The 57,375-nt window shown below is 73.0% G+C and carries 45 protein-coding genes (2 of these 45 only partly in view); 29 read left to right on the forward strand and 16 right to left on the reverse strand.

The annotated features are described in order from the left end of the window. The 5 genes in view from ACWAT2_RS11185 to ACWAT2_RS11205 are tightly spaced (at most 37 nt apart) and all read right to left on the reverse strand, a layout consistent with a single transcriptional unit that may run on beyond the window. Positions 1–665: the 5' portion of an MFS transporter gene (locus ACWAT2_RS11185; RefSeq protein WP_402375645.1), read on the reverse strand. Its footprint begins 559 nt before the window's first position; only the first 665 of its 1,224 coding nucleotides appear in the window; the start codon lies at positions 663–665; its stop codon lies off the left edge, out of view. Then, the gene (narI, locus tag ACWAT2_RS11190; protein ID WP_402375643.1) at positions 662–1,426 is read right to left on the reverse strand and encodes a respiratory nitrate reductase subunit gamma; all 765 of its coding nucleotides are present in this window, start codon (positions 1,424–1,426) and stop codon (positions 662–664) included. Before narI ends, ACWAT2_RS11185 begins: the two co-directional genes overlap by 4 nt. Next, entirely contained in the window at positions 1,417–2,151 is a 735-nt protein-coding gene (narJ, locus tag ACWAT2_RS11195; RefSeq protein WP_402375641.1) for a nitrate reductase molybdenum cofactor assembly chaperone, read from the reverse strand. Before narJ ends, narI begins: the two co-directional genes overlap by 10 nt. After that, on the reverse strand, positions 2,148–3,833 hold the full coding sequence (gene narH, locus ACWAT2_RS11200) for a nitrate reductase subunit beta (RefSeq protein WP_402375639.1): 1,686 nt from the start codon (positions 3,831–3,833) through the stop codon (positions 2,148–2,150). Before narH ends, narJ begins: the two co-directional genes overlap by 4 nt. Positions 3,834–3,870: 37 nt before the next feature. Then, entirely contained in the window at positions 3,871–7,791 is a 3,921-nt protein-coding gene (locus ACWAT2_RS11205; protein WP_402375638.1) for a nitrate reductase subunit alpha, read from the reverse strand. Positions 7,792–8,014: 223 nt separating this feature from the next. Here ACWAT2_RS11205 and ACWAT2_RS11210 point away from each other — a divergent pair, with 223 nt between their 5' ends. The 3 genes from ACWAT2_RS11210 to ACWAT2_RS11220 are packed head-to-tail and all read left to right on the forward strand — an operon-like array spanning position 8,015 to position 13,247. Beyond that, positions 8,015–9,367 carry an MFS transporter gene (locus tag ACWAT2_RS11210; RefSeq protein ID WP_402375636.1) on the forward strand — a complete coding sequence of 451 codons (1,353 nt, stop codon included), beginning with the start codon at positions 8,015–8,017 and terminating at the stop codon, positions 9,365–9,367. Then, a complete protein-coding gene (locus tag ACWAT2_RS11215; RefSeq protein ID WP_402375634.1) occupies positions 9,364–11,589 on the forward strand; it encodes a molybdopterin oxidoreductase family protein in 2,226 nt (741 codons plus the stop codon). The genes ACWAT2_RS11210 and ACWAT2_RS11215 overlap by 4 nt, the downstream gene beginning before the upstream one ends. Continuing rightward, the gene (locus tag ACWAT2_RS11220; protein WP_402375632.1) at positions 11,586–13,247 is read left to right on the forward strand and encodes an FAD-dependent oxidoreductase; all 1,662 of its coding nucleotides are present in this window, start codon (positions 11,586–11,588) and stop codon (positions 13,245–13,247) included. The genes ACWAT2_RS11215 and ACWAT2_RS11220 overlap by 4 nt, the downstream gene beginning before the upstream one ends. Positions 13,248–13,333: 86 nt before the next feature. On the opposite strand, the gene ACWAT2_RS11225 is transcribed toward ACWAT2_RS11220, so the two are convergent. Next, positions 13,334–14,692, reverse strand: coding sequence for a cellulase family glycosylhydrolase (locus ACWAT2_RS11225; RefSeq protein ID WP_402375630.1), 1,359 nt, complete (start codon positions 14,690–14,692; stop codon positions 13,334–13,336). Positions 14,693–14,898: 206 nt separating this feature from the next. Between ACWAT2_RS11225 and nirB the strand changes: the two genes are divergently transcribed. From nirB to ACWAT2_RS11245, 4 genes are read left to right on the forward strand one after another with little or no spacing between them, the layout of a single operon-like run. Next, complete coding sequence (gene nirB, locus ACWAT2_RS11230) at positions 14,899–17,595, forward strand: nitrite reductase large subunit NirB (protein ID WP_402375628.1); 2,697 nt, start codon at positions 14,899–14,901, stop codon at positions 17,593–17,595. Beyond that, entirely contained in the window at positions 17,592–18,005 is a 414-nt protein-coding gene (gene nirD / locus ACWAT2_RS11235; protein WP_402375627.1) for a nitrite reductase small subunit NirD, read from the forward strand. The genes nirB and nirD overlap by 4 nt, the downstream gene beginning before the upstream one ends. Position 18,006: 1 nt before the next feature. Next, positions 18,007–18,795, forward strand: a complete 789-nt coding sequence (gene cobA, locus ACWAT2_RS11240) for a uroporphyrinogen-III C-methyltransferase (protein ID WP_402375625.1) — start codon at positions 18,007–18,009, stop codon at positions 18,793–18,795. A gap of 31 nt (positions 18,796–18,826) precedes the next feature. Next, on the forward strand, positions 18,827–19,924 hold the full coding sequence (locus ACWAT2_RS11245) for a uroporphyrinogen-III synthase (protein WP_402375901.1): 1,098 nt from the start codon (positions 18,827–18,829) through the stop codon (positions 19,922–19,924). 9 nt (positions 19,925–19,933) lie between these two features. Here the strand turns inward: ACWAT2_RS11245 and ACWAT2_RS11250 are convergent, their stop codons facing one another. Further along, positions 19,934–21,235 (reverse strand): ATP-binding protein, encoded by a 1,302-nt coding sequence (locus ACWAT2_RS11250; protein ID WP_402375623.1) that lies wholly within the window; start codon positions 21,233–21,235, stop codon positions 19,934–19,936. Further along, on the reverse strand, positions 21,232–21,888 hold the full coding sequence (locus ACWAT2_RS11255; protein ID WP_402375621.1) for a response regulator transcription factor: 657 nt from the start codon (positions 21,886–21,888) through the stop codon (positions 21,232–21,234). Before ACWAT2_RS11255 ends, ACWAT2_RS11250 begins: the two co-directional genes overlap by 4 nt. Before the next feature lie 75 nt (positions 21,889–21,963). Here ACWAT2_RS11255 and ACWAT2_RS11260 point away from each other — a divergent pair, with 75 nt between their 5' ends. The 3 genes from ACWAT2_RS11260 to ACWAT2_RS11270 are packed head-to-tail and all read left to right on the forward strand — an operon-like array spanning position 21,964 to position 24,990. Continuing rightward, positions 21,964–23,181: a LolA family protein gene (locus ACWAT2_RS11260; RefSeq protein ID WP_402375619.1), complete on the forward strand. Its 1,218-nt coding sequence runs from the start codon at positions 21,964–21,966 to the stop codon at positions 23,179–23,181. Continuing rightward, positions 23,178–24,137 (forward strand): ABC transporter ATP-binding protein, encoded by a 960-nt coding sequence (locus ACWAT2_RS11265; RefSeq protein ID WP_402375617.1) that lies wholly within the window; start codon positions 23,178–23,180, stop codon positions 24,135–24,137. The genes ACWAT2_RS11260 and ACWAT2_RS11265 overlap by 4 nt, the downstream gene beginning before the upstream one ends. Next, positions 24,124–24,990 (forward strand): ABC transporter permease, encoded by an 867-nt coding sequence (locus ACWAT2_RS11270; protein ID WP_402375616.1) that lies wholly within the window; start codon positions 24,124–24,126, stop codon positions 24,988–24,990. Before ACWAT2_RS11265 ends, ACWAT2_RS11270 begins: the two co-directional genes overlap by 14 nt. Before the next feature lie 4 nt (positions 24,991–24,994). On the opposite strand, the gene ACWAT2_RS11275 is transcribed toward ACWAT2_RS11270, so the two are convergent. Genes ACWAT2_RS11275 through ACWAT2_RS11290 form a run of 4 tightly spaced genes read right to left on the reverse strand, consistent with a single transcriptional unit; the run spans position 24,995 to position 28,057 of the window. Then, positions 24,995–26,050, reverse strand: coding sequence for a sulfate/molybdate ABC transporter ATP-binding protein (locus ACWAT2_RS11275; protein ID WP_402375614.1), 1,056 nt, complete (start codon positions 26,048–26,050; stop codon positions 24,995–24,997). Continuing rightward, positions 26,047–26,880, reverse strand: a complete 834-nt coding sequence (locus tag ACWAT2_RS11280) for an ABC transporter permease (protein WP_402375612.1) — start codon at positions 26,878–26,880, stop codon at positions 26,047–26,049. The genes ACWAT2_RS11275 and ACWAT2_RS11280 overlap by 4 nt, the downstream gene beginning before the upstream one ends. Further along, positions 26,877–27,653: a molybdate ABC transporter substrate-binding protein gene (gene modA, locus ACWAT2_RS11285; protein ID WP_402375610.1), complete on the reverse strand. Its 777-nt coding sequence runs from the start codon at positions 27,651–27,653 to the stop codon at positions 26,877–26,879. Before modA ends, ACWAT2_RS11280 begins: the two co-directional genes overlap by 4 nt. Next, the gene (locus tag ACWAT2_RS11290; protein ID WP_402375609.1) at positions 27,650–28,057 is read right to left on the reverse strand and encodes a TOBE domain-containing protein; all 408 of its coding nucleotides are present in this window, start codon (positions 28,055–28,057) and stop codon (positions 27,650–27,652) included. The genes modA and ACWAT2_RS11290 overlap by 4 nt, the downstream gene beginning before the upstream one ends. A 108-nt stretch (positions 28,058–28,165) precedes the next feature. On the opposite strand from ACWAT2_RS11290, the gene ACWAT2_RS11295 reads away from it, so the two are divergent. From ACWAT2_RS11295 to ACWAT2_RS11325, 7 genes are all read left to right on the forward strand, one after another. After that, positions 28,166–29,458 carry a molybdopterin molybdotransferase MoeA gene (locus ACWAT2_RS11295; RefSeq protein ID WP_402375608.1) on the forward strand — a complete coding sequence of 431 codons (1,293 nt, stop codon included), beginning with the start codon at positions 28,166–28,168 and terminating at the stop codon, positions 29,456–29,458. After that, a complete protein-coding gene (gene moaC, locus ACWAT2_RS11300; RefSeq protein WP_402375606.1) occupies positions 29,455–29,946 on the forward strand; it encodes a cyclic pyranopterin monophosphate synthase MoaC in 492 nt (163 codons plus the stop codon). Before ACWAT2_RS11295 ends, moaC begins: the two co-directional genes overlap by 4 nt. Beyond that, complete coding sequence (locus ACWAT2_RS11305; protein ID WP_402375605.1) at positions 29,943–30,995, forward strand: molybdenum cofactor biosynthesis protein MoaE; 1,053 nt, start codon at positions 29,943–29,945, stop codon at positions 30,993–30,995. The genes moaC and ACWAT2_RS11305 overlap by 4 nt, the downstream gene beginning before the upstream one ends. A gap of 123 nt (positions 30,996–31,118) precedes the next feature. Then, positions 31,119–33,392, forward strand: a complete 2,274-nt coding sequence (locus tag ACWAT2_RS11310; RefSeq protein WP_402375603.1) for a PhoX family protein — start codon at positions 31,119–31,121, stop codon at positions 33,390–33,392. Between the two features lie 113 nt (positions 33,393–33,505). Then, complete coding sequence (locus tag ACWAT2_RS11315) at positions 33,506–34,753, forward strand: cysteine desulfurase family protein (protein ID WP_402375601.1); 1,248 nt, start codon at positions 33,506–33,508, stop codon at positions 34,751–34,753. Beyond that, positions 34,750–35,904 (forward strand): tRNA 2-thiouridine(34) synthase MnmA, encoded by a 1,155-nt coding sequence (gene mnmA / locus ACWAT2_RS11320; protein WP_402375600.1) that lies wholly within the window; start codon positions 34,750–34,752, stop codon positions 35,902–35,904. Before ACWAT2_RS11315 ends, mnmA begins: the two co-directional genes overlap by 4 nt. Further along, positions 35,901–36,938, forward strand: a complete 1,038-nt coding sequence (locus tag ACWAT2_RS11325) for a uroporphyrinogen decarboxylase/cobalamine-independent methonine synthase family protein (RefSeq protein ID WP_402375598.1) — start codon at positions 35,901–35,903, stop codon at positions 36,936–36,938. The genes mnmA and ACWAT2_RS11325 overlap by 4 nt, the downstream gene beginning before the upstream one ends. 31 nt (positions 36,939–36,969) lie before the next feature. Here ACWAT2_RS11325 and ACWAT2_RS11330 read toward each other — a convergent pair whose 3' ends face one another. Continuing rightward, entirely contained in the window at positions 36,970–39,144 is a 2,175-nt protein-coding gene (locus ACWAT2_RS11330) for a prolyl oligopeptidase family serine peptidase (RefSeq protein ID WP_402375596.1), read from the reverse strand. A gap of 212 nt (positions 39,145–39,356) precedes the next feature. Between ACWAT2_RS11330 and ACWAT2_RS11335 the strand changes: the two genes are divergently transcribed. The 5 genes from ACWAT2_RS11335 to ACWAT2_RS11355 are packed head-to-tail and all read left to right on the forward strand — an operon-like array spanning position 39,357 to position 43,308. Next, on the forward strand, positions 39,357–40,712 hold the full coding sequence (locus tag ACWAT2_RS11335; RefSeq protein ID WP_402375594.1) for a histidine kinase: 1,356 nt from the start codon (positions 39,357–39,359) through the stop codon (positions 40,710–40,712). Beyond that, positions 40,709–41,128, forward strand: a complete 420-nt coding sequence (locus ACWAT2_RS11340; protein WP_402375592.1) for a roadblock/LC7 domain-containing protein — start codon at positions 40,709–40,711, stop codon at positions 41,126–41,128. Before ACWAT2_RS11335 ends, ACWAT2_RS11340 begins: the two co-directional genes overlap by 4 nt. Positions 41,129–41,139: 11 nt before the next feature. Continuing rightward, the gene (locus ACWAT2_RS11345; RefSeq protein ID WP_402375590.1) at positions 41,140–41,493 is read left to right on the forward strand and encodes a DUF742 domain-containing protein; all 354 of its coding nucleotides are present in this window, start codon (positions 41,140–41,142) and stop codon (positions 41,491–41,493) included. Then, positions 41,474–42,082 (forward strand): GTP-binding protein, encoded by a 609-nt coding sequence (locus ACWAT2_RS11350; RefSeq protein WP_449768917.1) that lies wholly within the window; start codon positions 41,474–41,476, stop codon positions 42,080–42,082. Before ACWAT2_RS11345 ends, ACWAT2_RS11350 begins: the two co-directional genes overlap by 20 nt. After that, positions 42,079–43,308 carry a cytochrome P450 family protein gene (locus ACWAT2_RS11355; protein ID WP_402375588.1) on the forward strand — a complete coding sequence of 410 codons (1,230 nt, stop codon included), beginning with the start codon at positions 42,079–42,081 and terminating at the stop codon, positions 43,306–43,308. Before ACWAT2_RS11350 ends, ACWAT2_RS11355 begins: the two co-directional genes overlap by 4 nt. A gap of 42 nt (positions 43,309–43,350) precedes the next feature. Here ACWAT2_RS11355 and ACWAT2_RS11360 read toward each other — a convergent pair whose 3' ends face one another. After that, on the reverse strand, positions 43,351–44,841 hold the full coding sequence (locus ACWAT2_RS11360) for a flavin-containing monooxygenase (RefSeq protein ID WP_402375586.1): 1,491 nt from the start codon (positions 44,839–44,841) through the stop codon (positions 43,351–43,353). Positions 44,842–44,997: 156 nt separating this feature from the next. Between ACWAT2_RS11360 and ACWAT2_RS11365 the strand changes: the two genes are divergently transcribed. Both ACWAT2_RS11365 and ligA read left to right on the forward strand, forming a co-directional pair. Further along, the gene (locus ACWAT2_RS11365; protein WP_402375584.1) at positions 44,998–47,241 is read left to right on the forward strand and encodes a beta propeller repeat protein; all 2,244 of its coding nucleotides are present in this window, start codon (positions 44,998–45,000) and stop codon (positions 47,239–47,241) included. 47 nt (positions 47,242–47,288) lie between these two features. Next, a complete protein-coding gene (gene ligA / locus ACWAT2_RS11370; RefSeq protein WP_402375582.1) occupies positions 47,289–49,691 on the forward strand; it encodes an NAD-dependent DNA ligase LigA in 2,403 nt (800 codons plus the stop codon). A gap of 22 nt (positions 49,692–49,713) precedes the next feature. Here ligA and ACWAT2_RS11375 read toward each other — a convergent pair whose 3' ends face one another. Together ACWAT2_RS11375 and ACWAT2_RS11380 are read right to left on the reverse strand one after the other, a co-directional pair. After that, positions 49,714–50,385, reverse strand: a complete 672-nt coding sequence (locus tag ACWAT2_RS11375; RefSeq protein ID WP_402375580.1) for a ThuA domain-containing protein — start codon at positions 50,383–50,385, stop codon at positions 49,714–49,716. Beyond that, positions 50,382–51,578: an ROK family protein gene (locus tag ACWAT2_RS11380; protein WP_402375578.1), complete on the reverse strand. Its 1,197-nt coding sequence runs from the start codon at positions 51,576–51,578 to the stop codon at positions 50,382–50,384. The genes ACWAT2_RS11375 and ACWAT2_RS11380 overlap by 4 nt, the downstream gene beginning before the upstream one ends. Before the next feature lie 127 nt (positions 51,579–51,705). Between ACWAT2_RS11380 and ACWAT2_RS11385 the strand changes: the two genes are divergently transcribed. From ACWAT2_RS11385 to ACWAT2_RS11405, 5 genes are all read left to right on the forward strand, one after another. Continuing rightward, positions 51,706–53,226, forward strand: a complete 1,521-nt coding sequence (locus tag ACWAT2_RS11385) for a sugar ABC transporter ATP-binding protein (protein ID WP_402375576.1) — start codon at positions 51,706–51,708, stop codon at positions 53,224–53,226. Next, entirely contained in the window at positions 53,223–54,254 is a 1,032-nt protein-coding gene (locus ACWAT2_RS11390; protein ID WP_402375574.1) for an ABC transporter permease, read from the forward strand. The genes ACWAT2_RS11385 and ACWAT2_RS11390 overlap by 4 nt, the downstream gene beginning before the upstream one ends. A gap of 71 nt (positions 54,255–54,325) precedes the next feature. Further along, positions 54,326–55,393, forward strand: a complete 1,068-nt coding sequence (locus ACWAT2_RS11395) for a substrate-binding domain-containing protein (protein ID WP_402375572.1) — start codon at positions 54,326–54,328, stop codon at positions 55,391–55,393. 104 nt (positions 55,394–55,497) lie between these two features. Continuing rightward, complete coding sequence (locus tag ACWAT2_RS11400; protein WP_402375570.1) at positions 55,498–56,673, forward strand: Gfo/Idh/MocA family protein; 1,176 nt, start codon at positions 55,498–55,500, stop codon at positions 56,671–56,673. A 171-nt stretch (positions 56,674–56,844) separates the two neighbouring features. Continuing rightward, positions 56,845–57,375, forward strand: partial view of a ThuA domain-containing protein gene (locus ACWAT2_RS11405; RefSeq protein ID WP_402375568.1) — the 5' portion only. It continues 5,343 nt past the right edge of the window; the window shows 531 of its 5,874 coding nt (coding positions 1–531); its start codon is at positions 56,845–56,847; its stop codon lies beyond the right edge, outside the window.

Here is a 57,375-nt window from a genome sequence, read left to right on the forward strand (position 1 = left end):
GTCGCGGGCAGACGGGCGATCGCCCAGGTACGGGCGAGCATCCCGCCACCGCTGCCCGGTGCCCAGGCCGGCGCCTCGTGCAGCGCCACGCGCGAGACCACCGCGAAGACGGCCAGCGCGGCCGAGACGATGAGGAAGGGGGCGCCGTCGCCCCACGCGTCGCGGATCGGCACCGTCGAGAACGCGGCCACCGCCGTGCCGCCCATCCCCGCGCCGAAGATGCCGATCGCCGTCCCGCGACGGGCCGGCGGGTACCAGCCGTTGACGAACGGGACGCCGATGGCGAAGGTCGTCCCGCCCAGCCCGAGGAAGAACCCGCCGATCAGCAGCCACAAGAGGCTGTCGGCGACGAACCCGATGAACAGCACGGGCACGATCGTCAGCGCGGAGGCCAGCGGGAACATGACGCGCGCACCGAGCCGGTCGGTCAGCGCGCCCACCGGGATGCGCCCGAGCGAGCCGACGATCACCGGCACCGCGACCAGCACCGACACCTCGAAGTCCGACAGGGAGTACAGCTGGCCGTAGCTGTTGCCGAGCGGGCTCAGCAGCGCCCAGGCCCAGAAGCAGATCGCGAAACCGGTCGTGGCCAGCGCGAGCTGGGCCGTCGACCCAGGTACGGTGGCGCTCGCGGGCGCCCGGTCCGGGTGGGTCTCGGACGTCATCGCTGCTTCCTCCGTGCCGTGCTCGGTTCCCATCCCGGACGCGGGGCGCGGGTCCCGCCACCGGTGGCGGCGTCGCGAGACCGGTAGACGATGTACGGGCGCAGGGGGTACGTCACGGGCGCCGAGAACGCGTGCACCAGCCGGGTGAACGGCCAGACCGCGAACAGCAGCATCGCGAGCGTGACGTGCACCGCGAACGCCAGGGGCACGCCGACCATCAGGGCCGGTTCGGGCTGCAGGAGGAACAGCGAGCGGAACCAGGGCGAGATCGTCTGGCGGTAGTCGTACCCGAAGCCGCCGGCCAGGATCTGGGTGTGCACGGTGGCCCAGGTACCGGACAGGATCGAGGCGGCCAGCATCACGTACATGAACTTGTCGGTGCGCGTGGTGGCGAGGAAGACCGGCCCGGTGGACCGGCGACGGTAGACGAGGATGACCAGACCGCTCACGAGCAGCAGCGCGCCGAGCGTGCCGAGCCACGTGGCCAGGAAGTGGTACGCCGCCTCGGTGACGCCGACGGCGTGCGTCCAGGACTCCGGGATCACGAGACCCACGAAGTGCCCGGCGATGACGGCCAGCAGCCCGAAGTGGAACAGCGGGCTGCCCAGGCGCAGCAGGCGCTTCTCGTACAGCTCGCTGGACCGGGTGGTCCAGCCGAACTTGTCGTACCGGTACCGCCAGATGGTGCCCACCACGAAGGTGGTCAGGCACGCGTACGGCACCACGATCCACAGCAGGATCTCGGCGGCGCTCAGCTCCACGGCAGCTCCCTCCCTCCGGGTGCGCCGGCCGTTCCCGGCGCCGCCGGCCCGGCTCCGTACCCCTCCAGGCCGACGGCCTCCGCGGGTGGGCCCGACGCCACGAGGTCGGCGACCCGCTCGGCCGTCGCCGCGTCCACGGGCGCAAGGGTGAGGCACACGGCCTCGACGCCGGCGGTCCACGGCACGTCGAGGGCGGCCAGCGCGGACCGCAGCACCTCGATCCCCTCGCGGTGCGCGTCCAGCAGGGCTCCGGCGATCCGCGCGCCGTCGGGACCGCCGCAGGCGGAGAGCTCCAGCACGGTCGGCAGGTAGTCCGGCAGCTCGGTGCCGGTCGTCTCGAACCCGGCGGCCCGGTACGCCTCGACGAACCGGACCAGCGCCTCGCCCCGTCGTCGGGTGTCCCCGGCGGCGTAGTAGGACAGGTACATCGAGCACCGACGCTTGAGGTCGAACGTCTCCACGTAGCGCGCCTGCAGGTCGCGCTGGTCCCCGGTCAGGAGGGTCGCCGCGAGCCCGTCGAGCCGATCGCGCACGGGTGCGGGGAGGCGGCCGACGGCGGCACGCACCTCGCGCGCCGCGGCGAGCGTCGCGTCGTCGGGGTAGGCGAGGAGCAGCGACGCCGCCATGTGGGCGGTGGCGCGGGAGGGGCCGTCGAGCCGTACGGGCTCGAGGGCGTCCAGCCGACGGGCCCGCACCCCGGGTCGGGGCAGGAACGCGAGCCTCATGACGCCTCCCGCGGTGCGTCGGAGCCGGGTTCGTCCGGCGGGAAGAGCCCGTCGGGGCGACCGTTGCCGTCCCAGTTGAGCAGGTTGACGCGCCCCGGGGTGGACGGTCCGTAGGGCGAGTCCGCCGTCTGCCGGGAGGACAGGGCGTGGAAGTTCTCGACCGCGACCGGCGTCGGCTGCCCGGACGACGAGCCGAACGGGCCGGCACCGTCCATGCCCTGCCCTCCCATGCCGGGACCACCCTCGAAGTCCAACGAGCAGGCCATCTCCTCCAGGTCGTCGGCCACCTCGGCGTGAGCGGTGGGGATCACGTACCGCTCCTCGTACTTGGCGATGGCGAGCAGCCGGTACATCTCCTGGACCTCGTCGCCGGTCATCCCGACGGCCGACGCGGTCTCCTCGACGGGCTCCCGGCCGAGGTTGACGTCCCGCATGAACGAGCGCATCGCCGCGAGCCGCCGCAGCACCCGCTCCACCGGCGCGGTGTCGCCGGCGGTGAACAGCCCGGCGAGGTAGTCCAGCGGGATGCGCAGCTGAGAGATCGCGGCGAACAGGGTGCGCCCGTCCTCGCCGTCGTTGCCCGACGACGTCACCACGTCCACGACGGGCGACAGCGGCGGGATGTACCAGACCATCGGCAGCGTCCGGTACTCGGGGTGCAGGGGCAGCGCCACCTCGTAGTCGGAGATGAGCCGCCACACCGGGGATCGCTGGGCCGCGTCGATCCAGTCGTCGGGGATGCCCTCCCGGCGGGCGGCGGCGACGACCTCGGGGTCGTGCGGGTCGAGCAGCACCGAGCGCTGGGCGGCGAGCAGGTCCTGCTCGTCCTCGGTCGCCGCGGCCTCCCCGACCCGGTCGGCGTCGTAGAGCACCAGCCCGAGGTAGCGCAGACGGCCGACGCAGGTCTCCGAGCAGACGGTGGGAAGGCCCACCTCGATGCGGGGGTAGCACAGCGTGCACTTCTCGGCCTTGCCGGTCTTGTGGTTGAAGTAGACCTTCTTGTACGGGCAGCCGGTGACGCACATCCGCCAGCCGCGGCACTGGTCCTGGTCCACCAGGACGATCCCGTCCTCGGCCCGCTTGTACATCGCACCGGAGGGGCAGGACGCCACGCACGAGGGGTTGAGGCAGTGCTCGCAGATGCGCGGCAGGTAGAACATGAAGGTCTTCTCGAGCTCCTCGGCGACGTGGGAGCTCATGTGCTGCAGCACCGGGTCCTGCTGCATGGTGGCCGTGGAGCCGCCCAGGTCGTCGTCCCAGTTCGCCGACCAGGAGATCTTCATGTCCTTGCCGGTCAGCAGCGACTTCGGCTTGGCGACCGGCGTGTGCTCCTGCGCCGGGGCGTTGAGCAGCATGTCGTACTCGTACGTCCACGGCTCGTAGTAGTCGTGGATGTCGGGCAGCTTCGGGTTGAAGAAGATCGAGGCGAGCTTCTTCCAGCGTCCGCCGGCCTTGAGGGTGAGCCGACCCCGCTTCGTGAGCTTCCAGCCACCCTGCCACTTCTCCTGGTCCTGGTAGGTGCGCGGGTAGCCGAGCCCGGGACGCGTCTCCACGTTGTTGAACCACACGTACTCCATGCCGGTGCGGTTGGTCCACGCCTGCTTGCACGTCACCGAGCAGGTGTGGCACCCGATGCACTTGTCGAGGTTCATCACCATCGACATCTGGGCCATGACCTTCATGCCCGCACCTCCTTGCACGCTCGTCCTGCTCGGATCATCAGTACTGCACCTCTTGTGAGCGCCGGCGGACCACGGTGATCTCGTCGCGCTGGTTGCCGGTCGGGCCGATGTAGTTGAAGGCGTAGGAGAGCTGGGCGTACCCGCCGGCCAGGTGGGTGGGCTTGAGCAGGAGGCGCGTCAGGGAGTTGTGGATCCCGCCACGCTTCCCGGTCGTCTCGGCCAGCGGGACGTCGATGGTGCGTTCCGTGGCGTGGTACATGTACACGGTGCCTTCGGGCATGCGGTGGCTCACGATCGCGCGGGCCACCACGACGCCGTTGCGGTTGACCGCCTCGACCCACTCGTTGTCGGCCACACCGATCTTGGCGGCGTCGGCGGGACTCATCCAGATGTTCGGCCCGCCCCGGGAGAGCGACAGCATGAACAGGTTGTCCTGATACTCCGAGTGGATGGACCACTTGGAGTGCGGAGTCAGGTAGCGGACCGCTACCGCCGCCTGGCCCGCCTCGGTGCCGAGGGTGCCGGGCACGGGGGAGTCGCCGAACAGCCGGTGCAGGTCCAGCGGGGGGCGGTAGACGGGGAGCTGCTCACCGAGCTCGACCATCCAGTCGTGGTCCAGGTAGAAGTGCTGGCGGCCGGTCAAGGTGTGCCACGGCTTGAGCCGGTCGACGTTGACGGCGAACGCCGTGTAGCGCCGTCCGCCGTGCTCGGACCCGGACCACTCGGGCGAGGTGATGACCGGGACGGGCCGCGCCTGGGTGTCGGCGAACGTGATGCGCTTGCCCTCCTCGTCGCTCGCCAGGTCGGCGAGCCGCTGCCCCGTGCGTCGCTCCAGGTGCTCGAAGCCCTGCACGGCGAGGCGGCCGTTCGACGTCCCGGACAGCGCGAGGATCATCTCGCACGCGTGCGTGTCCCGGTCGAGCCGCGGGCGTCCTGCGGCCGGGCCGCTGGGCACGATGCCGTTGCGCCGCCCGAGCTCCCGCACCTCCTCGACCGGGGAGAACGTCACGCCCTTCGTGACCATGCCTGCGGTCTCCGTCAGCGGCCCCAGCGACGCCATTCGCGCGGCCAACGCGGGGTAGTCGCGCTCGACCACCGTCAGCTTCGGCATGGTCACCCCGGGCACCAGATCGCGCTCGGTCGGCCCCTTGCCCGGGTCGGGCACCGTGCCGTGCGGCATCGCCATCTCGTCGGCCGTGTCGTGGGCGAGCGGTGAGGCGACCAGGTCCTCGCGCACACCCAGGTGGGTCTCGGCGAGCCGGGAGAACACCTGCGCGATCGTGTGGAACGTCGCGAAGTCGGTGCGGCACTGCCACGGGGGGTCGATCGCCGGGCTGAACGAGTGGATGAACGGGTGCATGTCGGTACTGGACAGATCGTGCTTCTCGTACCAGGTCGCCGCGGGGAGCACGACGTCGGAGAACAGCGTGGTGCTCGTCATCCGGAAGTCCGCGGTCACCAGCAGGTCGAGCTTGCCGCGGGACGCCTCGTCACGCCACACCATCGAGGTCGGGCGACGACCGGGCGGTGCTTCGTCCGCGCGGACGGATGCGTCCGTGCCGAGCAGGTTCTGGAGGAAGTACTCGTTGCCCTTGCCGGAGGAGCCCAGGATGTTCGCCCGCCACACCGTGAGCACGCGAGGGAAGTTCGCCGGGTCGTCGGGGTCCTCGCAGGCGAACCGCAGCCGGCCCGCCTTCAGCTCGTCGACGACGTGCCCCTCCGGCGCCTTGCCCGCCGCGCGGGCCTCGTCCGCGAGGTCGAGCGGGTTGCGGTCGAACGTCGGGTAGCTGGGCATCCACCCGCGCTGCGCCGACTCCACGAGGGCGTCCGCCGTCGTGCGTCCGGCCAGCCTGCCTGGGGCGAGGGGTGAAGCGAGGGCATCGGCCGCCATCCCGTCGTACCGCCACTGGCCGGTCGCGAGGTAGAACCATCCGGTGCCGATCATCTGCCGCGGTGGGCGCGACCAGTCCAGCCCGCCGGCGTACTGCGCCCACCCGGTGAGGGGCCGGCACTTCTCCTGACCGACGTAGTGCGCCCAGCCACCGCCGTTGACGCCCTGGCAGCCGGTGATCGTCGTGAGCGTGAGGAACGCGCGGTAGATGGTGTCCGAGTGGAACCAGTGGTTCGTCCCGGCGCCCATGATGATCATCGAGCGGCCGTCGGAGTCCTCCGCGTTGGCAGCGAACTCCCGTCCGATCCGCTCGGCGGCGGCCGCGGGCACGCCGGTGATCTCCTCCTGCCACGCCGGTGTCCCCGGCGTGCTCGCGTCGTCGTAGCCGGTGGGCCACGTCCCGGGCAGGCCGAGGCCGGGGCGGTCGACGCCGTACTGGGCCAGCAGCAGGTCGAAGACCGTCGTGACGAGGTGGTCGCCGACCCGTCGCACCGGGACACCGCGGACGACGACGCCGGAGCCGCCGAGGTGAGCCGCCGCCTCGTCCGCGCCCGACCCGCCCGCCGCGCCGTCGTCGGGCAGCAGGTCGAAACGTGGCAGGCGCACGGGCACCGTCTCGGGGGCGTCGGCGCCGTCCGCGACGCTCAGCAGCGGGTCCACGTCACCGAGGTCGAGGTTCCAGCGGCCCTCGTCGGCGTCGCCGTAGCGGTGGCCGAGCGTCCCGTTCGGGACCACCGGCGTGCCGTCGGCGTCGAGCAGGACCGTCTTGAAGTGGGCGTTGGCCTCCTGCGCGTGCTCGGGCAGGTCCGCCGCCGTGAGGAACTTCCCGGGCACGACGGCGGAGGTCCCGTGAGGGCTCGCTTCGGACGTCGCTCGGTTCCCTTGGTCGCGATCGTCCTGCACTCGCAAGCTCGCTTCGGACGTCGCTCGGTTCCCTTGGTCGCGATCGTCCTGCACTCGCAAGCTCGCTTCGGACGCTCGCTCGAGCCGGACGAGGAACGGGGCGTCCGCGAACCGCTTGAGATAGCCCTCGAACCGCTCGGTGCGCCGTTCGACGAGGAACTCGCGCAGGATGACGTGGCCCATCGCGAAGGCGAGCGCACCGTCGGTGCCGGGGTGCGGCGAGAGCCATTCGTCGGCGAACTTGGTGCTGTCGGCGAAGTCCGGCGAGACGTTGACCACCTTCTGGCCGCGGTACCGCGCCTCCGCCATGAAGTGGGCGTCCGGGGTGCGCGTGACCGGCACGTTGGAGCCCCACATGATGAGGTATGCGGCGTTCCACCAGTCGGCGGACTCGGGGACGTCGGTCTGGTCGCCGAACACCTGCGGGCTGGCCACCGGCAGGTCCGCGTACCAGTCGTAGAAGGACAGCATGGTGCCGCCGAGCATCTGCACGAACCGCGCTCCGGCACCGTGGGACACCATCGACATCGCCGGGATCGGGGAGAACCCGGCCACCCGGTCCGGGCCCCAGCGCTTGATGGTGTGCACGTGGGCCGCCGCGACGATCTCGGCCACCTCCTCCCAGGTGGCGCGCACGAGGCCGCCCTTGCCGCGGGCCGCCTTGTACCGCCGGGCCGTCTCGGGGTCGTCGGTGACCTCGGCCCAGGCCAGCACCGGGTCGCCGGTACGGGCCTTCGCCGCGCGGTAGGCCTCCAGCAGGACGCCGCGCACGTACGGGTAGCGCACCCGGGTGGGGGAGTAGGTGTACCAGCTGAACGCGGCGCCGCGCGGGCAGCCGCGCGGCTCGTACTCCGGGGAGTCCGGGCCCACGGACGGGTAGTCCGTCTGCTGGGTCTCCCACGTGATGATGCCGTCCTTGACGTACACCTTCCACGAGCACGACCCGGTGCAGTTGACGCCGTGGGTCGAGCGGACCACCTTGTCGTGCGACCAGCGGTCACGGTAGAAGACGTCCCCGGCGCGGCCACCGGTGAGGAAGAGCTGGCGCAGGTCCTCGCTCGTCTCGCCCTTGCGGAGATGTCGTCCGAGCCGCAGCAGCGGGTCGGTCTCGCGCGACGCGTCCTGGTCGGTGGTTCGGGACGGACCCGTGGAAGCCTGCGTCATCGCGACCTTCCTGGTAGGAGCACTCGATCGTCCACTTCGAAGTCAATCGTAGCGAGCACGCCTCCGCATGCCGAACCGGGAACTCACAGCAGTCGGCCATGCACTGAGAGATTCGCCTCATCGAGAGTTCACGCCCCCACACCGCACGGCGAAACACCCGGTTCCTACTGTCGGCAGCACCGGCCCGACGCCGTCGGGCACGAGCACGGAGGGGAGAACGACGATGGTCGCTCCGACCAGCGAGACCACCGCCATCGATGCACCGCCGCGCCGCCCGGTCCACCGCTCCGGCCGGTGGATCGACCACTGGGACCCGGAGGACCCCGTCTTCTGGCGCGACGGCGGACGCCGCATCGCCCGCCGCAACCTCGTGGTGTCGATCTTCGCGGAGTTCCTCGGGTTCTGCGTCTGGGCGATCTGGTCGATCGTCGTCCCCCAGCTCCCCGCCGCCGGGTTCGCGCTCACCGCCGACCAGATGTTCTGGCTCATCGGCCTGCCGGCACTCGTCGGCGCCACGCTGCGGGTGCCCTACACCCTGGCCGTGCCGGTCTTCGGGGGCCGCAACTGGACGATGATCTCCGCCGCGCTGCTGCTGGTCCCCGCGCTCGCGCTCGTGTGGGTGGTACAGCGGCCCGAGACGTCGTTCGGCGTGCTGCTGCTCGTCGCGGCGCTCGCCGGCCTCGGTGGCGGGAACTTCGCCTCCTCGATGGCGAACATCTCGTTCTTCTTCCCGGAGAAGGAGAAGGGTGCCGCGCTCGGCTGGAACGCGGCGGGCGGCAACCTCGGCACCGCCGCCGTGCAGTTCGTCGTGCCGCTGATCATCGTCACCGCGGCCGGGGTGTCGCTGCAGCGCGCCGGCCTCGTCTTCGTCCCGTTCATCCTGCTCGCCGTGATCCTGGCGTGGCGGCTGATGGACAACCTGGGCACCGCCAAGGCCGACCCGCGCTCGTTCGGGGTCGCCGCCCGCGAGAAGCACACCTGGGTCATCTCGTTCGTGTACATCGGGACGTTCGGCAGCTTCGTCGGGTTCGCCGGGGCGTTCCCGACGCTGCTGGCCCGGGAGTTCCCGGATGTGACCCTGTCGCTCGCCTTCGTGGGTGCCCTGGTCGGCTCGGTGACCCGCCCGCTCGGCGGCTGGATCGCCGACCGGCTCGGCGGCGCCGTCGTCAGCGTGGCCAGCTTCGCCGTGATGATCCTCGGTGCGCTGGGCGCGATCCAGGCGCTCGGCACCGGCTCGTTCGCCCTGTTCTTCAGCTCCTTCATGCTGCTGTTCGTCGCGACCGGCGTGGGCAACGGCTCGGTGTACCGGATGATCCCGGCGACCTTCCGGGTCGCGAAGGTGGGCGGCGGCGGGGCCGCGACGGCGAAGGCGGCGGCCGGCTGCATCGGGATCGCCGGCGCGGTGGGCGCCTTCGGCGGGTTCCTCATCCCGCGCGGGTTCGCGATGTCGAACAGCCTGACGGGCTCCCTCGTCCCCGCCCTGTGGGTGATCATCGCCGCCTACGTGGTCATGGCGCTGGTCACCTGGGCCGTCTACGGGCGCCGGGGCAGCGCCATGGGGGCGGCCCGCGTATGAGCACGTCCGTGTCCTCACCCGCCGCGGCGCGGAAGACCCACTGCCCCTACTGTGCGCTGCAGTGCGGCATGGAGCTCACGCCCGTCGAGACCTCGGGTCCTGACGGGCGCGCTGCCCTCCCGGTGGCCGTCGCGCCGCGCGACTTCCCGACGAACGCCGGGGGGCTGTGCCAGAAGGGCTGGACGAGCGCGACGGTCCTGGGCGTCCCGGACCGTCTCACCGCACCGCTGGTCCGTGGGGCGGACGGCGAGCTGGCCGCGACCACGTGGGACGAAGCGCTCGATCTGGTCGTGTCGCGCGTGCGGTCGGTCCAGGCTGAGCACGGCCCGCAGGGCGTCGCGATCTTCGGCGGGGGCGGCCTGACCAACGAGAAGGCGTACACGCTGGGCAAGTTCGCCCGGACCGTCCTGCGCACGCCGAACATCGACTACAACGGCCGGTTCTGCATGTCGTCCGCGGCGGCGGCCGGCAACCGCGCGTTCGGTGCGGACCGCGGCCTGCCGTTCCCGCTCACGGACCTGGGCGGCGCGGACGTGGTGCTGCTGCTCGGATCGAACCCCGCCGAGACCATGCCGCCGTTCGTCCAGCACCTCGCCGGGGCGCGCGAGCACGGCGGCCTCGTGGTCGTCGACCCCCGGCGCTCGGCGACCGCGCGGCTCACCGACGACGGTCAGGGCATCCACCTGCAGCCCGTCCCGGGCACCGACATGGTGGTGCTGCTGGCGTTGCTGCACGTCGTCGTCGCGGAAGGGCTCGCCGACCGCGACTACCTGGCCACGCGCACCGCGGGGTGGGACGACGTCGTCCGGTCGGTCGCGGCGTGGTGGCCGGAGCGCGCGGAGACCGTGTGCGGCATCCCCGCCGAGGAGCTGCGCGTGACGGCACGGCGGCTCGCCGCCGCCGCACCGACGCGAGGTGGCCGCGGCGCCTACGTGCTCACCGGGCGGGGCGTCGAGCAGTCCGCCCAGGGCACGGCGACCGTCACGGCGGCGATCAACCTGTCCCTCGCGCTCGGCCTCGTCGGCCGCCCGGGGTCCGGGTATGGCTGCCTGACGGGCCAGGGCAACGGCCAGGGCGGTCGCGAGCATGGCCAGAAGAACGACCAGCTGCCCGGGTACCGCAAGATCGATGATCCGGCCGCCCGTGAGCACGTCGCCGCGGTGTGGGGCGTCGACCCGGCCACGATCCCCGGTCCGGGCCTGCCGGCCGTCGCGCTCCTGGGGTCGCTCGGCACGCCCGGCGGCCCGCACGCGCTGTTCGTGCACGGGTCCAACGTGCTGGTCTCGGCGCCGAACGCGGACAAGGTCCGCGAGCGTCTCGTCGCGCTCGACCTGCTGGTGGTCTGCGACGTGGTGCCCTCCGAGACCGCGCGCGTTGCCGACGTCGTGCTGCCCGTGACGCAGTGGGCGGAGGAGGAGGGCACGATGACGTCGCTGGAGGGCCGGGTCATCCGGCGTCGGCGGGCGGTCGCTGCGCCGGGCGAGGTGCGTTCGGAGCTGTGGCTCCTCGCCGAGCTCGCCCGGCGGCTGGGGTCGGACGTCACGTTCCCCACGGACCCGGCCGTCGTGTTCGACGAGCTCGCCCGGGCGTCGGCCGGTGGCGTCGCGGACTATTCCGGGCTCTCGCACGCACGGCTGGACGCCGCCGAGGAGGCCGGTGCCCCGGGGCTGTTCTGGCCGTGCCCGGCGCCGTCAGCGGGGGCGGCCGAGCACGCCGGGACGCCGCGGATGTTCCTGGATGAGTTCCCGACGCCGAACGGCCGGGCCCGCCTGATGCCGGTGGACCATGCCGGGCCCACGGACGACGTGCGCGGTGACGCCCCCACGTACCTGGTCACGGGCCGCGTGCTGCAGCACTACCAGTCGGGCGCGCAGACCCGCCGCGTGCCGGAGCTGGACCGGATCGTCCCCGAGCCGTACGTCGAGCTGCACCCGCAGCTCGGGCTGCGCACCGGGGTGGCGGACGGCGCGCGGGTCCGGGTGACGTCGGCCCGCGGGTCGGTCGAGGCCGTCGCCCGATGGACCGACGCCGTCCGCCCGGACACCGTCTTCATGCCCTTCCACTGGAGCGGGGCCGGCAGCGTCAACCGGATCACCAGCGACGCCGTCGACCCGATCTCCTCGATGCCCGAGTTCAAGGTGTGCGCGGTGCGGGTCGACCCGGTCGCCCACGGCGTCCAGGACGAGCAGGACGCCCACGTCACCGAGGAGGTGCCGGTATGACGCTCCACGTGCCGTTGAAGATCGTGGTCGTCGGCCACGGGATGGTCGGCTCGCGGCTGGTGGACGAGCTGGTCCGCCGCAGCGCCGAGTCGTTCGACATCACCGTGCTGGGCGCGGAGCCGTACGAGCCGTACAACCGGGTGCTGCTGAGCGACGTCGTCGCCGGCCGCACCGAGGTGGCGTCGATCTCGATGCCCGCACCGGGCGGCGACCACGTCACCACCCTGCGCGGGGTGGCCGCCGTGTCGGTCGACCGTGAGGCCCGGACGGTCACCGACTCGGCCGGGGCGGTGCACGGCTACGACCACCTGGTGCTGGCGACCGGTTCTCGCGCCCGCGTGCTCCCGCTGCCGGGCCTCGTCGACGACGACGGCGCGACGGACCTGCCCGCCGGTGTCCACGCGCTGCGCACCCTCGACGACGCCCGCGAGATCGTGGCGGCGAGCGTCAACACGCCCCGCGCCGTCGTGGTCGGCGGCGGGGTGCTCGGTGTGGAGGCGGCCTACGGCCTGGCGAGCCGCGGCCTGCGGGTCACGCTGGTGGATCCCTCGTCCGCGCCGATGTCCCGCCAGCTCGACACCACTGCGGGGGACGTCCTGGCGGCGGGCCTGCGGGACGCGGGGGTCACGCTGCACCTCGGCGCGCGGCCCCGGGAGGTGCTCGTCGCGGGCGGCCGCGTGGTAGGCGTGCGCCTGGGCGGTGACGGCGGTGACGACGGCGAGGTGGTCGCCGCGGGGCTGGTGGTGCTCACGACGGGCACGGTCCCGGAGGCCGGGATCGCGCGCGAGGCGGGCCTGACCGCGGACCGCGGGATCGTCGTCGGGCACGACCTGGCGAGCCCGGACGACCCGCGTGTCTTCGCGATCGGCGACTGCGCGCAGCCGCCGCAGGGGTCGCGCGGGCTGGTGGCCGAGGGCTGGGACCAGGCGCGGCGGCTAGCGGACCATCTCGCCTCGCTGGTGGCGGTCCGTGCCCGGGAGTCCCGGCGGGATGCGGCGCCGCGCGAGCACCTGCGGTTCCCGCAGGAGGGCGAGCGGCCGTCGATGGCGGTGCGCCTGGGCACGCTGCTCGCCTCCCGGGCGCCGACCGACCAGGGGGTGGAGACGCGCGGCACGGACCTGGTGAAGGTCAAGGCGGGTGCCTTGAGCATCGTGGCGATGGGGGTGAGCGGTCGGCGCGAGCCGGCACCCGGGCACCGGGCGGTCGCGCTCCACGACGCGACTGCCGGACGCTACGTCGAGGTGGTGGTCGCGGACGGGATCCTCGTGGGCGCCACGTGCGTGGGCGACCCGCGGGTCGCGGCGGACCTCACGGCCGCCTACACCCGCCGGACCCCGGTGCCGGTGGACCCGGCGTTCCTGCTCCTGACGCCGGTGATGCCGAGCGCGGAGCCCGCGTCGTCCCCGGAGCACATGCCCGAGGACGCCACGGTCTGCCGGTGCAACGGCGTCACCAAGCACGACATCACCCGCTGCTGGGACGACGGCGCCCGGTCCGTCGACGACATCGCCGCGGCGACGCGCGCCACGACCGGCTGCGGCAGCTGCCGCGAGGCCGTCTGCGGGCTGGCGGACTGGCTGGCCGAGACCCGGGAAGTCGGCGAGGCCTCGGCCGAGACCGACGTAGCGCTGGTTCACGCGTCGTCGGGTGACGGGTGAACCAGCGCTACGTCGCCCGAGCCGGGCGTCGTCCTGGATCACGCATCGGTCGGTGAAGGGCGAACCAGCGCTACGTCGGGCGAAGGTCAGTCCGTGCCGCAGGTGACCTCGGCGTCCGACGGCGCGGCACCGCTGCCGATGAACCCGTAGGACGTCGCCGCCCCGGCGCCGAGGTTCCCGTTCCAGGCGGCGTGGGTGACGGTCGTCCCGTCGTCGCCCAGCGTGCCGCCCCAGAGCTGGGTGACCTCGACCCCGGCGGGCAGGGTGGTGGTCCAGCCGTCGATCGCGGCGTCGCCGGCGGTGACGGTGACCTGGGCCTGGTAGCCGCCCTGCCACGCGTTGGCGACGGCCAGCTCGGCCGTGCAGGCACCGTCGCCCGGCTCGGGCTCCGTCGGGTCGGGGTCCGGCGTGGGGTCCGGGTCGGGCGTGCCCCCGAACACGGAGGCCTCGACGGACGTCTCGGACAGCCCGTCCGGCCCGGTGAAGATCCGCTCGCCCCAGGGCGAGGGGGAGCTGACGTCGAAGCCCTCCACGAGGTCGAGGTACTCGACGCCGCCGCCGTTGCCGCTCCAGGACCATGCGAGCCACCCGAGACCCAGCCGCTCGGTCTCGGCGAGGATCGTGTCGTAGGCGACGTCGCCGTCGGAGTGCGTGTATCCGAACTCGCCGATCATCAGGGGTAGCCCGAGGTCGACGAAGTGTTCCAGGTATTCCGTGACGGTGGAGCCCTGGCTGTACACGCCGTACATGTGCACGGAGAAGATCGTGTTCCCGGCCGGGTCCGCGGCGGCCACGGTGGGCGCCTGGTCGTACATGATGTGAGCCCAGTCCTGGCCCCAGCTCGGGGCGTCCACGACGAGCGCGTGCTCGTAGCCGACGTCGCGCAGGCGCTGGATCGCTGCCGAGGTGTCGTCGGCCCATCCGGCGTTGGTGGCCTCGTCGTTGCCGTACGGCTCGTTGCCGAGGTTGACCAGCACGTGGTCCTCGGTGCCGACGAGGGTGGGGTAGAGGTACTCCCAGTAGTCGGCGGCCTGGTCGAGGGTGGCGGCGCCGGCCTGCTCGCCGTAGCCGGTGGTGTCGTGCACCTCGAGCTGGCAGATCAGCCGGTTGGCCTCGCACTCGTCGACGATCGAGGCGACCTCGGACGCGCTGGTGCGGGTCCAGCGCTCGCCGCTGGCGAGGACGACGCGCACGGCGTTGGCGTCGACCGACTTGATGTCGGCGAGCGCCTGCGTCGTGGTGCCGGTGTACCAGGCGTGCGGGTGGTTGACGCCGCGCAGCACCAGGTCGGTGCCGTCGGCCTCGACGATGCGGCCGTCGGCGACATGGATGCCGGGTGCGTCGTCGTCGGCGGCGGCACTGTGCGCGGCGAGCGCGCTCAGGCCGCCGGCGGCGAGCGTCGCGGCCGCGACGCCCGCGACGGTGCGGGTGCGGAGGCGAGTCATGGTGGGTCCTTCCTGTCGGGTCCCTGGCACGGTTCACCGTGCCGGGACGGGTTCGCGGACGGAAGGCGCTGAAGCGATTAAGCGCAGGACTGGGTGCCGCTGTGTCCGGTTCCTCTCACGGGCGCCGCGCCGCGCGTGAGCAAGATGTTCCCGCGGGGTAACCGCCTCCTGACGGTCCGGTCACGGTGGCTGCCTAGGTTCGCAGCATGACGAGCGAGCCCTCCACCACAGGCAGCACCCCCGGAGCCACCGCCCCGCGGCACGTCGTCGTCGTCGGCGGCGGCATGGTCGCCCAGCGCTTCGTCGAAGCCCTGCGTGCCCGCGACACCGTCGGCGCGTGGCGCGTCAGCCTCTTCGCCGAGGAGCCGCGCAAGCCGTACGACCGCGTCGGCCTGACCCGCTACTTCGAGGTCCGCGACGCCGAGGAGCTCACGCTCGGCGACCCGGCGCTCTGGGACGACCCGCTCGTGGACCTGCACCGGGACTGCCAGGTCGTCGCGATCGACCGCGAGGCGCGGACGGTCACGGACCGCCTCGGCAACGTCCACCCCTACGACGAGCTGGTGCTGGCCACCGGGTCGGACGCGGCACGCCCGCCGATCCCGGGCAACGAGCTGCCCGGTGTGTTCGTCTACCGCACCATCGACGACGTCGCCGAGCTGCGCGGCTGGGTCGAGGCCAAGCGCGCGGCGGGTCGCGTCGAGACGCGCGGCGGCGTCGTCGAGAAGCCGGTCCGGGGCGCCGTGATCGGCGGCGGCCTGCTCGGCCTGGAGGCTGCCGGCGCGCTCAAGGCGCTCGGTGCCCAGGCGACCGTCGTCGAGTTCGGGACCCACCTCATGGGCGTCCAGGTCGACCTGGGTGGCGGCCAGGCGCTCAAGCGGCTCATCAACGACAAGGGCATCGCGGTGCGCGCCGAGACCGCCACGAAGGAGATGCGGCCGCACCGCCGTACCGGCCACGTGGGGCGCATGGACTTCGCCGACGGCGGCCGCCTCGACGTCGACGTCGTCGTCATGGCCACCGGCGTGCGACCCCGCGACGAGCTGGCCCGCTCCGCCGGGCTGCCGGTCGGTGAGCGCGGTGGCGCCGTCGTCGACCTCACCTGCCGCACCGAGGACCCGCACGTCTGGGCGATCGGCGAGGTCGCCTGCATCGAGGGCCGCTGCATCGGTCTGGTGGCGCCCGGAAACACGATGGCCGAGGTCGTCGTCGACCAGCTCCTGGGCGGCGAGGCCGTGTTCCCCGGCGCGGACACCGCCACCAAGCTCAAGCTCTCCGGCGTCGACGTCGCGTCCTTCGGCGACGCGCACGGCCGCACCGAGGACTGCATCGAGATCGTGTGGGCCGACCCCACCGCGGGCGTGTACAAGAAGCTCGTCATGTCCGACGACGCGAAGACGCTGCTCGGCGGCGTGTTCGTCGGCGACGCCGCACCCTACGCCTCGCTACGTCCGATGCTCGGCGCCCAGCTGCCCGGCGACCCGGCCGCGTTCCTGCTCCCGGAAGGCACCGGGGCGCCGGACCTCGAGCTGCCCGACGAGGCGAACGTCTGCTCCTGCAACAACGTCTCGGCCGGCACCATCCGCGGCGCCGTGACGGAGCACGACTGCACCTCGGTGGGCGACGTCAAGAGCTGCACCAAGGCGGGCACCACCTGCGGAGCCTGCCTGCCCCTGGTCAAGAAGATCACCGAGACGGAGATGACCAAGGCCGGCATCGAGGTCTCGAGCGCGCTGTGCGAGCACTTCGAGATGTCCCGCGCGCAGCTCTTCGACGCCGTGCTCGTCGCCGACCTGCACTCCTTCAGCGAGATCATCGAGCGGTTCGGCGTGCGCCCCGACGGGCTCACGAGCCCCGGCCGGGGCTGCGACATCTGCAAGCCCGTGGTCGGCTCGATCCTCGCCAGCCTCGGCAACGGCCACATCCTGTCCGGCGAGCAGGCGGCGCTGCAGGACACCAACGACCACATGCTCGCCAACATGCAGAAGGACGGCACCTACTCCGTGGTGCCGCGCATGCCCGGCGGCGAGGTCACGCCCGAGGGGCTCATCGTCGTCGGGCAGGTCGCGAAGGACTTCGGGCTGTACACGAAGATCACCGGCGGCCAGCGCATCGACATGTTCGGCGCCCGCGTCGAGCAGCTCCCGGAGATCTGGAGGCGGCTGGTCGACGCCGGCTTCGAGTCCGGTCACGCCTACGGCAAGTCGTTGAGGACCGTGAAGTCCTGCGTGGGCTCCACCTGGTGCCGGTTCGGTGTGCAGGACTCGGTCGGCATGGCGGTCGAGCTCGAGCTGCGCTACCGGGGCCTGCGCTCGCCGCACAAGCTCAAGATGGGGGTCTCGGGCTGTGCCCGCGAGTGCGCCGAAGCCCGCGGCAAGGACGTCGGCGTCATCGCCACCGACAAGGGCTGGAACGTCTACGTCGGCGGCAACGGTGGCCAGACGCCCAAGCACGCCCAGCTCCTCGCCGAAGACCTCACGTCCGAGGAGATGCTGCGCGCGATCGACCGGTTCCTCATGCTCTACATCCGCACCGCGGACCGTCTGCAGCGCACCGCCCCGTGGGTCGAGGAGTACGAGGGCGGGCTCGACGCCATCCGGGAGGTCGTCCTGGAGGACTCGCTGGGGATCGCGGCCGACCTGGACGCCGCGATGGCCGCCCACGTCGAGGGCTACGAGGACGAGTGGAAGGCGGTCCTGGAGGACCCCGAGAAGCTCGCCCGGTTCGGCTCGTTCGTCAACGCGCCGACGACGCCGGACCCGACGCTCGCGTACGTCCCCGAGCGCGGGCAGAAGCGCCCCGCCACCCCCGAGGAGATCGCCGCCGGACCTGCCGGTCCGGTGGACCCGTCGCTCACCGGACCGGTCCTCGTGGCCGGCGCCACCCTGGAGGTCCGCGCATGACCGTCATCCACGCCACCACCGACACCACCGGCGCCGTCAGCCGTTGGACCGCCGTGTGCCGCCTCGACGACCTGGCCCCGGAGCGCGGTGCCGCCGCGCTGCTCGAGCGGGCCGACGGCTCGACCGTCCAGGTGGCCGTCTTCCGCCTCCTGGACGACTCCGTCCGGGCCGTCCAGCAGCTCGACCCCTACTCCGGCGCGTACGTCATGTCGCGTGGCATCGTCGGCAGCCGCGGAGCGGAGCCCACGGTCGCCTCGCCGATCTTCAAGCAGGTCTTCGCGCTGGCCACCGGCCGGTGCCTGGAGGCCGGCGGCAAGACGCCGAAGCCCGGGCTCGGCGCGCACCTGGAGCCCTTCGACGTCGAGGTGCGCGGCGGCGTCGTGCACCTCGACGTCGCAGGGCCGGCCTGACATGACCGGCCGGGCGGGCCACGTCACGCTCGTCGGGGCCGGCCCCGGCGCGGCCGACCTGCTGACCTACCGCGCCTGGCGGGCGATCGCGCGGGCCGACGTCGTCGTCCACGACCGTCTCGTGCCCCGGGAGGTGCTCGACGACCTGGCCGCCGACGTCGAGGTGATCGACGTCGGCAAGGCGCCCGGCAGGCACAAGGTGCCCCAGGACGGCATCAACGAGCTCCTCGTACGGCACGCCCTGGCGGGCAAGGAGGTGGTGCGGCTCAAGGGCGGCGACCCGTTCGTCTTCGGCCGCGGCGGCGAGGAGCACGCCGCCTGTGCGGCGGCGGGCGTGCCCGTCGACGTCGTGCCGGGCGTCTCGTCCGCCCTGGCGGTGCCGGCGCTCGCGGGCGTCCCGCTCACCCATCGCGGGACGACGACGGCGTTCCACGTCGTCACCGCGCACACCCGCAGCGGCGAGCAGGAGCTGGACGACGTCGCCGTGGCCTGCGTCACCGAGCGGGCGGCTACGCTGGTGATCCTCATGGGGGTGTCCTCGCTGCCGACGATCGTGACCCGGTTGCTCGACGCCGGAGCGGCACCGGCCACTCCCGTGGCGATCGTCGAACGAGGGTCGACGCCCGAGCAGCGGGTGACGCGCGTCGGGCTGGACCTGGCGGCCAAGCGTGCCGACGAGCTCGGGGTCCGTGCCCCTGCCGTGATCGTGGTCGGGGACGTGGCGGCGCCGGGCCTGCTGGAGGGTGTGTGTGAACGAGGAGACGTCGTCCTGGGGGACGCGCGTGGCTGACACCTCGGCGAGGCCTGCCCTGGGGCAGGTCATGGCGGGGTGCACCGTGCTGGTCACGGCGGACCGCCGGTCCGGCGAGCTCGCCGCCGCCCTCGAGCGCCGGGGCGCCGCCATCCGGCACGCTCCCGCGCTGAGCATGATCCCGCACGTGGACGACGACGCGCTGGTCACCGCCACGGCGGGCCTCGTGGCGGACGCGCCGGACGTCGTCGTGGCCACGACCGGTGTCGGGTTCCGGGCGTGGATCGAGGCGGCCGACGCCCACGGGCTCGCCGACGACCTGCTGCGCGTGCTGGGCGAGGCCCGCATCGTGGCGCGCGGGCCGAAGGCGCGCGGAGCGGTCCAGGCGGCCGGCCTGGCCGCCGACTGGGTCGCCGAGTCCGAGACGTCCGCCGAGGTGGCCGAGGTGCTGCTCAGCGAGGGCGTGAGCGGGCTGCACGTGGCGATCCAGCACCACGGCGCCGGCGCCGACGGTCTCGACGAGGTCTTCGCCAAGGCCGGCGCCCGGGTCTCGCCCCTGGTCGTCTACCGGTGGGGACCTGCTCCGGACCCGCAGGCCGTGCAGGCGTCGGTCCGCGCGGCAGCGGCCGGGGAGATCGACGCCGTCGTCTTCACGTCGGCCCCGGGTGCGGAGGCATGGATGGAAGCGGTGGAGGCCGCGGGCGTCCGGGACGAGGTGGTCTCGCGCTTCACCACGGGCGAGCTGGTGGCGGCGTCCGTGGGTTCCGTCACCTCCCGGCCGCTGGTGGCCCGCGGCATCGCACCCCTCGAGCCCGAGCGGGGGCGCCTCGGCGCGCTCGTGCGGGCCCTGGTGGGGCACTACGAGCACATCGAGTCCGTCGCGCTGAGCACGGTCGCCGGTTCTCTGGTGATCCGCGCCCGCGTGGCGGTGCTCGACGGCCAGGTGCTGCCGTTGTCACCCACCGGCGTCGAGGTGCTGCGGCTCCTCGCGTCAGCCGGTGGCGACGTCGTCTCCCGCGACCAGGTGCTGGAGGTGCTTCCCGGCGACTCCCGCGACGGGCACGCGGTCGAGGTCGCGGTGGCGCGGCTGCGCGAGGCCGCCGGGCGTCGCGACCTCGTCAAGACCGTGGTCAAGCGCGGCTACCGGCTCGAGCTGGCGCACGGCTGAACGGCACGCTCACGCGCCGCGGTCCGGCGTGGGGAGCGTGACCGTGGCGCGCAGACCGCCGAGGTCGCCGTCGCCCAGCGTGACGTCCCCGCCGTGCTCGCGCGCGATCTCGCGGGCGATGGCCAGGCCCAGCCCGGCACCGCCCGAGTCCCGGCCGCGCGCCGACCCGAGCCGCGTGAACCGCTCGAACACGCGCTCGCGGTCTGCCGCCGCGATCCCCGGGCCGTCGTCGTCCACCGTCACGACACCGTCGCCGACCTCGACCACCACGTCGTCGCGCGCGTACCGGCGCGCGTTGTCCACCAGGTTGCGCACCACCCGCCCGACGGCGGAGGGGTCGACCATCGCGCGGCCCTCGCCGCGGACCTCGACCTGCCCCGCGGCCGACCGGGCGACCTCGGCCAGGTCGGCCTCCCGCACGTCGAGCGGTGCCGCACCGACCCGGGCGAGGACGAGCAGGTCGTCGGCGAGCACATGCAGGCGGATCACCTCGTGCTCGAGGTCCGCCGTCAGCTCGGCGTCCTCGTAGGCCTCGGGGTGGGCACGCGCCACCTCGAGGCTCGTCCGCAGGGCCGCGATCGGTGAGCGCAGCTCGTGCGCGGCGTCGGCCACGAAGCTGCGCTGCCGCTGTGCCGACGCGGCCAGCCGGTCGAGCATCGCGTTGAGGGTCTGGGCCAGGGCGGCGATCTCCTGGGCGCGCGGCACCGGGAGCGTGCCGGGGCCGCCCACGTCGCTCACCCGGGCGGCACCGGCGCGCAGCTCCTCGACCGGGCGCAGCGCCCGCCCCAGCACCATCCACGTCACGAGCCCGAGGGCGAGCGTCAGCAGGGGCACCACGAGCCCGAGCGAGAGGCGCAGCGCGTCGAGCGCACCCTCGATCGTGCCCAGCGGCAGGGCGGCGACGACGCGTCCCCCGGTGGGCGCCGTGCCGACGAGCACCCGCACCGACCCGGAACCGTAGGCGGCGTCGTCGCGGGTCGTGGCGCCGTCGGGCGTCTGGCTGAGCACCTCGGGCGCGAGGACGGGCAGCGTCCGGCTGGCGTTGGGCGAGGAGGCGACCACACGACCGGACGTGTCGACGAGCTGGACGACCTCGCCCGGCTCGTCGGCGGCGAGCACCTGCGGGACGCGATCCTCGGCGACGAGCGCCGACACCTGGGCGACGGTGCCGCGCAGGACGGCGTCCGTCGCCGCGATCCGGCTCTGCGACACCACGGTGGTGAGCAGCAGCGCGCCGACCGCCAGAGCGACGCCGGTCAGGCCCGCGGCCGCGAGGGTCAGCCGCAGGCGCAACGACCAGCCGCTCCTCACCGCCCCACGACCCGGTAGCCGACGCCGCGCACCGTCTCGACGGCGTCCCGGCCGAGCTTGCGGCGCAGATAGCTGACGTAGACCTCCACGACGTTGAGGTCGTCGCCCACCGCGTCCCACACGTGGTCGCGGAGCTCGATCTTCGTCAGCACCTCGCCCGGTCGGCGCATGAGCTGCTCGAGCAGCGCCGTCTCGCGGGTGGTCAGCTCGACCGGGCTCCCGTCCCGACGCACCTCGCGGGAGGCGGGGTCGAGCTCCAGCCGGCCCATCCGCAGGACGGCCGGCCGCGGCGGGGCGCCCCGGCGCAGCAACGCCCGTAGCCGCGCCACGAGCACGGTGAACGCGAACGGCTTGGGCAGGTAGTCGTCGGCTCCGACGTCCAGCCCGGCGGTCACGTCGGCGTCGCCGTCCTTCGCGCTGAGGATGAGCACCGGGGTCCAGACCTCCTCGCCGCGCATCGTGCGGAGCACGTCGAGGCCCGACCGCCCCGGCAGCATGAGGTCAAGGACCACGACGTCGTGCTCGCCCTCGAGCGCGAGCCGCAGACCCGTCTCGCCGTCGGCCGCCACGTCGACGGCGAAGCCCTCCGCCTGCAGGCCCCGGCGCAGTGCTCGCGCGAGCACGTCCTCGTCCTCCACCACCAGTACACGCACCACCGCAGCATGGCACCGGGGGGCCAGGTCTGCGTTCTCAGCGTCGTCTCAGGCGAGGTCGCGCACAGTGGGGCCATGGACACCACGCGCACCTTCTCGCCCCGGGCACGGTGGGCGGTCCCGGCCGTCGCCGCTGCCGCCGTCGCCGCCGCCTTCGTCGTCCCGGCCACCCTCGGCGCGTCCGCGAGCGACGACCTGCCCTCCGTCTCGGCCGACGACCTCGTGGACCGCATGGCGAACGCCGACCGCGTCCCGGTCTCGGGGACCGTCGTGTACACGGCGCGGCTCGGGCTGCCCGACGTGACCGTCCCCGAGCTGCAGGGCGCGGGCCCGCTCGACCTGCTCGGGGGCAGCTCGACGGTCCGGGTCTGGTCCGACGGCGAGGATTCCTCCCGGGCTGCCCTGCTCGGCGAGGTCTCGGAGTACTCCGTGGTCCGGGACGGGCCGGAGGCGTGGACCTACTCGAGCGCCGACGACGAGGCGGTGCACTACGTCGTCGACCCGGCGGACCTGGAGCGCTACGAGGAGCTCTCCGAGGAGGCCGCCGAGCCGCCGGTGGACGGCGACCTGCCGACGCCGTCCGAGGCGGCCGAGCTGGCTCTCGCCTACGCCCGCACCACCACCGACGTCACCACGACGGAGCCGGTCGAGGTGGCGGGGCGCGCCGCCTACCAGCTCGAGATGCGCCCGCAGACGGACGGCACGCTGGTGGACCGGGTGCGGGTCGCCGTCGACGCCGAGACCTCCGTGCCGCTGCGTGCCCAGGTGTGGGGCGTCGGGGACGACGCGGCACCCGCCCTGGAGGTCGGGTTCACCGACGTCTCGTTCGAGATGCCCGACGCGAGCGTCTTCGACTTCTCCGCCCCGGCGGGGGCCGACGTCCGCGAGGTCGAGGTGCCCCTCCCGGAGCCGGGAGCGCTGGAGCAGAAGCACCCGGACGCGCTGGACGGGGCCGAGGGCGTCACCGTCTCGGGCACGGGCTGGGAGACCGTCGTCGAGCTGTCCGACGTCGACGTCGACGCGATCCTCGGGGCGGCGGCCGAGGGCCGGCTGCCCAAGGACGGCACCGGGTCGAGCGGCGCGGACGACCTGCTCGACGAGCTCTCGCCGTCCGACGGTGAGATGCCCGCCCTGCCGGAGCTCGACACGCGGGCCCTGTACGAGCAGCTCACCACGGAGGTCGACGGTGGCCGGGTCCTCACCTCCGCGCTGCTTTCCGTGCTGGTGACCGACGACGGCCGTGTCCTGGCGGGCTCGGTGCCGCCGGCCACGCTCGAGGAGCTCGCCGGATGACAGGTGCCGAGGGCGCCGCGGAGCCCGCGGTCCGCACCCGTGGGCTGACCAAGAGGTTCCGTTCGGGGCAGGTCGGCGTGGACGGGATCGACCTGCTGGTCCCGCGTGGCGCCGTCTACGGCTTCCTCGGCCCGAACGGTTCGGGCAAGACGACCACGATCCGCATGCTCCTCGGGCTGGTGGCGCCGACGGCGGGGACGGTCGAGCTCCTCGGCGCGCCGATGCCCGCACGCGGCCGGTCGGTGCTGCCGCGCGTCGGTGCGCTGGTCGAGGGCCCCGCGTTCCACCCGTACCTCCACGGGCGGGCGAACCTCGAGCGGCTCGACGCCGCGGACGCCACCGCGGACCCGGGGACCCGGGCGGCCCGGGTCGCTGCCGCGCTCGACCGGGTCGGGCTCGCCGCGGCCGCGGACAAGCGCTACCGGCAGTACTCGCTGGGCATGAAGCAGCGCCTGGGCCTGGCGGCGACGCTCCTGCGGCCGCGGGACCTGCTGCTGCTCGACGAGCCCACCAACGGCCTCGACCCGCAGGGCACGCGCGAGGTGCGCGCGCTCGTGCGGGAGCTGGCCGCGGCCGGCACCACGGTGCTCGTCTCGTCGCACCTGCTGAGCGAGATCGAGCAGGTGTGCTCGCACGTGGGGATCATGAGCCGTGGGAGGCTGCTCGCCCAGGGCGCGCCCGAGGAGATCGCGGACGCCGCGACCACGCAGGTGCGGGTCGCCGTCCGCCCGGACCAGCGGGACCACCTCGCGCGCGTCCTGGCGGGCCTGGGGCTCGCCGACGTCCGGTCGGACGGCGGCGCTCTGGTGGCTCCGCTCGGTGACGTCGCCGTCGAGAAGATCGCGCAGGCGGTCGTCGGCGACGGGATCGACCTGCTCGGTCTGGAGGTCCGGCGGCCGACGCTCGAGGACGTGTTCGTCCGGCTCACGGGGGAGGGGTTCGATGTCGCTCGCTGAGGCGGGCACGGTCGCCGCGCCGGCGCGGCGAGCGATCGCCACGGCACGCCTGCTGCGCAGCGAGCTGCGCCTGGTGTTCGGGCGGGTCCGCAACATTGTGCTGCTGGCCGGCCTGGCCGCCGTCCCGGTGCTGGTCGGGATCGTCCTGTTCGTCACGCAGGACTCCCCGGTGGCCGGGCAGGGTCCGCCGTTCCTCGACCGCGTGACCGGCAACGGACTGTTCCTCGTGTTCGCGGCGCTGGTCAGCTGCCTGCCGCTCCTCCTGCCGTTGTGCGTCGCGATCGTCTCCGGCGACGCGGTGGCGGGCGAGGCAGCCGCCGGGACCCTGCGGTACCTGCTCGTGGTACCCGTGCCGCGGACCCGCCTGCTGCTCGTCAAGGCCGGTGCGGTCCTGGCGTTCGCCGTCGCGGCCGTCGCCGCGATCGCGGTCACGGGCCTCGTCGTCGGTGCGGTGCTCTTCGGCGTGGGCGACGTGACCCTGCTGTCCGGCGACACCGTCCCGCTCGCCGAGGGCATCCTGCGCACGCTCGGGGTCGTCGGGTACGTCGTCCTGTCGCTCACCGGTCTCGTGGCGGTCGGGCTCTTCCTGTCGACGCTGACCGAGGTCCCCGTCGCCGCGATGGCCTCGACCGTGGTGGTCGCGATCGTCAGCGGTGTGCTCGACGCGCTGCCGCAGCTCTCGGCCGTCCATCCGTGGCTGCTCACCCACCACTGGTTGGACCTCGGCGAGTTCTTGCGCCTCCAGGTCGACGTCCCGACGGTGCTGGGCGGCTTGGCCGTGCAGGGTGCCTGGGTCGCGGTCTTCGGGGCGCTGGCCTGGAGCCGGTTCACGACGGCGGACGTGTCGAGCTAGCCGCTCAGCGGGGGTAGACGTCGACCTCGGCGGCCTTGACCGTGGCGACGACGGCACGGCCGGGCACCAGGGCGAGCTCGGCGACGGCCTGGGGCGTCACGTCGGCTGCGAGCTGGTCGGTGCGCACCCGCACCAGCGCGCCGTGCGGTTCCACCGAGCGCACCGTGGCGCGGAAGGTGTTCCGGGGCGAGCCGTGCGGGTCGGTCAGGTGCAGCGCGACGGCGGCGGGCCGGAACACGGCGGTCATCGCCGTCCCGGCCGGCATGTCGGCCTGGGTGGCGTAGCCGTGCACGACGGCGCCGCTCGCGGTGGCGACGCCGTGGCCGGTCCACGTCCCCGACAGCAGGTTGAAGCCGGCGATCGACGCACCGAACGCGCTGCGCGGCCGGGACAGGACCCTCGCCGTCGGGCCTCGCTCGACGACGCGGCCGCCGTCGATGACGGCGATCTCGTCCGCCAGCAGCAGCGCGTCGAGGACGTCGTGGGTGGCGATGACGGTGGTCTGCCGGGCGAGCAGGTGCTGCAGGGTCTGCCGCAGGGTGGGTGTGACGTCGACGTCGAGGGCCGCCATCGGCTCGTCCAGCAGCAGGAGCCGCGGCGCGGCGGCCAGCGCCCGGACGATGGCGACGCGCTGGGCCTGCCCGCCGGACAGCGCGGCCGGACGGCGGCCGGCCAGCGCGGTGAGGTCGGTCGCGGCGAGCCACCCGTCGGCCGCGGCGGTGGCCTCCCGGCGGGAGCGGCCTTGCGAGCGGGGCCCGAAGGCGACGTTGTCGCGCACGCTCAGGTGCGGGAACAGCATCGGGTCCTGGGCGAGCAGCGCCACCCTGCGGCGGTGCGGCGCCACCCAGACCGTGCGGCGGCCGGCCCGGGCACCGGCGAGGGCACGGCCGTCCAGGGTGATCTCGCCGTCGTGCGGGCGCAGGGTCCCCGCTGCGAGTCCCAGGGCGGTGGACTTGCCCGCGCCGTTGGGGCCGAGCAGCGCCAGGGTGCGGCCCTCGGCGACGTCGACCGTGACGTCGAACCCGCGCGAGGGGACCGAGGCGTTCAGCGTGAACGTCATGGCGTCGCCCGGTGGTGGGTGCCGGCGATGACGACGACGGCGATCGCCACCAGCAGCAGGGACAGCGCCACGGCGGCGTCGGGGTCGGTCTCGCGCTGCAGGTAGATCTCCAGCGGGAGCGTGCGGGTGACGCCCTGCAGGCTGCCCGCGAACGTGATGGTGGCGCCGAACTCGCCGAGCGCCCGGGCGAAGGCCAGCACGGTGCCCGAGAGCAGGCCGGGCCGCACGAGAGGGAGCGTCACGCGGCGCAGGACCGTCGTCGGGCCGGCGCCGAGGGAGGCCGCGACGACGTCGTACCGCGTCCCGGCGCTGCGCAGCGAGCCCTCCAGGCTGATGACGAGGAACGGCAGGGCGACGAACGTCTGGGCGATGACCACCGCCGTCGTCGAGAACGCGACCTGGAGCCCCGCGACCTCCATCGACTCGCCGAGCAGGCCGCGGCGGCCGAACGTGGCGAGCAGCGCGACGCCGCCCACCACGGGCGGCAGGACGAGCGGGACGAGGACGAAGGCCCGCAGCAGGTTCCGGCCGCGGAACCGCCCACGGGCCAGGACGATCGCCATCGGGACGCCGAGCACCAGGCAGAGCAGCGTGCTGACGGCGGCGGTCCGCAGGCTGAGGACCAGGGCGGCGCGGGCCGACTCGCTGGTGACCAGTCCCCAGTAGCCGGTCAGGTCGACCCGGGTACCCAGGGCGATCAGCGGCAGCACCACGAACAGGCCGCCGACGGCGGCGGGCAGGAACGCCCAGCGCGGCAGCCCGGCCGCGACCTCGGCAGGGTCTCGGGTGGCGCGCCTGCGGGCGGCGCGGGTGGTCGCCGGGGCGGTCATGGTGCGGCGAACCCGAGATCCGCGAGGACCGCCCGGCCGTCGTCGGACAGGACGGCGTCGACGAACTCGTCGGCGAGGGCAGGCCGGGGGGTGCCGGTGATAGTAGCGATCGGGTAGGTGTTCACCGCTGCGGCGGACTCCCGGAACATGACGCCCTCGACCTGGTCGCCCGCCCGGGCGACGTCGGTGACGTAGACGAGCCCGGCGTCGGCCTCGCCCGCGGTGACCTTCCCGAGGACGTCGGTGACGCTCTGCTCCTCGCTGACGGGGTGCAGCGTCAGCCCGGCGTGACCGACGACGGCGGTGGTGGCTGCGCCGCACGGCACCTCCGGGGCGCACACCACCAGCCGGAGACCGGGTTCGGCGAGGTCGGCCAGCGCGGAGACCCCGGCCGGGTTCCCGGGCGGGACGCCGATCTCCAGCGCGTTGGCGGCGATGTCCTGCGGGGTGCCCACCAGGCCGTCGGCGACGAGTTCGTCCATGGTCGACGTGTCTGCCGAGGCGAACACGTCGGCGGGGGCGCCCTGCTGGATCTGTGCGGCGAGGGTCGAGGACCCGGCGACGCCGAGCCGGACGTCGACGTCGGGGTGCTCGGCCTCGAAGTCGGCGGCGATCTGCTCGAAGGCCTCGGTCAGCGAGGCGGCGGCGTAGACGGTCAGTGTGGTGCCGCCGTCGGTGATGCCGGTGCTGCAGGCGGTGACGACGACGGCGGCGCTCGCGGCGACGAGCGCGGCCCCGGCGGCGCGCGCACGGCGGGGGAGCACCGCCGTCATCCCTCGCCCCGGTCCGGCACCTCGACCACCACGTTGGTCGACTTGATGACGGCGACCGCGACGGAACCGCGTTCCAGGCCCAGGTCGCGGACCGCCTCGCTGCTCATCAGCGACACGACGCGGAACGGACCGCACTGCAGCTCGACCTGCGCCATCACGGCGTCGACCTGGAGATCGGTGACCAGCCCGACGAACCGGTTGCGGGCGGAGCTCTTCATGCCGTGCGGCAGACCGGGCGGCGTGGCGTGCTCGCGGGCGGCCATCGCCACCTCGTACCCGTCGACCACCTTGCGGCCGGCGTCGTCACGGATGGCGGTGAGCAGCCCGCGGTCGATCCAGCGGCGCACGGTGTCGTCGCTGACGCCGAGGTAGACGGCGGCCTCGCTGATCCTCATCTGCGGCATGACCATGACCTTAAGGGCGTATCTACGTCGTCAGCAACGCCTGCCAGGCGCACGTGCCTGAATGACGGGGATCGTCCGTGCGCGGTGTGCCCCCGTAGGCTGGCGCTCGTGCATGACGATGCGACGAACCGGCCGGTGGCGGACCATGCTGCGGCCGTCGCCGAGCTGGTGGGCCCGGCGCTCCTCCGGGCGGCCACGGGGCCGACCGCGGTCACCCTTGCCGCGTTGCTGGCCGACGCCCGGGACGGTGCCGTGCTGGCGCCACGTGTGCTGGTGCGCGACGCGACGGCCGCCGTCGACCTGCCGGGCTTCGACAACTCCCAGATGGACGGCTACGCGGTGCGTTGCGACGACCTGGCCGACGCCGCGCCCGGCGACCCGGTCGAGCTGCCGGTCGTCGCCCCGGTCCCGGCCGGGACCACGCCGCCACCGCTCCCACGCGGCGCGGCCGCGCCCGTCATGACGGGCGCCCCGATGCCCGACGGCGCGGATGCCGTCGTCAAGATCGAGGACGCCGACCCACCTGCTTTCCCCGAGCTCGGCACCGCGGCGACGGTCCGGTTCACCATGCCGGTCGCCGGCGGCACCTTCGTGCGGAGCGCGGGCTCCGACGTCGCAGCCGGTGACGTCGTCGTGCCGGCGCGGACGCCGCTCGGGCCTGCGCAGCTCGGGGTGCTCGTCGCGGCGGGCGTGGCGCAGGTCGAGACCGCCGGGCCGCCGCACGTCCTGCTGATCTCCACCGGTTCCGAGCTCGTCCCTGCCGGGCGGCCCCTGGGCGCGGCCCAGCTCTACGACGCCAACGGCGCCGCGCTGACCGCGGCGCTCGCGCAGGCCGGGGCGCGCGTCTCCCATCGCGTGGTCGCCGACGACTCCGCCGCCCTGCGCGCCGTGCTGGCCGAGGCACCTGACGACGTGGCGCTCGTCGTCACCAGCGGCGGCGTCTCGGCCGGTGCCTACGAGGTGGTGCGGCAGACGCTCACTGATGCCTGGTTCGGGCACGTCGCCGTCCAGCCCGGTGGGCCGCAGGGGCTCGGCACCATCACCGTGGGCACCGCGGCCGGCAACCGGGAGGTCCCGCTCGTCGCGTTCCCCGGCAACCCGGTCAGCGCGCTGGTGTCCTTCGAGCTGTTCCTGCGCCCGGTCCTTGCCGAGATCACCGGCGCGACGCCGACGCACCGGTCGCGCGGCCGCGCGCCGCTGGCCGAGGCCGTCGACTCGCCCCGGCACCTGCACCAGGTCCGTCGCGGCCGCCGCGACGCCGACGGCCGCGTCGAGATGGTCGGCGGACCCGGCTCCCACCTCCTGGCCCACCTCGCGGCGGCTACGCTCCTGGTACACGTACCGCCGGGCGTCACGCACCTCGACGAGGGCGACGACGTCGACTACTGGGAGATCCGATGAGCGACCTGTCCCACTACCGTGACGACGGCGCGGCCCACATGGTCGACGTCTCCGCCAAGGACGTCACGACGCGTCAGGCGACCGCGCGCGGCGTCCTGCGCACCCGGCCCGACGTCGTCGAGCGCATCGCCTCGGGCGAGCTGCCCAAGGGGGAGGCCATCGCCACCGCGCGCATCGCCGGGATCATGGGCGCCAAACGCACCCCGGACCTCGTGCCGCTGTGCCATCCGCTGCCGCTCGCCGGCGTCGAGATCGACATCGCCCCGGTGAGCGGTTCGGCGGGCGCCGTGGAGATCACGGCGACCGTGAAGACCACCGGCCGCACCGGCGTCGAGATGGAGGCGCTGACGGCGGTGACCGTCGCGGGCCTGACGCTCTACGACATGATCAAGGCCGTCGACAAGGCCGCGACGCTCACTGACATCGAGGTCGTCGCGAAGTCCGGCGGGAAGTCCGGCGACTGGGTCCGCGGCGAGGAGCGCTCGTGAGGGCCGCCGTCGTCGTCGCGTCCGACCGCGCCGCTGCCGGCGTCTATGCGGACCGCTCCGGGCCGGCCGCGGCCGAGTGGTTCGCCGCGCGCGGCTGGGAGGTGCTGCCCGTCCAGGTCGTGCCCGACGGCGAGCCCGTCCGCGAGGCGTTGCTCGACCTGCTCGACGTGGACGACGACGGCGCGCCGGACGTGATCGTCACCGCCGGTGGGACCGGCCTCGCGCCGTCGGACATGACTCCCGAGGCCACGCGGGCCGTGCTGGACCGCGAGGTGCCCGGGATCGCCGAGCTGGTCCGGGCGAGGTCGCTGGCGCCCACCGATCCTGCCAAGCGGGCCGTGCCCGGTGCGGCGCTGTCCCGGGGGGTGGCCGGCGTCGCAGACCATTCGTTGATCGTGAACCTGCCCGGCTCTGTCGGGGGAGTCCTCGACGGCCTCGACGCGCTGGCGGACGTCCTGCCGCACGCCGTCGACCAGCTCCACGGGGGCGACCACACGCACGCCGACCCCGTTGCCGACCCCTCCGTCCCGCGAAGTAGTGCCTCCGGTACTCCGGACGAGCACGCGGGGCACTCCACCGGTACCGCAGGCTCTACTTCGCGGTCCGCCGTGGTGCTGGAGGCCGACGTGGTCGACCACCCGATCGAGGACGCCCTGACGCGGCTCGCCGACCTGGTGCGCGACGACTCCTGCGGGGCGGTCGCCACGTTCGCGGGCCACGTCCGGGACCACGACGAGGGCCGAGGCGTGACCGCGCTGCACTACGAGTCGCACCCCGACGCCGCCACGGTGCTCGCGACCGTCGCCGAACGCGTGGCCCACCGTGTCGCCGCTGCGACGGGGGACACCGTGCGTGCCGCCGTCGTGCACCGGGTGGGGGACCTCCAGATCGGGGACGTCGCCGTCGTCGTGGCCGTCGCCTCCGGGCACCGACGGGCTGCGTTCGCCTGCGCGAGCGACCTGATCGAGGAGCTCAAGGCCGAAGTGCCGATCTGGAAGGAGCAGGGCTTCGCCGACGGGTCGAGCGAATGGGTCGGGTCGCTCGGCTGATCCACGGCCGGCCTCCCTGCAGGTCATCGGTTGTTCATCGTGCGGTCGGCCGGGCGACGCCCTCGCGCCACGGTCCGTTCCTAGCGTCGGGCAGGACCCCCGGTCCCGATCCAGGAGTGCCCGATGACGATCGCCCCCGAGTCCCGCCCCCAGCTGCCCGTCACGGTGGCCCCGCACTACGCGCGCGGCAAGCGGGCCGCCGCGACCTGCCGGTACAAGTGCGCCGACGCCTGCGCGCACCCGGCGCCGAACCTGAGCGCCAACGAGTACTTCCGCGACATCGCGTCCAAGGCGCTGAGCCGACGTGTCATGCTGGGCGGCGTCGCGGCGGCCGCGGCCGCCGTCGTGGTGGGCGCTGAGGCGATCGGTGCCCAGCCCGCCGCGGCCGGCGGTCGCAAGCACGGCAAGGGGCTCGCGTTCCGTGCCATCGCGCCGCAGCCGATGGAGCTCGACGAGTTCGTCGTGCCCGAGGGCTACGAGTGGTCGCCGATCATCCGCTGGGGCGACCCGATCCTGCCCGGCGGCCGTGCGTTCGACCCGGCCCGCCAGAGCCCGGAGCAGCAGGCTCGTCAGTTCGGCTACAACTGCGACTACCTCGACATCCTGCCCGAGGACCCCAAGCACATCCGGTCCATGGTCGAGACCCGCCGCGGCAGGCGCGGCGTGCTCGTGTCCAACCACGAGTACACCAACCCGCAGATCATGTTCGACGAGTCGTACGACGCCGCGACGCGCCGCGCGATCGAGCGCGCCGCGCACGGCATGTCGGTGGTCGAGCTGCGACGCCACCGGGAAGGCGCGCCATGGGAGTACGACCGCATCGCGCGGTTGAACCGCCGGATCCACATCGGCTCCGAGTTCGTCGTCGACGGTCCCGCGGCCGGCCACGACCTCATGAAGACGACCGACGACCCGTCCGGACGCAAGGTCCTGGGCACGCTCAACAACTGCGCCGGCGGCACCACCCCGTGGGGCACGGTCGTCTCGGGCGAGGAGAACTTCCACGGCTACCTGCGGGTGAACGGGAACGACCCCCGCGACGCCCGCTACGGTCTGCGCAACGCTCCGACCGGGTACGGCTGGGAGCTGGACGAGCCGCGGTTCGACGGCAACAACCCCGGGTACGAGAACGAGAACCACCGGTTCGGGTGGGTCGTCGAGCTGGACCCGTACGACCCGGAGTCGAAGCCGGTCAAGCACACCGCCCTGGGGCGCCTCAAGCACGAGGGCGCCAACGTCATCATGTCCGACGACGACCGCGCCGTCGTGTACATGGGCGACGACGAGCGGTTCGACTACGTGTACAAGTTCGTCTCGTCGCGGCGGATGCGTCACGGCAACAGTCGCTGGGCGCGCGAGCACAACAAGACGCTGCTGAGCGAGGGCGACCTCTACGTGGCGCGCTTCACGGGCGACTCGCCGGCGTCGGAGATCGACGGGTCCGGCGCGGTGCCCTCCGACCGGTCCTTCGACGGCACCGGGGAATGGCTGCCGCTGGTGCTGGAGGGCGAGTCGCAGGTGGCCGGCATGTCGCTCGCCGAGGTGCTGGTCTTCACGCGCGTCGCGGCCGACGCGCTCGGAGCGACCAAGATGGACCGGCCCGAGGACGTCGAACCCAACCCGTTCACGGGCCGCGTCTACGTCGCCTGCACGAACAACTCCAACCGCGGCGTCGGCTCCAACGCGGCGGCCGACGAGGCGAACCCGCGCAGCTCCAACCGCCACGGGCACGTGGTGGAGATCATCGAGGACGGCGGCGACCAGACGGCCACCACCTTCACCTGGAACCTGCTGCTCGTCGCCGGCGACCCGGAGGTCGACGACTCGACCTACTTCTCCGGCTACCCGGCGGACAAGGTCTCGCCGATCTCCTGCCCGGACAACCTCGCGTTCGACACCGACGGCAACCTGTGGATCTCCACGGACGGTCAGCCGTCCTCGATCCAGAAGAGCGACGGCCTGTTCAAGGTGACGCTCGACGGGCGCCGTCGTGGGCGGGTGGAGCAGTTCCTCTCGGTACCCCGCAGCGCGGAGACCTGCGGCCCGCTCGTCGACGTGCGCGACTCCATGGCGTACGTGAACGTGCAGCACCCGGGCGACGACGGCTCCTTCGCCGCCCAGACGTCGTACTTCCCCGACTATCTCGCCGAGGGTGAGGAGGTGCCGGCAGGCGCCTGGCGCGGACCTCGGCCCTCGACGATCCAGGTCTACCGGAGCGACGTGGAGCACGAGCACCCCGGCAAGGGGCACGGCAAGGGCAAGGGTCCGGGCCGCGGGAAGGGACGCGACCGGCACGACGGGCCGGGCCCCTTCCCGGGCGGTCGTGGTGGTCGAGGCAAGGGATCGACCCAGCACCCGTCCCACGACCCCCGCCCCGGCGAACAGTTCCGACCCTGACCCGAGCTGGTGCGCCGCCCGTCGAGGTAGTACGCAGACCGCCCCGCTACCTCGGCGCAACCCGCACTACCTCGGCGGGATGAGAACGCACCACGGCATGGTTCGTAGACTTGATGACCGTGACAACCACCGAGGCGCCCGGCGCCTACCTCGACCACGCCGCCACGACGCCCATGTCTCCGGCGGCGCTCGAGGCCTTCGTCGCCGAGGCCGACCGCACCGGCAACGCCTCGTCCCTGCACTCGGCGGGCCGCGCTGCCCGCCGCACGGTGGAGGAGTCGCGCGAGTCCGTCGCGGCGGCGCTCGGCGCACGCCCGAGCGAGGTGATCTTCACCGGCGGCGGCACGGAGGCGGACAACTTGGCGATCAAGGGCATCTTCTGGGGCCGCCGCACCCAGAACGCGCAGCGCATCCGCGTGCTCGTCTCCGCCGTCGAGCACCACGCGGTGCTCGATCCGGCGTTCTGGCTCGCCGGGCACGCCGGGGCGGAGATCACGTTGCTGCCCGTCGACGGCGAAGGTCTGGTCGACCTGGAGGCGTTGCGTGCGGAGCTCGCCGCTCATGCGGACGAGATCGCCCTGGTCTCGGTCATGTGGGCGAACAACGAGGTCGGCACGGTCCAGCCGGTCCGGGAGGTCGTGCGGATCGCGCACCGCTACGGCGTGCCGGTGCACACGGACGCGGTCCAGGCGGTGGGGCAGGTCGAGGTCGACTTCGCCGACTCGGGTGTCGACGCCCTGACCGTGACGGGCCACAAGCTGGGCGGGCCGGTCGGGGTCGGCGCGTTGCTCGCGCGGCGTGAGCTGCCCTTGGAGGCGGTGTCCCACGGTGGCGGGCAGGAGCGCGGTGTCCGTTCGGGGACGCTCGACGCGGCGGCGATCCGAGCCTTCGCTGTCGCCCTGCGTGAGGCGGCTGCAGCCCGCGAGGAGCGTGCCGTCGTCCTGGGTGGCCTGCGTGACGAGCTGGTGCAGAGGGTCCGCCGCGCGGTGCCCGACGCCGTCCTGCGCGGTCCGGACCCGCGGGCCGTCACGTCGTCGGGCACGCCTGCCCGGTTGCCCGCCAACGCGCACTTCACGTTCCCGGGCGCCGAGGGCGACTCTCTGCTCTACCTGCTGGACTCCGCCGGTGTGCAGGCGTCCACGGGGTCGGCCTGCCAGGCCGGGGTGCCGCAGCCGAGCCATGTGCTGCTCGCCATGGGCGTGGACGAGACGGACGCCCGTGGCGCGTTGCGCTTCTCGCTCGGTGCCACGTCGACCCACGACGACGTCGACCGGCTGCTGGCGGCGTTGCCCCAGGTGGCGGAACGTGCTCGGGCGGCTGGGCTCGTCGCCGCCCGCCCGTTGTCCGGGGGTGTCGCATGAGGGTGCTCGCCGCGATGTCGGGCGGCGTCGACTCCGCCGTCGCTGCCGCGCTGGCCGTGGAGGCGGGTCACGAGGTCGTCGGGGTCCACATGGCCCTGAGCCGGAACCGTGACCAGTTCCGCACCGGTTCGCGCGGCTGCTGCTCCATCGAGGACGCGGGGGACGCACGCCGTGCCGCGGACGTGCTCGGTATCCCGTACTACGTCTGGGACCTGTCCGAGACGTTCGAGGAGACGGTGGTCGCGGACTTCCTGTCCGAGTACTCGGCGGGGCGCACCCCGAACCCGTGCGTGCGCTGCAACGAGCACATCAAGTTCGAGGCCCTGCTGGACAAGGCGACAGCTCTCGGCTTCGACGCGGTCGCGACTGGCCACTACGCGCGCGTCGAGAGGCACGAGGACGCGGACGGGGCGGTCACGCGCGAGCTGCACCGGTCGCCGAACGACGCGAAGGACCAGTCGTACGTGCTGGCGGTGATGGGTCCGGAGCGTCTGGAGCGTGCGATGTTCCCGCTGGGCGGTTTCGCCTCGAAGGACGAGGTGCGCGCCGAGGCGGAGCGCCGTGGGCTGTCCGTGAGCGCCAAGCCGGACTCCTACGACATCTGCTTCGTGGCCGACGGCGACACTCGCGGGTTCCTGCGCTCACGCCTCGGCGCACAGCCGGGCGAGGTGCGCGACACCGAGGGCAACGTGGTGGGGGAGCACCAGGGCGCGTACGCGTACACGGTCGGGCAGCGTAAGGGCCTCGGTCTCGGGCGACCGGCCGCGGACGGCCGGGCCCGGTACGTCGTCGACGTCGACACCGGCTCGAACACCGTCGTCGTCGGCCCGGCGGAGCTCCTGAGCGTGGACCGGATCGCGGGGGAGCAGGCGGTGTGGCTCGCCCCGCCGCCGGCGGACTGGTCGCAGTGCGAGGTTCAGGTGCGGGCGCACGGCCGGGCAGTCCCGGCGCTCTACCGGGCCGTCGCGGGGGCCGACGGCGGCACGGACGGCCTGGAGCTCCGGCTCGGCGAGCAGCTCCGCGGTATCGCGGCGGGGCAGTCCGTCGTCGCCTACCGGGGGACCCGGGTGCTGGGCCAGGCGACCGTGTCACGAGCCTGGCGCGACGCGCCGGCCACGGCGGGCGCACCGGGCGGGGCGGTGCGCGCATGACGGCGGTCAGCGGCCACGGCCCGTGGCCGGGTGGCGAGCGTGACGTGCTGGATGCGCAGCAGACGATCTTCGGTGACCTCGCGGAGCTGCCCACCGGCGTCGGCGCCGTGCCGTTCCTCGCTCAGCTCACGGACCGCGGGCCCGGGGCCGGGTCGACGGGCCGTACCGCGACCCTCCTGGCCGAGACGGCGGTCGAGCTCGGGCCGCACGGGTGGAAGCTGGCGGACCGTACCGGCGTGGACGAGCGGCGCGCCCGTGCCCTGCTGCGTGAGGACCTCGGGGCGCTCTCCATCGCGGCCCACGGCTACGTGGGCCCGTTGACCGTCGAGGTGACGGGGCCGTGGACGCTCGCGGCGGAGCTGTGGTCGGCGCGGGGTGACCGGGTGCTGGCCGACACCGGTGCGCGCGCCGATCTTTCGCTCGGCCTGGCCACGGGGCTGGCACAGCACGTCGCTGACGTCCGGGACCAGGTGCCGGGCGCGGAGGTCGTGGTGCAACTCGCCGAACCGCTGCTGGGCCAGGTGCACGCGGGCGTGCTGCCGACGTTCTCCGGCTACTCGAGGATCCGTGGTGTGGACGGGCCCGGCGTCGTCGAGGGCCTGCGTCCGGTGATCGAGGCCGTGCACGACGCCGGTGCGACGGCGGTCGTGCACCTCGGCGGCACGTGGGTGGGCATCCCGCCGGCCGTGCTGGCGGGTGCCGACGCGATCGGGCTGGATCTGGCGGAGGTCGGTCCGGACGGCTGGAACGAGCGGGCCTGGGAGCTCGTCGCCCGCGCGACCGAGCGTGGGGTGGCGCTCTGGGCAGGTCTGCCGCCGGCGACGGTCTCCCAGTGCTCGGGACCGCAGCTCGGCGAGCTGGTGCGGTTGGCCGCCGAGCCGTGGCGCCGTATCGGGCTGGCGCCCGCCGGCCTGGGCTCGCTCACCCTGCTCGCGGCGCCGCGCACGGCACCGGCGGGCGCGGACGAGCACCGGGCGGGGCTCGCCAACCTGGGGCGGGTCGCGGAGTCGCTCGCGGAGCGCGCTGCGGTCTGAGCCGCCGTCCTGCCCGCCCGCGGCGGGGCGGTCAGGCGAGCCGCTCGTGCAGGAACGTCCAGGCGAGCGCTGACATGTGCGCGGCCTGGGCGTTGTTGGCCGCGCCGCCGTGGCCGCCCTCGATGTTCTCGTAGTAGGTGACGTCCTTGCCGGCGGCCAGCATCTTCGCGGCCATCTTGCGTGCGTGGCCGGGGTGCACGCGGTCGTCCTTGGTCGACGTGGTGAACAGCACCGGCGGGTACTCGCGGGTGGCGTCGAACAGGTGGTACGGCGAGTAGGTCTGCAGGAACTCCCAGTCCTCGGGGACGTCCGGGTCGCCGTACTCGGCGACCCACGAGGCGCCGGCGAGCAGGTGGTGGTACCGCTGCATGTCGAGCAGCGGGACCTGGATCACGACGGCGCCGAACAGCTCGGGATACTGCGTGAGCATGTTGCCGGCGAGCAGCCCTCCGTTGGACCCGCCCTGCACGCCGAGGTGCTCGTGCGTGGTGATGCCGCGCGCCACCACGTCCCGCGCGACGGCGGCGAGGTCTTCGTACGCCCGGTGCCGGTTCTCCCGCAGGGCGGCCTGGTGCCAGCGAGGGCCGTACTCCCCGCCGCCACGGATGTTGGCCACGACGCGCACCCCGCCGCGTGCGAGCCAGGCCCGGCCGGCGGTCCCGGAGTAGCCGGGCAGGAGCGGGATCTCGAAGCCGCCGTACCCGTACAGCAGGGTCGGCGCCGTGCCGGGCGCCGTGGGGTCCGTCGGGCGGACGAGCTCCGCGGAGCCGACCACGAAGTACGGCACGCGTGTGCCGTCGTCGGAGGTCGCGAAGTGCTGCTCGGCGACCATCCCGGTCGCGTCGAAGAACGCCGGGGCGGACTTCAGGGGCTCCGGCTCGGTGGGGTCCGTCCCCGGGCCGACGACGGTGGCGAGCGCGAGGGTGGAGGGCGCGAGATAGCCGCTGCTGGTCACCCACACGTCGTCGCCGTCCACCGGGGAGACGGCGCGGACGCCGACGGTGAGCAGCTCGCCGCCGAGGGGCAGCTCGGACCGTGTCCACGGGTCGGTCCCGTCGGCGCCCGCCGCGAGGTCCGGCGGAGTGAGGACGTGCAGGGCGTTCTTGACGTCGTCGAGGACGTTGAGCACCAGGTGGTGGCGGGTCCAGGTGGCTCCGGCCAGCGAGGTGGCGGGCGTCGGGGCGAACAGGACGGTCAGGTCGCGCGACCCGTCGAGGAACGCGTCGAGGGGTGCGGCCAGCAGCGACCCTCCCGGGTGGGTACGGCCGCCCACCGCCCAGTCCTCGCGCAGCTCGACCAGGAGCCACTCGCGGTGCAGGCCGACCTCGGCGGAGTCGGGCACGTCGATGCGTACCAGCTGCTGCTCCGGCGTGCCGACGTCGGTCACCAGGGAGGTCTCGGAGCGGTAGAACGCGATCGACCGACGCACGACGTCACGCTCGAACCCGGGCGTACGGGACCGGCTCCCCATGATGTACATGTCCTCGTCGGTCCCCTCGTAGACGACGGTCGCGTCGTCCATCGAGGTGCCCCGGCGCCACAGCTTGACGATTCGGGGGTAGCCGGACGGCGTCATCGTGCCCGGGCCGAAGTCGGTGAACACGTAGACGGTGTCCTCGTCCGCCCAGGAGAGGCCGCCCTTGGCCAGCGGACGGCGGAACCCGCCCTCGGACGGCGGCACGAAGCGCTTCTCGACCAGGTCGAGCTCACGCGTGACGTCGGCGTCCGAACCGCCGGGCGAAAGGTCGACCAGCGCACGACGCCAGGGCTCGCCCGCCGCGAGCTGCTCCGGGGTCGGACGCAGCACCGACGCGCCGTGCCACACCCACGACTCGCCCTCGGCGTCGGCGAGCGCGTCGAGGTCGAGCACCGTCTCCCACCGCGGTGCGTCGGTCCGGTAGGACTCGAGCGTGGTCCGCCGCCACAGCCCGCGCTCGTGGTCGGCGTCGCGCCAGAAGTTGTACAGGTGGTCCCCGATCCGTGAGACGTCGGGGATGCGGTCGTCCGAGTCGAGGACCTCTCGCAGAGCCGCCTCGGTCGGGTCGAGCCGGCTGCCGCCGAGCGCGTCGTGCGCCTCGTCGTTGCGTTCCCGTACCCAGGCGAGCGCCTCGTCGCCCGAGACGTCCTCGAGCCAGCGGTACGGGTCGGAGGTGTGCGGTGCGTCGGGCGAGGTGGCCGCGGTGCGCAGCAGCGGGTCGGCACTCATGGCCAGGACCCTAACCCGGGGGTGCGACGCGGAGCCCGCAGGGGCGGCTTCGGCTTCGGCTTCCTCTTTCACCCGGGTGGTCCCTGTGGTAGAAACTCCTGGTCAGGGCTTTGTGCCCGGTTCAGACCTTCCTACGGGTTCGCGGAGAAGGTCGCGTTCGCGCGATCTGTGCACGACGCCGTCGGACCCGGTCTCACACCGACGGAGGTGCGGTGAGCACGACGACCCCGGCCCGGCCCCCTGCGACGGGCCGCCTCCTGCCGTGGCTCTGCGTCGCCGGCATGGTCCTGTGCGTGGCAGCGCTCCCGCTCGTCGGCGCTGCCGCTCCGCCCTGGGCGGTGTGGGTGCTCGCCGTCGCTGCCGTCGTCCTGCCCGTCGTGGCGGCGGTCCTGCTGTCCGGCGCGTCCCGCCGTGACGCCGCCGCGTTCCGTGCCCTGCTGATCGAGCGCGACGGCCTCGCCGCCGGTCTCCACGAGACGACCCAGGCGCTGCGGGAGACGACGACGGCGCTCACCGTCGAGCAGGAGGCCCGCGCCGACCAGCGGGCATCGGTCGAAACGGCTGTCGTGGCGCTCAGCCGCAAGGTGCAGGCCTCGGCCCACCGCATCCAGGAGGAGGCGGCACGGATGGTCCAGCGACACTCCGCGGACCCGGACGTGCTGCAGACGTCCATGCGGATCGACCACGCGGCGGCGCAGCACGCCCGGCAGGCGCAGAGCCTGGTGGCGCTGTGCGGCCGCCGCCCGGGACAGACGTGGGAGGACGCCCTGCCGCTGCCGGACGTGGTGAAGGCTGCCGCGGGCCGGATCACCGCGTTCCAGCGGGTCGAGGTCTCCGGCGACCCGGGCCTGGCGATCGTCGGGCGTGCGGTGGAGCCGCTCGTGCACGTCGTCGCGGAGCTGCTCGCCAACGCCACCCAGTGCTCCCCACCGAACACCCAGGTGCTCGCGGTCATCCGGCAGGTCCAGCGCGGTGCCGTCATCGAGATCGACGACTGCGGCGTGGGCATGGACCCGCGCGAGCTGAGCCGGGTCCGGGCGATCGCCGCCGGTGAGCGATCGGTGGGCATCGCCGAGCTCGGCGAGGTCCCGCAGACGGGTCTCGCCGTCGTCGGGACCTATGCACGCTTCCTCGACCTTCGGGTCGACCTCACCGAGTCCGTGTACGGCGGCCTGCGGGCCGTGGTGATGGTCCCCGGCAACCTGACCGAGGTGGCCGCCACGGCTCCCGCGGTGCTCGCACCCGGCGTGGACGACGGGTGGGAGGAGCCCGCGGCCCAGGAGCCGGCGCCGGACGCCACCGCGGTGCGAGAGCGTCCGTCGAGCGGCCCGCCGGTGCTGCCGCAGCGACGCACCCGGCGTGCGGTGGCGGGGTCGGCGCCTGCGCCCGGGCACCGCCTGCCGCCGGCGGGACGGCGACCTGAGACCTCGACCCCCGACCAGACCGCGGAGGAGGCGGGAGCCTGGATCGGCGCGTTCTTCGCCGCGAGGACAGACGCACCATCGCAGGACGACCCTGACACCCATGAGCCGTCCGTCGCGACGGACGGGACCTCGGAGGACAGATGACCACCCAGACCACCGGAACGACACCACCCGGGACGGACGACCCCGACAGCTGGATGCTCGACCTCGTGGCCCAGGTGCGTGGCGTGCAGCATGCCGTCGTGCTCAGCTCGGACGGCCTCGTCAAGGTCCGGACCGACGACACGGTCCCGGACACCGCCGACAAGGTCGCGGCCGCGTGCGCCGGACTCGTCGCGCTCGGCATGAGCATGGGCCGCGAGTTCGGGGCCGGTGACCGGCTGCGGCAGGTCGTCGTCGAGTTCGACGGCGGGTTCCTGTTCGTGCGCGGCGCCGGGGACGGTTCTCGGCTCGCCGTCGTGACCGACGCGACGGTCGATCCCGGGCTCGTCGCCCAGCAGATGCAGGCGCAGGTGCTCATGATCGGCGAGCACGCGCTCGGCACGGACCCGGTCAGCTGAGGGATGGCGACATGCACACGGACGGATACCGCGACCACCCGGTACGTTCCTACGTCCTGACCGGCGGACGAGCGCACCCGACCCGGAACACGCTGCGGCCGGAGACGCTGCTGCGCGCCGTCGACGACGGTCGTGAGCTTCCCGGGACGGCGGGCCGGCACGAGCAGGCGCTGCTGCGGACCTGCCGCGGAACCCTGGCCCTGGCCGAGCTCGCCGCCTACCTGCACCTGCCGGTGAGCCTCGTGGCCGTCATGGTCTCGGACCTCGTCGACGGCGGCTACCTGGCGGTGCTGTCCACCCCGGTGCACGACCTGCCCGACACGGACCTGCTCGAGGAGGTGCTCGATGGGCTCCGCGGCCTCTGAGCCCCGCACAGCACACCACCTGGCCCCGACCGTGGCCCGGTCGGTCAAGGTGCTGGTCGTCGGCGCGTTCGGCGTCGGCAAGACGACACTCATCCGGGCTGTGAGCGAGATCCCGATGCTCAGCACCGAGGAGTCGATCACGACGGCGAGCGTCGGTGTCGACCCTCGGCGCGACGAGAAGCGGACGACGACGGTCGCGATGGACTTCGGCCGTGTCACCGTCGGCTCCGACACCGCGCTCTACCTTTTCGGCACGCCCGGGCAGCGCCGGTTCTGGGACCTCTGGTCAGGGCTGGCGGACGGTGCGGTCGGCGCCCTGGTGATGGTCGACACGCGTGACCTGGCCCAGAGCTTCGAGGTCCTGGACCAGCTCGAGGAGCACACCCGCCTGCCCGTCGCGGTGGTGGTCAACGAGTTCCCCGACTCTCCGCGCCACGGGCTCGACGAGGTCCGCGCGGCGCTCGACCTGCCGGAGGGGACGCCCGTCGTCTCGGGAGACGTCCGCGGTCGGCCGCAGGCGGTCGAGGCGTTGACGACGCTGGTCGCGCACGCGCTGGACCTCCGACGGGCCGGGAACGCCGCCGCATGAGCATCACCGCCGCCGGCCGCGTCGTCCGGCTCGAAGAGGTCGCGGACCGGCCGCTGCTCGCCGACCTCGCCGGTGCCCGCGATCCTCAGGCGGGCTACGCGGCGCTGCGCTCCCGCTGGGGCGCCGTGGCCCCGGTTGACCTGGAGCCCGGCGTCCCGGCGTGGCTGGCGCTCGGCTACGAGGAGGTCGGCACGGTCCTGCGCAACGAGGTGCTGTTCTCCCGTGACTCGCGTGCGTGGCGCTACGAGGCCGAGCGGCTGGTCGCCTGGAGGTCGCCGGCGCGGGCGGTCCTCGCGCAGCGGGACAGCGTCCACGACCGCGACGGCGGCGAGCACCGTCGGTTGCGCGCACCGATCGCGGACGTCCTGGCGGGCGTCGACGAGAAGCGGCTGACCCGGACGGTCAGCGTCGCGTGCACGTCGGCCCTCGAACGGCTCGCTGCCCGTGGCGAGGCCGACCTGGTGGCGGACTATGCGGTCGACGTCCCGGTCCGCGTCCTGGCCGACCTCCTCGGGATGACCCTCGCCGACGCGCGCCGGATGCACGAGCTCACCGTGGACCAACGTTCCGGGACGGAGTCCGCGTTCCCGGCCGTCGCCGAGATAGAGAACCTGCTCGCGACCTTCGTCGCCGGGCGGCGTGCTGAGCCGGCCGACGATCTGACGTCCCAGCTGCTGGCTCATGGCCAGCACGAGAACGATCTCGAGGTGATGGGGGCGGTCGGCCTGCTGTTCCGGACCGCGCACGACGCCGAGGTGGCCTGGACCGCTACCGCGTTGCAGCGGATGCTCGCGGACCCCGGGTTCGGCGCGAAGGTCCACGGGGGACGGCTCTCGCTCGACGACGCGCTCGACGAGATCGCGCGGGACACGCCGCCGATGCCGCACCTGCTTCCTCGCTACGCACTGACCCACAGCGAGCTCGGCGGTCAGCCGATCGCGGCGGGTGACGCCGTCGTCCCCGCCGTGGCGGCCGCCAACGCCGATGCCGCAGTGCAGGCCGCGGATCCCTGGGAGCAGGTCGACTCCCGCTTCCACCTGACCTGGGGCGTGGGGGCGCACGCGTGCCCGGCCCACCGCACGGCTCCGCTCATCACGCGGCTCGTGATGGGGCACTTCCTCAGCCGGGTCGCCGACATCGAGCTCACGGTCGGGCCCGACGAGATCGAGCTCGTGCGATCCGCATGGACCTGCTATCCGCGCGAGCTCCCGGTCCGGTTCCGCTGAGGGGACCGGCCGGGAGCGCGCGCCGGGGGCGAGGGTGCGCGGTCAGGCGCCGACGCGGGCGCGCAGGCGGCCGGAGACCCCGCGGTAGGCCTTCGGGTCGACGGGCAGCAGCCACTGCTTCGTCTGGGCGAACCTCGAGACGTTGAGGCCCAGGTCGTCGAGCAGCTCGTCGACCTGGTGCATCGAGAAGGGGATCACGTTGGTGCCGCGGGCGTGCCGGCCCTCGGTGCGCTTCTCCATCCAGTCCACGCGGTCCCGGACGTGCTCGCGCCGGACCTCGAGGGGCGGCAGGTTCAGGGCCCCGGCGAGGTATCCCGCCGTCCAGACGGCACCCATCTCTGCCGAGAGAGGGCTGAAGAACGACGAGTTGTAGCCGGCGAATGTCAGGTGGGGCACGTCATGCGGCAGGATCTGGCGGTAGAGGAGGAAGTTGCCACGGTCGTCGAGCAAACGGTCCGTGACGTCCTGGTCGAGGAACGGCACCCGCTGGTGGAAACCGGTGCCGCACACCACCAGGTCGGCGCGGACGGTGCTGTCGTCGCTGAGCACCGCGACCGGAGCACCGTCGTCGTCGGTGGCGAACCGTTCGACCTCGGCGTCGCGATGGACGACGATCGATCCGTCGGCGACCTGCTCGTAGAACCCGTCGGTGGCCAGCGACACCGTCGAGCGGGCGATGTCGGCGAAGTCGCCGCGCGGCACCAGGCCGAGATGCTCCAGGCGCAGCTGCTTCTTGGAGAGGGCACCCACGCTCGAGACCATGGACCCGCGGACAGCGTTGCCGGGCCCGTGCAGGAACTTCTCCATGGAGTTGTCGAGCGTCTGGTAGCGGAACAGGGCCTCGCCGAGCCGCGTCAGCAGCAGGTACTTGTAGTTCAGCGTGTTGCCGAGCTTCTTCGGAAGCTTCCACAGCAGCTGACGGGCGACGACCGTCGTGCGCTCCGCCACCGGGCCGATCTCGCCGGCGACGTCGCAGGCCGACTTCCCGTAGCCGACCACGACGACGTTCTTGCCGCGGGCCTCCTCCACCGAGGAGAGCTGGCTCGCGGCCACGACCTTCCCGCCGGCACGCATGAGCTCAGCGAGCCCTCCGAACGCCGGGATGACGGGGTCGGAGAAGATGCCGTTCGCGACGATCAGGTGGTCGAACGGCTCGGGGTCGCCGACAGCCTCGCCGACGTGCCGGGAGGTGATGAGCCAGCCGTCCTCGGCGTCGGTGAGCTCGGCGCGCACGACCTCGGTGGACAGGCGCAGCCGGGCGGACAGCCCGTGCTCCTCCACGTACTGCTCGAGGTAGGCCTGCACCTGCTCGCCGCTGGGCCACTCCGGGTAGTGCTTCGGCATGGGCAGGTCCGAGAAGGAGTACGAGCCCTTGTTGTTCTGCGTGTAGAGGCCGGTGTAGCGGCGCGTCGCGCTCCAGACGCCCCCGACGTCTGGGGCCTTGTCGAACACGACGACCTGGTGGCCGAACTCGGCCAGGATCTTGGCGCTGGCCAGACCGGCGAATCCAGCGCCGACGACGGCGATCTTCATGGGCGTCCTTGCTCTCGGTCGGGCATCGGTGATGCCAAGAATCGTAGCGGTCCGGACAGACCGGGCGATAGACCCGAGAACAGGACGAACCGGTCGGCCAGCGGCCTGTGGACAACGCCTGCAGACAGGCGGCGGGACTCGATACCGTCGCCGACCGTGACCACAGACCGACGGCGATCCAGATCGCTGAGCACAGCACTGTCCATCCTCCTCGTCGCGGTCCTGGCCGGGTGCGATCCGAGCTCGGCCGGGACGGGAGCCGACCCGGACGACGGTGCTGCCCCGCCCGCCGAGTTCGTCGAGCTCGACCTGCCGGCGTCGACCCGACCTGAGCAACCGGTCGTCGATCACGCGTCGATCGTCGGTCCCGCCGGTGACCTGCCGTGGTTCGTCGCAGGGGCCAGGACCGAACCCGGTGATCTCAGCAGGCTCGCGATCTGGCTCGCCGACGGCGCCGAGCTACCGGCGGAGCCGCGCCTCCTGCCCGTGGCGGGCGACGTCCGGTCTGTCACGGTGGCGGCGGCCGGCGACACGGCCGTCATCGGGGGGACCCGGTGGTCGGAGGGTGAGTACGGCACCTACCTCCTCCTGAGCACCGATCGCAGCACCTGGCAGCCGGTGGAGTCCCCAGAGCTCGACGCGATGAGCGTCGAGGGCATCGCCGTGACGGACGGCGACGTCGTGGCGCTCGGGACCGACCGGTCGAGCGACGCGGTCCGAGGGCTGCGGGTGGCACCGGACGGTGGCGTGACCGAGTTCGAGATCGATGCACCCGAGGAGGCGACCGGCGTCGTCGCGGTGGCCGCGTCCGGCGACGACATGGTGGTGCTCCTGACCGAGACGGCGCCGGCCGGCGACGATCTCGTCACGGCGCTCCGGAGCCGCGACGCCGGCGAGACCTGGAGCCGACGTTTCGTCCCCGGCATCGAACCGCAGGTCGTCGGCGTGACGTCGGTCGAGGGCGGGTTCGTGGCGACGGGCACCACGCGGCGGGACGTACCCGCCGGGGAGGGGACGATCGCGACGGCGTGGAGCACGACTGGTGACGACGACAGGTGGTCGGTCAGCCACACAGAAGACAACGACTCCAAGACCGCTTCCACCGGGTTCGGCGCACCGGCACCGTTCCAGGACGGGTATGCCGCAGTCCTCTGGCTGGAGGCCAACCGACAGGCGGCCCTCTCGATCGACGTGGAGGGGCGCAGCGGTATCGTCGCGGCGACCGAGAAGATGGCTGCTCTGTCGCACTCGGGCCCCAGCGCCGGCGTGGCGGGCACCGGTGAGGTGCGCAGCGTCCTGGCTGCGGAGCACGGCGCGACGGTCGTGCGCCTGCGCGAGAAGCAGGAGTCGATGGAGGTGGTGGCGGTCCTGGCCGAGCCGCAGCGGTGGCAGCGTCCCGCGACGCCTGCCCTCGCCGTCGACGGCGGCGTACCGGTCTCGCGCGCGTTCTTCGAGATCCTCGACGACGGATGGCGGCGTGGTGCGGAGTTCGCGCACCTCGGGCCGGCGGACGGCGAGCTCGTCGTCACGGTGGACGACGCCGAGCGGCGCGTCGAGGCCTCGGCGCCGGACGGTCGCCGAGCCGCCCTCGAGACGAGGTGGCTCGGCAAGGGTGACGACCTGCGCGTGGGAGTCCTGGCCGCGGCGAGCGACGGCGAGACCTGGTCCGACCCCGAGCCCGTCCTCGCCCATGGGTACGCCTCCGCCTCGGACATGGAGTGGGTCGGGGGTCGCTGGCTGGCCACCGGCGTGGCCGGCAAGGGAGCGAACTTCGCCGAACGGCACCGAGCCGCCCTGTGGACCTCGAAGGACGGGAAGTCCTGGCGGACCGTCGGGAAGTTCGAGCCCGGCGACGGAGCCTCGTCCGCGGACCACGTGTGCGCCGCCGGTGACGGTGCCTTCGTCCTCGGCACCGCCGAGGGGGACGACGTCGTCTGGGCGCGCGACGGAGAGCGTTGGAAGCGAGAGCCCCTCGACCTGGGACCCGAGGAGACGGTGGGCGAGTGCCGGGTCGACGGCGCGGGCTCGCTCGTCCGTTTCGGCACCGAGAACGGTACGGAGCTGCGGTACACGGAGGACGGCCTGACGTACGAGACGCGGCACGTCACCGGGCCGGACGAGCACCTCGACGAGATCGTCGAGGTCCCGGGCGGACTTGCCGCGACGGGCAGCGTCGAGACCGAGGAGTGGTCGGGTCCGGTCCTGTGGTTGTCGCAGGACGGCAGCACCTGGTGGTGGAGCCCCGTCCCGTCGACGCAGCCCGACGTGAGCGCGGTCTACCCGTCCGGTGACGGGGTCGTCGTCGCCGCGGACGGGCCCGGTGGGATGCGCGCCTGGCGCGTCTCCGACACGGGCGGGCTGATAGCGGCGCACCAGGGAGACGGGGCGTCCGTGTCGTGACGACGGACCGGCCTGCCGCTGTCGGTGGGACCCGGCAAGATGGGGTCGTGACCGACACGACCGATCCCGCCGCTCTCGACGAGCCCACCGCCCAGCGCCGATGGTCCGAGCTGGTCGCCCTCGTCGAGGAGGATCAGCGGGCCTACTACCAGCACGACGCCCCGAAGGTGTCCGACGCCGAGTACGACGCACGCATGCGGGAGCTCGAGGCGCTCGAGGCCGCGCACCCGGCCCTGCGCAGTCCCGAGTCACCGACGCAGCGGGTCGGCGGCCAGGCCGCTGCCGGGTTCTCGACCGTCGAGCACCTCGAGCGCATGCTATCCCTCGACAACGTGTTCAGCGTCGACGAGCTGCGCGCCTGGGACACGCGCGTCGCCCGAGACCTCGGCGTCGACGGCGGTGACGTCGGCTACCTGACCGAGGTCAAGATCGACGGGCTGGCGATCGCCCTGCTGTACGAGCGCGGCCGACTGGTGCGTGCCGCGACGCGTGGCGACGGCCAGACGGGCGAGGACATCACCGCGAATGCGCTGCGGATCGCCGAGATCCCCCAGCGGCTCGCCGGGGACGACCACCCGGAGGTCGTCGAGGTGCGCGGTGAGGTCTTCATCCCCGTCTCGGCGTTCGAGCGGCTCAACGAGCTGCAGGAGCAGCTGAGGGAGCAGGCCGTGGCCGAGGCGCGGGACCGCGCGGACGGCCGTGCCGCCGCCACCCGTGCCTTCGACGAGGAACGCGCACGCGTGGCCGCGCTGCGCCGGTTCCCGCAGTTCGCGAACCCTCGCAACGCGGCTGCGGGTGGTCTGCGGCAGCTCCTGGACAAGAAGAGCGGCCTGGAGCGAGAGGCGGGCCTCGCCCGCGTGAAGGCCCTGCGGATCTACGCGCACGGCGTCGGAGCCCTGCAGTGGACCGAGGGCGAGCACGCGGAGCTGGCGAACCAGTCGGATGCGTACACCCTGTTCGAGCGGTGGGGCATCCCGGTGTCGCCGCACAACCGGGTCGTCCAGGGGATCGACGGCGTGGTGGACATGATCACGTACTTCGCGGAGCACCGGCACGACATCGAGCACCAGCTCGACGGCATCGTGGTCAAGGTCGACGCGCTCGCCGACCAGCGCCGGCTGGGCACCACGAGCCGCGCGCCGAGGTGGGCGACGGCTTACAAGTACCCGCCCGAGGAGGTCAACACCCGTCTGGTCGCCATCCAGGTCGGGGTGGGGCGGACGGGCCGCGCCACCCCGTACGCCGTCATGGAACCGGTGACGGTCGCCGGGTCCACGGTGCGGCAGGCCACCCTCCACAACCAGGACGTGGTCAAGGCCAAGGGCGTGCGCATCGGTGACATGGTGGTGCTGCGCAAGGCCGGCGACGTCATCCCCGAGATCCTCGGGCCCGTTCCCGCGCTGGCCGACGACGGCTACCCGCGCGAGGACTTCGTCATGCCCACCGAGTGCCCGGAGTGCGGCACCCCGCTGCGGGCGATGAAGGAGGGCGACGTCGACCTGCGGTGCCCGAACGCGGAGTCCTGCCCGGCCCAGGTCCGCGGGCGCGTGGAGCACATCGGGTCCCGCGGAGGACTGGACATCGAGGCGCTCGGCGAGGTCACGGCGGCGGCCCTCACCCAGCCGGACCTCCCGGCCGAGCCACCGCTGCGGACCGAGGCGGGGCTCTTCGACCTCACGCTGGAGCGGCTCCTGCCCATCGAGGTCGTCGTGCGGGACGCCGAGACGGGCCTGCCGAAGGTCGACGACGACGGCGGGCTCCGCCGTCGGACACCGTTCCGCAAGAAGCTCACGCACTCCAAGGCGGCGCGGCTCGCCGCAGAGGAGGCAGGGGAGACGCTCCCCGTCCACGAACCCTCCAGCCAGGCGACCAAGCTCCTCGACGAGCTGGACCGCGCCAGGACCAAGGACCTGTGGCGCATCCTCGTCTCGCTCAACATCCGGCACGTCGGCCCGGTGGCGGCGCGGGCGCTCGCGGACTGGTTCGGATCGTTGGACGCGATCCGCGAGGCGTCGCGCGAGGAGCTGGCCGCGGTCGAGGGTGTCGGGCCCGTCATCGCCGACGAGCTGCTGGCCTGGTTCCAGGTCGACTGGCACCGCGAGATCGTCGAGGTCTGGGCCGCGGCAGGCGTCCGGTTCGTCATCCCCGGCCACCCGGGACCCGCCGTGATGGCGGAGAAGGCCGCCGAGGGACCGACGGGCCCCCTCGCCGGGCTGACCGTCGTCGTGACGGGGTCGCTGGAGGGCTACACGCGCGACGGGGCCAAGGAGGCGGTCATCGCCGCGGGGGGCAAGGCATCAGGGTCGGTGTCGAAGAAGACCGACTACGTCGTGGTGGGGGAGAACGCCGGCTCCAAGGAGACCAAGGCGCGCGACCTCGGGCTGACGATCCTCGACGAGGACGCGTTCACCCGGCTGCTGGAGGGAGGCCCGGAAGCGCTCGCGGAGTGAGGGTGCCGACGGGCGCGGCGGTTCAGCGGTGGTCGCGCGCCGCCCAGAGGATGCCGCGCTCGATCATCGTCCGGATCTCGGGGATCTTGAGGTCCGCGACGCTGTGCCCGACGGCGCACGCGAACACCTTTCCCCGGCCCCAGTGCCGGGTCCAGACGACGGGCACGGTCGCCGGCTCCTGCCACGGTGCTCCGTCCCGGACGGCGTGCGTGGTCGTCGCCAGCACGTCGCAGAGCGGGTCGGTCTGGACCCAGTACTGCTCGGTGGTCAGGCGGATGCGTGGTCCGATGCCGGCCACGACCGGATGGTCGGCCCGCTCCGGGCGGACGTCGATCTCGTGGTCGACCATGTCGTCCGGGTGGGCGACGAACTGACCACCGACGATGTGCTGGAAGTCGGTGGCGCCGCGGAACGCGTCGAGCAGCCCGCCGTGCCAGCCCGCGAGCCCGGCCCCGTTCTCCACCGCGAGGCGGAGCCCGTGCATCTCGTCGGCGAGGATCTCGCCCATGGTCCAGCTCTGCACGATCAGGTCGACGCCGGTCATCACGGACTCGTCGGCGTAGACCTCCAGCGAGTCCTCGACGGTGACGTCGAACCCGGCGACGGCGAGCATGGGCAGAAAGAGGTCCGTGGTGGCGACAGGGTCGTGACCCTGCCACCCGCCGCGGACGACGAGGGCCTGACGGTTGCTCACGAGTCCTCCTTGACGGTGATGAGCGCGTCGATCGAGTGGGGAGCCAGGAAACGATCGGTGACCAGTGTCGCAGCACCGACGACGCCTGCCTGCGCCCCCGCCCGCGAGGTGACGATCCGCAGGTGCTGGGTCGCCAGGGGCAGTGACCGCTGGTAGACGACTTCCCGGATCCCGGCGACGAGGTGCTCGCCGGCACCGGCGAGGATACCGCCGATGATGATGCGTGACGGGTTGAGCAGGCTGACCGAGGCGGCCAGCACGGTCCCGATGTCGCGGCCTGCCTGACGCACCGCCTGACCGGCCGCGACGTCCCCGGCGCGGACCAGGTCGACGATGTCCTGGGTCGTCCGGATCTGTGCGCCGGACTCCTGCAGCACGCCGGCGATCGCGAGCCCGCCCGCGACGGCCTCGAGGCACCCGACGTTGCCGCAGCGGCAGGGGATCTCGGCGGCGCCCGAGACCGCGACGTGCCCGAGGTCGCCGGCGGCACCTTGTGCTCCGCGGCGCAGCTCTCCGTCCATGACGACGCCCGCACCGATGCCGGTGGCGACCTTGACGAACAGCAGGTCCTGCTCGTCGGGGCACACGGTGCGGTGCTCTCCGAGCGCCATCACGTTGACGTCGTTGTCGACGACGACGGGGGCGCCCAGGAGCCGGTGCAGGATGCCGGGGACGTCGGTGCCGTCCCAGCCCGGCATGATCGGCGGGTTGACCGGCCGTCCGTCGGCGTGGTCCACAGGGCCGGGCAACCCGATGCCGATGCCGGCGAGTTCTTCCACCTTCCGCCCGGCCTGGGTGACGAGGTCTGCGCCGGCTTCGGCGACCCAGGAGAGCACCGGCTCGGGGCCGTCGGCGATGGCCAGCGGCTCCTGCGTCGACGCGAGCGGCCTGGCGGCGAGGTCGGTGATCGCGAGCCGCGCGTGCGTGGCCCCGAGGTCGACGCCGAGCACGATGCGGTTCGAGGGGTCGAAGGCGAAGGTCGACGGCGGTCGCCCTCCGGTGCTGGACGCCTCACCGGCCGGCGCGAGCAGCCCGACAGCCGTCAGCGCCTCGATGCGCGCGGCGACGGTCGACCGGGACTGGCCGGTCTCGGAGACGAGCGAGGCGCGGGTGTGCGGAGTGCCGTCCCGGAACAGCTGGAACATCTCCCCGGCCCCGGTGGGGCGCGGAGGAAATTTCTGCAGCCCTTCCATGAGCACAGTGAACCACGCCCTTCCGACCTCGTGTTTTGTCGCTCGGTGTCTATCACGAGCGGGTAACGATCACAAAGCTCCCACACTTTTGCTTGACGGACAACATAAGTCCGTCTACGTTCGTCACATGGTCACAGAAGACCCCCCAGCACTGCTGCTGCAGATGCAAGGCATCGTGAAGACGTTCCCCGGAGCGCGAGCCCTCGACGGCGTGGACCTCGACGTCCGGCCCGGCGAGGTGCACTGCCTCCTCGGCCAGAACGGAGCGGGCAAGTCCACGCTCATCAAGGTCCTGGCCGGTGCGCACCAGCCGACCGAGGGCACGATCCTGATGGACGGCGAGAAGATCGAGATCCCGCACCCGGTGGCGGCGCTGGAGCACGGCGTCGCCACGATGTACCAGGAGCTGGACGTCGTCGACGGGCTCACCGTCGCGGAGAACATCTACCTCGGCCACGAGCTGGCGTCGGTGGGCTTCACCCAGCGGCGCGAGGCCACGAGGCGCACCCGCAAGCTCATGGAGCGGCTCGGGCACCCGGAGATCTCGCCGCACCGCGAGGTCGGGACGCTCTCCGCGGCCGGCAAGCAGGTCGTCTCGATGGCCCGCGCACTCTCGCGCGACGCCCGGGTGATCGTCATGGACGAGCCCTCGGCGGTCCTCGACTCGGGCGAGGTCGACAACCTCTTCCGGGTGGTCGAGGAGCTGGTCGAGCAGGGCATCGCGATCGTCTACATCTCCCACCGTCTGGAGGAGATCCGCCGGATCGGTCACCGGATCACGGTCATCAAGGACGGCCGGACCGTCGGCCGCAACCTGGACGTGGCCTCGACGCCGACGGACGAGCTCATCAAGCTGATGACCGGCAAGGACGTCGAGTACGCCTTCCCCGAGCGTCCCGGGGTACCCGACGACGCCCCGGTGCGGCTCGAGGTCGCCGACCTCTCGCTGGCCGGCGTGTTCTCCGGCGTGTCGCTGAGCGTCCGAGCCGGCGAGATCGTGGGTCTCGCAGGGCTGGTCGGCTCGGGACGCTCGGAGATCCTCGAGACGATCTACGGGGCACGTCGGGCCGCCGGCGGGACCGTCGCGCTCGATGGCCGGCGCCTCCGCAACGGCTCCGTGACGGCTGCGGTCGGGGCCGGTATCGGGCTGGCGCCCGAGGAGCGGAAGAGCCAGGGCCTGGTCCTCGACGAGCCCGTGTACCGGAACATCACGCTGTCCACGTTCGCCCGGACGGCGCGCGCGGGCTGGCTCGACGAACGAGCCGAGCGGGACGCGGCGAAGGAGCAGGCCGTCGCGCTCGACCTGCGGCCGCCGGACGTCGATCGGTCGATCCGCACCCTGTCGGGCGGCAACCAGCAGAAGGCCATGCTCGCCCGCTGGCTGGTGCACGGCTGCGAGGTGCTGCTCCTCGACGAGCCGACCCGCGGCGTCGACGTCGGGGCCCGGTCCGAGATCTACGCCCTGGTGCGCCGGCTCGCCGACGCCGGGACAGCCGTCCTGGTGGTCTCCAGCGAGATCCCCGAAGTCCTGGGCCTTGCCGACCGAGTCCTCGTGATCTCCGAGGGCGAGGTCGTGCACGCAGGGCCCGCCGATTCGATCGACGAGCACCAGGTGCTCGACATGGTCATGGAAGGAAGTGCCGCGTGAGCGAGCAGCAGACGTCGTCGAGACCGGCGGCGGACACCCCGAAGGCGCGGGCGGACCACCGCCGCGGGCACAGCATCTTCTCCGGGGCCGTCGGTCGTAACCTCGGCCTGGTAGCGGCCCTCCTGCTGCTTTGCCTGGTCGGGTTCCTCACGGGTGGCGACCGGTTCGCGAGCCTGACGAACCTGATGATCATCCTGAGTCTCGCCTCGGCGATCGGCGTCCTCAGCATCGGCATGACGTTCGTCATCACGACGGGCGGCATCGACCTTTCGGTCGGCTCGGTGGTCGGGCTGTCGACCGTGTGGGCCTCGACGCTGGCGACGCAGAACCTGGCCGACCAGTACGGCTGGATCGTCATGGTCGGGTGCGCGCTGCTGGTCGGGCTCGCCGCCGGCCTCGTGAACGGCGTGGTCATCGCCTACGGGAACGTCGTCGCATTCATCGCGACCCTGGCGATGCTCGTCGCTGCCCGTGGGCTCGCCGAGCTCATCGCGAACCGCCGGACGCAGATCGTCGACGTGCCGTCGTTCGACAACACGTTCCAGGGCAACCTCGTGGGCGTGCCGAAGATCGTGTGGATCTTCGTGCTCGTCGCCGTCGTGGGCTGGTTCCTCCTCAACCGCACGACGTTCGGCCGCCGTACGGTCGCCGTGGGCGGCAACCCGGAGGCCGCGCGCCTCGCGGGCATCAACGTCAAGCGGCACCTGGTGTACGTCTACGGGCTCTCCGGCCTCGCGGCCGGCATCGCCGGCGTCATGATGCTCGCCCGCACGGGTGCGGGCTCGTCGACCACCGGCATGCTCTGGGAGCTCGAGGCGATCGCCGCGGTCGTCGTCGGCGGCACGCTCCTGGCCGGCGGGCGCGGCACGATCGTCGGCACCGTCATCGGCGCCCTCATCTTCGCGACCCTCTCGAACGTCTTCATCATCAACAACCTCGACAGCTCGGTGCAGGCGATCGCGAAGGGCGCGATCATCGTCGGCGCCGTGCTGCTGCAGCAGCGCATCTCGGCACCGAGATCGAGCTGATCCGTCACCCCGCACCATCAGAACCCGCACGACCGACCCTGCACGACCCGGACCGAATCGAGGAAGATCCTATGTCCGCACGTATGAACCGCCGGCGCCGCATGCTCGGTGTCCCCGCCGCTCTCGCCGCCTCGGCACTCCTGCTGACCGGCTGCGTGAGCAACGAGCCGCCCGAGGAAGAGACGGAGACCGACACGGCGAGCACCCAGGAGGGTTCTGGCGGCACCTCCAACGACGAGCCCGGCGAAGAGGTCGTCATCGGCTTCTCCGCCCCCGCCGCCGACCACGGCTGGATGGGTGCGATCACCTCCGCGGCGGAGGCCGAGGCCGAGAAGTACGAGGACGTCGACCTCCGCGTGGCCGAGGGCACGAACGACGTCAACGTGCAGATCAGCCAGATCGAGGGATTCATCGCCGAGGGCGTCGACGCCATCGTGCTCCTGCCGTTCGACGGCGCGGCCCTCACCGACGTCGCGACCGAGGCGATGGAGGCCGGCATCCCGGTCATCAACGTCGACCGCGAGTTCTCCAGCCCGTTCGCCGCGCGCAGCACGGTGCTCGGTGACAACTACGGCATGGGTGTCTCGGCGGGCCAGTACATCTGCGAGCAGCTCGGCGACAACCCCGACGCCGTGGTCGCCGAGATCGCCGGCATCGACTCGCTGCCGCTGACGCAGGACCGCAGCCAGGGCTTCGAGGACGCCCTGTCCGACTGCGGGCTCGACGTGGACAACCGTGTCGCGGCCGAGTTCACCGTCCAGAGCGGTGAGCAGGTGACCTCCAGCCTCCTGCAGGCCGCCCCGGAGATCGACGCGATCTGGAACCACGACGACGACCAGGGCGTCGGCGTGCTCCAGGCGATCGAGAACGCCGGCCGCGACGAGTTCTTCATGGTCGGCGGTGCCGGCTCCGCCAACATGATGCGGGAGATCCAGAGCGGCGACTCCGTCGTCCAGGCGACCGTCGTCTACCCGTCGACCCAGGCCGCGGACGGCATCAAGCTCGCCCGTCTGGTCGCGCACGACAAGGGCATGAGCGACCTGACATCGGCGGGCGTCCCGCGCACCGTCCAGCTCTTCGCGCCGGTCGTCACGGCGGACAACGTCGAGCAGTACCTGCCCACCGCGTTCGAGTCCTGACCGGACGCACCACACCACCCGGCGGCGGGGCCCTGTCCCCGCCGCCGCGGTCCCGTCCGGCCTCGACCGGAGCGGGGCCGCGCCCGAAAGGAAGGACCAGGCACATGGGTGACGCAGACCGCGCACGTCTCGGCATCGGGATGGTCGGCTACTCGTTCATGGGCGCCGCGCACTCCCACGCGTGGCGTACCGCCCCCCGCTTCTTCGAGCTGCCGCTGCGCACGGAGATGACCGCCGTCGTCGGCCGTGACCCGGAGCGGGTCGCCGAGGCCGCGACACGGCTCGGGTGGGACTCCTCCGAGACGGACTGGCACCGTCTGCTCGAGCGTGACGACATCGACCTGGTCGACATCTGCACGCCGGGGAACACGCACGCCGAGATCGCGATCGCGGCGCTGGACGCCGGCAAGCACGTGCTCTGCGAGAAGCCGCTGGCCAACACGGTGGCCGAGGCGGAGCAGATGGTCGCCGCGGCCGACCGTGCCGCCGCTCGTGGCGCCCGCGCGATGGTCGGCTTCACGTACCGGCGCGTCCCGGCGATCCAGCTCGCGCGTCAGCTCGTCGCGGACGGCCGCATCGGGCAGGTGCGCCACGTGCGCGCCCAGTACCTGCAGGACTGGCTCTCCGACCCGTCCGCGCCGCTGTCGTGGCGCCTGGACAAGGAGAAGGCGGGCTCCGGAGCGCTGGGTGACATCGGCGCCCACATCGTCGACCTGACGCAGTTCATCACCGGTGAGCAGATCACCGGCGTGACCGGCGTGCTGGAGACCTTCGTGACCGAGCGTCCGGTGGCCACCGAGTTCGCCGGGCTGTCCGGCACCGGGGGCGACGAGACCGGTCCGGTGACCGTCGACGACGCGGCCGCCTTCCTGGCGCGGATGTCCGGCGGGGGCCTCGGCGTCTTCGAGGCCACGCGCTACGCCCAGGGCCGCAAGAACGCCATCCGGATCGAGATCAACGGGTCGAAGGGCTCGCTGGCGTTCGACTTCGAGGACATGAACGTCCTGCACTTCTTCGACGCCGAGGAGTCCGGTGCCACCGCCGGGTTCCGACGGATCGTCGTCACCGAGGCGGACCACCACGCCTATGTCGCGGCCTGGTGGCCTCCCGGCCACGGGCTCGGTTACGAGCACGCGTTCACGCACCAGGTCGTCGACCTCGTCTCGGCGATCGCCGGCGGCGAGGACCCGGCGCCGTCGTTCGCGGACGGTCTCGCCGTCCAGCGGGTGCTGGACGCGGTCGAGCGCAGCGCCGAGAAGGGCGTCTGGCTCGACGTCTGATCTTCTGCACCGACCGACGAAGGAGGCACGCAGACAGCACCAGCATCGACCGGTTCCATCACGTCCGGGCCGACGTGAACGGATGACGGCGGAGCGCTTCCCCCGCAGCACCACTGATCCAGACCGAAGGAGTTCCTGGTGAGTACAGTGCTCAGCGTACGTTCGCGAGCTGTGAGACGAGGCGTCGGAGCCGCTGTGGCGGCCGCCGTCGTCCTGCCGCTCTCGTGGGCCGGCATGGCCGGCGCACAGGCGGCCGAGGCCGACGAGCCGCCTCCCGTGGAGGCGGCGGCCGAGGAGTTCGACCTCCTCGTCTTCTCCAAGACGGCGGGCTTCCGCCACGGATCGATCCCGGCCGGTATCGCGGCCATCCAGCAGCTCGGTGACGACAACGGTTTCTCGGTCACGGCGACCGAGGACGCCGAAGCGTTCACGGCCGAGAACCTCGAGCAGTACGAGGCCGTGCTGTTCCTCTCGACGACCGGTGACGTGCTCGACGCCGACCAGCAGGCCGCGTTCGAGGCGTACATCCAGGACGGCGGCGGCTACGCCGGTGTCCACGCGGCATCCGACACGGAGTACGACTGGTCCTGGTACGGCGAGCTGGTGGGCGCCTACTTCAACAGCCACCCGCAGAACCAGGACGCGACGGTCAAGGTCGAGGACCACGTCCACGAGTCGACGGCGCACCTGCCGGCTCGCTGG

This window comes from Isoptericola sp. GX10416, assembly GCF_056590155.1.

Excerpts from the sequence above, each read along its gene's own strand:
- narJ (WP_402375641.1), bottom strand. The coding sequence starts at position 2,151 with ATGAGGCTCGCGTTCCTGCCCCGACCCGGGGTGCGGGCCCGTCGGCTG.
- narH (WP_402375639.1), bottom strand. The coding sequence starts at position 3,833 with ATGAAGGTCATGGCCCAGATGTCGATGGTGATGAACCTCGACAAGTGC.
- ACWAT2_RS11205 (WP_402375638.1), bottom strand. The coding sequence starts at position 7,791 with ATGACGCAGGCTTCCACGGGTCCGTCCCGAACCACCGACCAGGACGCG.
- ACWAT2_RS11210 (WP_402375636.1), top strand. The coding sequence starts at position 8,015 with ATGGTCGCTCCGACCAGCGAGACCACCGCCATCGATGCACCGCCGCGC.
- ACWAT2_RS11215 (WP_402375634.1), top strand. The coding sequence starts at position 9,364 with ATGAGCACGTCCGTGTCCTCACCCGCCGCGGCGCGGAAGACCCACTGC.
- ACWAT2_RS11220 (WP_402375632.1), top strand. The coding sequence starts at position 11,586 with ATGACGCTCCACGTGCCGTTGAAGATCGTGGTCGTCGGCCACGGGATG.
- ACWAT2_RS11225 (WP_402375630.1), bottom strand. The coding sequence starts at position 14,692 with ATGACTCGCCTCCGCACCCGCACCGTCGCGGGCGTCGCGGCCGCGACG.
- nirB (WP_402375628.1), top strand. The coding sequence starts at position 14,899 with ATGACGAGCGAGCCCTCCACCACAGGCAGCACCCCCGGAGCCACCGCC.
- nirD (WP_402375627.1), top strand. The coding sequence starts at position 17,592 with ATGACCGTCATCCACGCCACCACCGACACCACCGGCGCCGTCAGCCGT.
- cobA (WP_402375625.1), top strand. The coding sequence starts at position 18,007 with ATGACCGGCCGGGCGGGCCACGTCACGCTCGTCGGGGCCGGCCCCGGC.
- ACWAT2_RS11245 (WP_402375901.1), top strand. The coding sequence starts at position 18,827 with ATGGCGGGGTGCACCGTGCTGGTCACGGCGGACCGCCGGTCCGGCGAG.
- ACWAT2_RS11260 (WP_402375619.1), top strand. The coding sequence starts at position 21,964 with ATGGACACCACGCGCACCTTCTCGCCCCGGGCACGGTGGGCGGTCCCG.
- ACWAT2_RS11265 (WP_402375617.1), top strand. The coding sequence starts at position 23,178 with ATGACAGGTGCCGAGGGCGCCGCGGAGCCCGCGGTCCGCACCCGTGGG.
- ACWAT2_RS11270 (WP_402375616.1), top strand. The coding sequence starts at position 24,124 with ATGTCGCTCGCTGAGGCGGGCACGGTCGCCGCGCCGGCGCGGCGAGCG.
- ACWAT2_RS11275 (WP_402375614.1), bottom strand. The coding sequence starts at position 26,050 with ATGACGTTCACGCTGAACGCCTCGGTCCCCTCGCGCGGGTTCGACGTC.
- ACWAT2_RS11280 (WP_402375612.1), bottom strand. The coding sequence starts at position 26,880 with ATGACCGCCCCGGCGACCACCCGCGCCGCCCGCAGGCGCGCCACCCGA.
- modA (WP_402375610.1), bottom strand. The coding sequence starts at position 27,653 with ATGACGGCGGTGCTCCCCCGCCGTGCGCGCGCCGCCGGGGCCGCGCTC.
- ACWAT2_RS11290 (WP_402375609.1), bottom strand. The coding sequence starts at position 28,057 with ATGCCGCAGATGAGGATCAGCGAGGCCGCCGTCTACCTCGGCGTCAGC.
- moaC (WP_402375606.1), top strand. The coding sequence starts at position 29,455 with ATGAGCGACCTGTCCCACTACCGTGACGACGGCGCGGCCCACATGGTC.
- ACWAT2_RS11310 (WP_402375603.1), top strand. The coding sequence starts at position 31,119 with ATGACGATCGCCCCCGAGTCCCGCCCCCAGCTGCCCGTCACGGTGGCC.
- ACWAT2_RS11315 (WP_402375601.1), top strand. The coding sequence starts at position 33,506 with ATGACCGTGACAACCACCGAGGCGCCCGGCGCCTACCTCGACCACGCC.
- mnmA (WP_402375600.1), top strand. The coding sequence starts at position 34,750 with ATGAGGGTGCTCGCCGCGATGTCGGGCGGCGTCGACTCCGCCGTCGCT.
- ACWAT2_RS11325 (WP_402375598.1), top strand. The coding sequence starts at position 35,901 with ATGACGGCGGTCAGCGGCCACGGCCCGTGGCCGGGTGGCGAGCGTGAC.
- ACWAT2_RS11330 (WP_402375596.1), bottom strand. The coding sequence starts at position 39,144 with ATGAGTGCCGACCCGCTGCTGCGCACCGCGGCCACCTCGCCCGACGCA.
- ACWAT2_RS11340 (WP_402375592.1), top strand. The coding sequence starts at position 40,709 with ATGACCACCCAGACCACCGGAACGACACCACCCGGGACGGACGACCCC.
- ACWAT2_RS11345 (WP_402375590.1), top strand. The coding sequence starts at position 41,140 with ATGCACACGGACGGATACCGCGACCACCCGGTACGTTCCTACGTCCTG.
- ACWAT2_RS11350 (WP_449768917.1), top strand. The coding sequence starts at position 41,474 with ATGGGCTCCGCGGCCTCTGAGCCCCGCACAGCACACCACCTGGCCCCG.
- ACWAT2_RS11355 (WP_402375588.1), top strand. The coding sequence starts at position 42,079 with ATGAGCATCACCGCCGCCGGCCGCGTCGTCCGGCTCGAAGAGGTCGCG.
- ACWAT2_RS11360 (WP_402375586.1), bottom strand. The coding sequence starts at position 44,841 with ATGAAGATCGCCGTCGTCGGCGCTGGATTCGCCGGTCTGGCCAGCGCC.
- ACWAT2_RS11380 (WP_402375578.1), bottom strand. The coding sequence starts at position 51,578 with ATGGAAGGGCTGCAGAAATTTCCTCCGCGCCCCACCGGGGCCGGGGAG.
- ACWAT2_RS11385 (WP_402375576.1), top strand. The coding sequence starts at position 51,706 with ATGGTCACAGAAGACCCCCCAGCACTGCTGCTGCAGATGCAAGGCATC.
- ACWAT2_RS11395 (WP_402375572.1), top strand. The coding sequence starts at position 54,326 with ATGTCCGCACGTATGAACCGCCGGCGCCGCATGCTCGGTGTCCCCGCC.
- ACWAT2_RS11400 (WP_402375570.1), top strand. The coding sequence starts at position 55,498 with ATGGGTGACGCAGACCGCGCACGTCTCGGCATCGGGATGGTCGGCTAC.